Here is a 52286-nt window from a genome sequence, read left to right as displayed (position 1 = left end):
GAATAATTTCTCATTTCCGGCATTCCTTTTCCCACAATGCTTTTTGTTAAAAAATTCCGTTACTTCGCAGGTAACGGATGGATTTTCCGTGCAAACATAAGCGTTTTTCTATAAATGAGCAAATAATAATACTGTTTTTTTATAATTAATCGAAAAAACTGCATCTAAGCGCACTTTTTTGTTAATGGGATTGTTATTCGCCCCAGTTATTAGTGCATTTGCATATGTGTTTTGTATTATAGAGGAGTTGCGCTTATACATATTATTAATAAGAGAATGTATAATTAAAATTAAAGATGAAAGCGATTACCTTGCAAGAAATGCTGTCAACTATTATTGGAGAGCTTCGGGAAAATGGGAGATGGGGAACAGCCCATATTTACCAATCTACATTGAATGTGTTTTCCGTGTTTAACAACCATCAGAATTTACATCTGCGCAAATTGAATCCAGTGGTCTTGAAACGTTTTGAGATGCACCTGCGTCAACGTGATTGCAGTTGGAACACCGTTTCCACTTATATGAAAGCCATCCGTTCGGCCTACAACCGGGCTGTAGATTTACGGTATATCCGATATACCCCCAGATTGTTTGAACATGTATATACAGGAACTAAAGCTGACAAGAAAAGAGCATTGGAAGCTTCGGATATAGGAGCTTTAGTTCGCGGCACAGAAATGGAATTGTCCGAAGGGATTCCTTCCTCAAACCTCCAAATGACCAAAATGCTATTTGTTTTTATGTTTATGATGCGTGGGCTTCCATTTGTCGATTTGGCTTTTTTGCACAAGAAAGACCTGCAAGGCAATGTATTGTCCTATCGAAGAAGAAAGACCGGACGTATTTTACGGGTAGTTCTGCCTCCTGAAGCCTTGCAGCTGGTGCGCATGGTATCTAATAAAGACGAGGATTCACCTTATTTATTTCCCATATTGCATAGCAAGGATGGTACTGAGGCGGCTTACAAAGAGTATCAATCAGCCTTGAGGCGCTTTAACTATCAGTTGTCGGCTTTGAAAATACATCTGAATATGGCTTCACACCTTAGTTCGTATTCCGCCCGCCACACATGGGCTACAATGGCGTATTATTGTGAGATTCACCCTGGCATTATTTCCGAAGCGATGGGACATTCATCGATAAATGTTACTGAAACCTATCTTAAACCTTTCAACGACAAGAAGATTGATGAGGCAAATGAGAAGGTAATTTCTTTTGTAAAAAGTAATGGAATCTCGGGATAGCTTTTTTTATTTCTATTGATAAAATAGCCTATGTGTGTCCATATTTATTCCTCCCGCAAGAGGCGTCTCTTGAAGGGAAGAGTTTCCTTACTTCTCTTTCAACAACCTCTCCTTGAGCCAAAGCTTTACAAAATAGCACTTTAAGACTTTTTTGCTCTATAAATATTTTGATTTTTCTTTATCGTAATTTTACTTCTCAATCATATTATCAGAATTTCACCTATAGGTAACTTTTCATCTTTCATCACCTGGAATATTATAAACAATTATAGAGGCATTGCAATTATATTAAACTTCTTTTCACATAATTGATTCAATATGGTTCCCGTTACCTGCGAAGTAACGGAATACTTAGTAACAAAAGAAGTATGCGAAAGGGATTCGAAATGGGAAATTATTCACTTTTTATTTTTTTAAATTTATAAATTTAAAGTTTTTCAATTATGAACAAAAAGTTTCTAAATGTGATTCTGTTCAGTGCCTTGATGGTAGGCTCGGCAGGAACATTTGTTTCTTGTAAGGACTATGATGATGACATCAATGGCTTGCAAGAGCAAATCGATGCAAACAAAAAACAGATTGATGACATCCTTGCCGCAATCAATGGCAAGAAGTTTATTGAAAGCTACACTCCTGTGGAAGGAGGTTACTTGCTGACTTTTGCCGGCGGCGAAACCTTGACTATCAAGAATGGTGCTCAGGGTGCTCAAGGCGAGAAAGGTGACCAAGGTCTTCAGGGTATTCAAGGCCCGAAGGGTGAAACCGGGGCTACAATCGTTCCGAAGTTCAAGGTGGATGCCGAAAACTACTGGATGATCAGTGTGGACGAAGGCGAAACCTATGAGTATGTATTGAACGATGCCGGTCAGAAAATCAAGGCAAAAGGCGCGGACGGTACTAACGTAGATGTTGAAGAAGTTGTCGGCAACTATGTGAAGGTAGACGAAGAAGGCTATATCTGCATTGGCGAATATAGAACTTCATTCAAATACAATGTGAATATTCCGTCCATGATCTACAATGAAAAGGATGGAACTATGCAGGTTACAATCGACGGCCAGTCGTATACCCTGCTGATGGAAGGTTCTGCTTTCAACGGCTTGCAAACTATCGTATACAGGAAGCAGGCTGCCGATGACAAGAATGACTACGCTGTAGCCTACCAATTGTATTATCCCAAAAAAGACGGAACAAATGAAACGGATACTTTGTTTGCTGCAGTTCCTGCAAAGGCTTCTTTCAAAGTATATCCTTCTAAATTCTCAAAGAGCGATGCAGAACTCTTCTTCTCTGATACATATCAGACAAGAGCTGCCGAACAACCGCAGCTGAATGTTTTGGATTGGGACTTCGACAAAGAACAAGAAGGTGTTATTTGGGTGAAGATGACTCCGGTAAACTTTAAGAATGCTCAGGATAAATATACTGATGGATGGGGAAGTATAACATGGTTTGACCCGACTACGGAAACAGAAATAACCAAGTGGGGAAATGTATCGCTGAATCTCGGTGAAACAGACAATAGCTATGCTACTTCTTTGGATGTCAAGATGTACGGACAATATGTTTCTGCATCAGACTACTTCAATGTGAAGTCTCAATATGCTTCTTCTCATAATATATATAATGTACGCGTAAATGCAGAAGATAAAATTATAAATTCTCAACGGATGCAGCAGAGTCCAAATTCTTGGAACTACGTCAAATTTATGTCTCAAAACGATAAAGTTAATTCTTACAAAGTCGGAAGTTTTGACTATAAAGGAACATTCAATTTGAATGACTCCATTGATGTTGCCTTGGATTTGAATGACGGTGTACTGCTTGCTGATGCAGGCATTCAATTTGAGCAGAAGTTTGAATTGATTGATGAGAACGCAGACATGGATTTGTGGGGTGTAACAGTCAAGAAAGGTATCTTTGATGCAGAAAAGGTTGCCAAAGAAGGTATCCTGGCCGTTAAGGAAGAGTTGCAGCCGTCAGCTATCAATGAGTATGCCGTAGTTAAGGTTACTACTACTGTTAAGTCTCAGGTTAAGGATGTACACGATTTGGTTATTTACAACTATGTACTTGTACAAGCTGTACGTCCTGAAGTAGAACAAAGCATTGAGACTATCCAGTTGTCTCCGCTGGGCGATGCTACATTCAATTTGGGCTATAAGACAAGCACACAGATTGTGAAGCTGGATGTTCGTGCATTCGAAACTGCTATCGGTGGTCGTGACATTCTGACTAGCATGGGTTCTAGCAGCGTTTGGCCTCTGTACAAAGCTGTGTACAATGAATCAAAAGAATTGACTGGATATGATCAAGCATTCGACAGACCTACCAGTCGTCCTAATAGCGAAACATGGTCTGTAAATGTTCCTGTCAATGCAGGCGAAGCATTCGTATGGTTCAAGAAAGCTCAGGGCAATGCAACCGACTCATTGTTCTTGTTCATCGGTCCTAGGACTAAGGTTGAGAAGAATACGTTCTATCTAAGTCGCAGTGGTATTATGCACAATGGAATTTACACTCCGTATGCCGTATACAACCAAATTGATAACAAGTACTTCATCACTACTATCAATGACCTTGCCGTGACTCGCAGCTTCGATGCTACTGTCAAAGAAGAATACAGCGCACAAACCATCATCGGTAAGTGGAATGCTGACAAGACCCAATATACTTTGGAATCTAACAGCTTCGCTGATATGTACATTATCAAACCGGCTGACGCAGTTGCCAAGTATAATTTGGATCCCAACAAGCAGAATGCTTATGTGAAAGAACTGATGAACAAGGATCAGCTTACATTTGACAATAGCACTTACACCGTTAAGTTTGAGCCGAGCGTAGACGTAGCCAAGGTTAAGGAACTGAAGATTGACATTTATGATACTGAAGTTCATAAAGACAATTTCTACAGAACCGACACATGGACAGTGAAGAGCCCGCTGCAAGACTTCAAGAATACTGCAAACTTGGGCAAGCATTACGATCCTACTTTGGCCAGTGGTACAGTCATCAAGTTCCAGGAACTCGCTGCAACTGCATGGAAAAACCTGAAACTGGAAGATTATATCGCTCAGACTGTAGTTAGCTACAACGCAACAAGCAAGAAGTTGGTAGAAGCAACTAACGCTAAGGAATTGTATAGAACCAAAACAGCATCTACCGGTCTGAAGTTCACGACTAACACCGAAGGCTGGAATATCAATGAAAACAATGAACTTGTATGCACCATTGACCCGACCGGTACAGTTTATACCAAGACTGTAACAGTGACAGTATCTTACAAGCACGACTGGGGCACAACATCATTCAACTTCACAATCGAAGTTATCAGAGACGTTAAACCCTAATTGACGGACAACGTACCTTCCACAACAGTGGAAGGACACTTATAAGGCGAGGCCATCTCAACATAAAAGTTGAGATGGCCTCTCTTTTTCAGCTTCCCTAAGATACAAAAAACAGGTTTTCACCTCCTCACAAGCTTCACCCTTCAAGCTTTCTCCCTATCCCACAGTCACTTCCGGTGAAACTTCTTTCCTTCTTCACCTAATGCTCAGGGCTGTTTCATCTAAGGAAGCAAAGAGAGTGGTGCTGATGTATTCATTAGCGTGCTCATGCAGACTCCACATATAAGTGACCGACCCGGGTTGTTCAATCGAACGACCGTAGTCGTTCACTTGTAAAAAGACGGCTCCGGCCGAAATACGTAAGGCTATTTACACAATACACCCGGCTGTTTCATAGCGGAACAACCGGGTGCATCATACCCATTCACAGACTCTTTCTTAGAAAAGATATGCCGCGGAAACCTGCCAAGTCTTGTTCTTGGCACCAAAAGCCTTACCGGCCTCCGTCCACGTAAACGAGTCGCCCATCGGCAGCTGATAGGTAACCCCGACCTGGAGATGCTTCAGCAGCTTCACGCCGGCTCCCAAGTTAAGCGCCACCTGCGACTTCTTGCGGTCGATGTTGTCTTTCTTCTTGAAATCGAAGAAGAAATCGGGACCGGCAGCCACATAGATTCCCAACAGGCTACCCAGCCCGATGGTATACTTCAGGTTGACGGGTACTTCCATACCGGTCTGCTTCACTTCGTCCTTGCCGCGCTGGGAGAAGAGCAAGGCACCGTCGATGCCCAGGCCTACAATGGGGATGGTCAATTCGGCCATCGGACCGATGAAGAAACCGGCGGAATTGTCCTTGTTTCCCTTATATCCGCCATCCCAGTCAATCTTCGTCATATTCACACCGCCTTTGACACCCCACTTCAACAGTTGGGCCTGTGCGGGCATAGCCATGAACATACAGCACGCGGCTATCACGAAAGCACTAAAAAACTTTTTCATAATTCATTGTGTTTAATATTATGGGACAAATATATGCAAAATCCTCCTAAAGGAACAATATCCACAAAAAATTGTTCGACAGCAGCGCACGGCTCGTTCATTTAGAGGAGTTAGAAGAAGTTATCTCCCTTCGGGCTCAGAAGTTAAAGGGAGTTATCAGCCGACAAGTCGGCTCAGGAGTTAAAGCCGATACTCCCGTGACTCCTTTAAACGAAAAAAAACGTGCTCATAACCAGCAAAAAGATAGGAAGCATGCACTGTATTTCCATTAATTTTCCCATCTTTGCGCTCGAAGCATTCATTTCTCCCTTAAACGACATCTATTATGAAAAGAAAAACAAACGGACGGAAAGAACCTCTCAACAGGCTCCGCAACAAGTGCCAAACAATTACAAAACGATTTTATATATGCTATATACTATTATTTTGCCTGCTCCCGGCCGTTTCGGGCATGTCGCCCGTTCAAGGTCTGCTGGAAAGAGTGGTGCCGGGCTCTTCGGGCAAGTTCGTCATAGAACAGAAATCCACCGCGGGCGAAGATTTCTTTGAACTGGACCAACAGGGAGAAAAGGTAGTCATCCGCGGAAACAACCCAATCAGCATTGCCGTAGGGCTGAACTGGTACCTGAAGTATCATGCAGGCATCCATCTGTCGTGGAACAACATGGTTGCCAAGCTTCCCGATGCGCTGCCTCCCGTGCTGCACAGAGAAAGGCACGAAACGGCCTCCGCCTATCGTTATGACTTCAACTATTGTACCTTCTCTTATACCATGGCTTTTTGGGATTGGGCACGTTGGGAACAAGAGCTCGACTGGATGGCACTGCACGGCATCAACCTGTCGCTGGCCCTGGTGGGCACAGATGCCGTCTGGCGCAACGTACTTTTCAGGCTGGGATATTCCAAAGAAGAAGTTAACGAGTTCGTGGCTGGTCCCGCCTTCCAGGCCTGGTGGCTGATGAACAACCTGGAGGGATGGGGCGGACCGAACACCGACTCATGGTATGAAGGCCGCATCGCACTGCAAAAGAAAATCCTGAAACGCATGCGTGAGTATGGCATCCACCCCGTATTGCCGGGATATTCGGGCATGCTCCCCCACAATGCCAAGGAGAAACTGGGAGTGAACGTGGCCGACCCGGGCAAGTGGTGCGGCTACAACCGCCCGGCCTTCCTGCAACCCACCGACGCCCGTTTCCAGGAGATAGCCGACTTGTATTACAAAGAGATGAACCGCCTGTTCGGCAAAGCCGACTTCTACAGCATGGACCCGTTCCACGAAGGCGGCAACGTGGCGGGAGTGGACCTGGACGCCGCCGGAAAAGCCATCTGGCAGGCAATGAAGAAGAACAGCCGGAACGCCGCCTGGGTGATTCAGGCATGGGGCGCCAATCCGCGGTCTGCAATGATACGCAACCTGCCGGAAGGAGACATGCTGGTGCTGGACCTTTACTCCGAAAGCCGTCCGCAATGGGGCGACCCCGAATCGTCCTGGTACCGGAAGAACGGATTCGACGGGCACCGATGGCTCTATTGCATGCTGCTGAACTATGGCGGCAACGTGGGCCTGCACGGAAAGATGCAACACGTGATCGACGGATACTACAAAGCTGCCGGAAGCCCCTTCGGGAAGAGCCTGAAAGGAATAGGAATGACGATGGAAGGCTCGGAGAACAATCCCGTCATGTACGAGCTGCTTTGCGAACTGCCCTGGCGGTCGTCCGCATTCTCCAAGGACGAGTGGCTGAAGGGATACATAGCCGCCCGTTACGGCAAGTGCACACCACGGCTGTGGGAGGCGTGGGTGTTGCTGGGAAACTCCATATACAATTGCCCTCCGCGCTCTACCCAGCAAGGCACACACGAATCCATCTTCTGCACCCGCCCTTCGCTCGAAGCTTATCAGGCTTCCTCGTGGTCGGAAATGTCCGACTACTACCGCCCGCACGACGTGATTCGCGCCGCCGCCCTGCTGCTGGAAGAAGCCGAAGAGTTGAAGGGAAACAACAACTTCGAGTACGACCTGATTGACATCACCCGCCAGGCCGTGGCGGAAAAAGGACGCCTGATTTACAAAGTCATCCGGGCGGCCTACGAAGCACAAGACAAGCCGCTGCTCCGACAGGCTTCCGACCGTTTCCTCAGGCTACTTCTGCTGCAAGACCGCCTGCTTGCCACCCGTCCCGAATTCAAAGTAGGCAGCTGGATAGGACAAGCCCGCCGCCTGGGCGGCACACCGGCTGAAAAAGATTGGCTGGAGTGGAACGCCCGGGTACAAGTCACCACCTGGGGCAACCGCCAGGCTGCCGACGGGGGAGGCCTGCACGACTATGCCCATAAAGAGTGGAACGGCCTGCTGAAAGACTTCTACTACCTGCGCTGGAAAACCTGGCTCGACCGCCTGAACCTCCTGCCCGACCACGACCCCGCCGCCGACATAGACTATTATTCGCTGGAGGAACCCTGGACCTTGCAGCATGCCCCCTACTCTTCCGTCAAGGAAGGAGATTGCGTGGAAACAGCCAAAGCCGTGCAGCGCCTCTTGTCGGAAGAAACCGAAAATATCCGATAATCCTTAACCCAAACATACACTACAAATGAAATTGAACAAAATAGCATGCCTCTTACTCGTCGTGGCAAGCTGCCTGAGCTACCCGAACAGACTGAACAGTGCCGAACGTATCTATGACCTTGCCCGGATGGGGCTGAAACCCGACAGCCGGAAAAATGCCAGCCCCATACTGCAACGGGTCGTCAACCGCATCAAGGCCGAATGCAGTCCGGAAGACAGCATCGTACTGCGCTTTGCCAAGGGAAAGTATTTCTTCCATGAAGCAGGTGCCGCCACCCGCACCTACTACATCTCCAATCACGACCAGACCAACCCCAAGAAAGTGGGGATTGAACTGGAAGGCTTCAGGCACTTTACGCTGGAAGGCAACGGCGCCGAACTCATCTTCCACGGACGGATGCTCCCATTGGCACTGCTCCACTCCGCCCACTGCACCCTGCGCAATTTCAGTATCGACTTTGCCAATCCGCACATCACCCAGATCCGGGTGACAGAGAACAACGCCGGGCAGGGCATCACGTTCATGCCCGCCCCGTGGGTGAAGTGGCGCGTCTCCAAGGACTCGCTGTTCGAGGCCTACGGCGAGGGATGGCGTACACGCCCCACTTCGGGCATTGCCTTTGAAGAAGAAAAACGCCACATCGTCTACAACACCAGCGACCTCTACATGCAGACCAAAGGAGTGACCGCCACCCCGGCAGGCACCCTCACCGCCCCGCACTGGAAAGACAGCCGCCTCATACCGGGCACCGTGGTGGCCATGCGCACCTGGCACCGCCCCGCTCCCGGCATCTTTCTCCACCGGAACCTCAATACCGTGCTCGAGAATATAAAGGTGCATTATGCCGAAGGCATGGGACTGCTTGCCCAACTGTGCGAGAACATCACCCTCGATGCTTTCGGCGTCTGCCTGAAAGGAGCGGACGACCCGCGCTACTTCACCACCCAGGCCGACGCCACCCACTTCTCGGGCTGCAAAGGAAAAATCATCTCCTGCAACGGCCTATACGAAGGAATGATGGACGATGCCATCAACGTGCACGGCACTTACCTGAAGGTGGTAAACCGGATTGACGACCATACCCTCGTCGGACGATACATGCACGACCAGTCGTGGGGATTTGAATGGGGAGAACCGGGCGACAGCATCCAGTTTATCCGTTCCGCCACCATGGACATAATAGGGAAAACCAACCGGATAACCGGCATTTCTCCCACAGACAGGCAGGAAACGGCGGGAGTACGCGAGTTCAGGATTACTTTCCGCGACCCCATCGACCCGCAAATCTGCGAACAAGAAGGCTACGGCATCGAAAACCTCACCTGGACACCCGAAGTGGAATTCAAAGGAAACATCATCCGCAACAACCGGGCACGGGGTGCCTTGTTCAGTACTCCGCAAAGGGTAATCGTAGAAAACAATCTGTTCGACCATACTTCGGGAACAGCCATCCTCCTGTGCGGCGATTGCAACGGATGGTACGAGACAGGAGCCTGCCGCAACGTCGTCATCCGCAAGAACCGCTTCGTCAATGCGCTGACCAGCCAGTTCCAGTTCACCAACGCCATCATCTCCATCTATCCCGAAATACCCGATTTGGAGGGACAGCGGCAATACTTCCACGGAGGCAAGGAAGGCAGCATCCTTATCGAAGAGAATGAATTCGACACCTTCGACGCCCCCATCCTCTATGCCAAATCGGTGGACGGACTGACATTCCGGCACAACATCCTCAAAAAGAACAACGAATACAAGCCTTTCCACTGGAACCGGAGCCGCTTCCTGCTGGAGAAGACAAACCGGGTGAAAATAATGGAATAACACCCCGAACGTGAAGAGCTTATGATAGAAATCAGAAAGACGCGACCTGCGGAAACAGAACTCCTGATGGACATCTTCGAGCAGGCAAAGCGCATCATGCGAAAAGACGGGAACATGAAACAATGGACGGGCAACTATCCCTCCCGCAAACTCGTCGCGACCGACATCGAACAAGGCAACAGCTACGTGTGCATTGACGACAACGGAGAAATCATCGGAACTTTTGCCTTCATCCGCGGAAACGACCCCACATATTCGCATATCTACGAAGGCGAATGGCTGGAAGACACGCTTCCATACGGCGTCATCCACCGGCTGGCAAGCACAGAACACAGCAAAGGAGTGGCCAACGCCTGCCTGCAATGGTGCTACGCGCAGATTCCCAATCTGCGTGCAGACACCCATCGCGACAATCACATCCTTCAGCATATACTGAAGAAGCACGGATTTCAATATTGCGGCATCATCTTCCTGGCCAATGGAGACGAACGGCTGGCGTACCAGAAAAGGTGACGGGAGGGTGTCATCCCCCCCCTATTCAAACTTCTTTCTCAATTCGTCCACTCCCGTTCCCGTAAAATAATCTTCTATAAAGTTCCAGCGCTGTTCATCCGTCAGCTTGTCCGTCCCGAAGAAGAAGGAGAACAAGTCTATCTGCTCCTGGAATATCTGCTCGTTGGTGTCCAGAATCAGGTTGCGGTAATCGCCGCCGAACGCAAGCTCCTGCAGGATTCCGGGGTCATTGAAACGGACGAATACGCAAGGCGTGCCGCCGCCCTCCACGCTGAACGATAGGCAGTCGAGCATGGAAAGCAGATTAAGGAGCATGTTCAAATCGGAGAAAGGCGTGCAATAAAACAGCAGACGTTTTCCCTTGTTGCCCACTATACGTTGGCCGAACAGTTTCTGATAGCGCGACAGAAGCAAATCAAAGCCTTTGGTCACGGTAAAGGAGAGTTCATTGGAATCCTTCTTTTTCACGCTGCTGATGTAGCTTACACTACGGCCTTCCTCCGTGCGGCTCTCGAGCAGGGAACCGATAAAGCGCTTGGCAGAGCGCACGTCCATGCCGTGCTCGGCAAAGACAGCCCGCAGCTCTTCTTCATCAAAACGTCCTTTCGACTTTATCAATGCTGTTTTCAGCATCGCCGTCAGGCTCTTGAACAAGGCATCCATCCGCTCACGGATGACAGCGGCATCTTCCTTCAACAGTACCTCATGCTTGCCTACGGACACGGCACGAGCACCTTCCCACAACGTTCCATTATTCAGTTTCTGCTTGAATTCCTTGTAGCCAAGCTCCGGGAAACGCTCTTCCCAAAGTGCTTCCAGACGTGCGACGTAAACCCCGTCCTCCCCTTCTACCTTTGTCAGATAGCCCCGGAATTCACGGGCAAAGACATCACCAGTCTTGTCCTGGACATATCCTTCGGTCAACAGATTCTTGGGGCTGATTTCAAGCAGATGCTTTCCATGACGCTGCATCAAATCGTCTTCCAGCCAAAGCAAGGCGGTCTTGATGAGCTGTCCCAGCTCCGCTTCATATTCCAGCTTGTTCCTTGTACGCGGCAGCTTCACCACAAACTCGAAATCGGACAACGACACCATCATTTCCGGCTTCTCCCCTTTCATGCGATACACCTCCATGAGCTTTCTCAGGATAAGCACCAACTGCTCCTGGGCGATGTTCCCCGTCTGATGCAGACGCTTCATATAATAGAAGTCACGTTCATGGTAGTCGGTAGCGGCAATGCCGCGTATCTCCGCATCACGCGCGGCACGCCCTATCTCCTGGATATAGTCGACAAACGTACTGGATGGCGCTACATGGTACACGCGGTCTATGTCACTGATGTCCACTCCCATGCCAAAGGCTTTGGTGGCCACAATCAGTTTCTTGGTTCCTTCCTTGAACTCCTGCACAATGGCAGCTTTCTGTTCCTTCTCCTTCTTGCCATAATAGGAAGCCACCAGACGCCAGTCCGCAGGCTTCACCCACGTCTTCAGCCGCATGTCAATGCCACCGGCAAAAGGATAATAGAGCAATGACTTATGGCCGTCCAGGAAATCTTCGATACGCGCGGCAATCACGCGTTGCTTTGCCTTGTCGTATGTCTCTCCGGCTTCTATCTCCATCTGACGGATGTCAAAGCCTATATTCCGACGCTTCACCGTACCCACATAAAGCACGCAAGGCTCCATCTGCAGGGAACGGATGGTCTCGAATATCATATCGTTGCCCCCTTTCGGATTCCAGACGGCCGTGGCCGTCAACGCAAACAACGGAAAACCATAGCCGAGCGTCTGTTTCAAAGCAGTCAGGTAGCGCCCCAGGAACCAATAGTCCACGCGGAACTCCTTGCCCCATGTTGTTACCGTATGCGCCTCGTCGACCACCACCAGACCGATGCGGCGTTCGCCTACAAAATGCTTGATGTCGTAAGAAAGAAGCAATTCCGGCGAGAGATAGAACAAATCAATCTCGCCCTCGCGCACCTGCCGGTAAACCTCCTTTTTCTGTTCCGGTGACAAATCGGACGAGGCGTATGCCACGCGCGTATACCCCAGCTCTTGCAGACTTTCCACCTGGTCTACAATCAACGCCTTCAAAGGAGAGACTACGATTGTAAGCAGATTATACTCCTTCCCCAGATAGATGGCAGGAAGCTGGAACAACAAGGATTTTCCGGAACCGGTAGGAGCGGTCAACAAAATATTATCTACCTGCGCTTCACCTTTCCAGGCTTTCTCAGCCTCCAGTATGACGTTCTCTATCAGCTGTCCCTGCGAAATGCAGAGTTTCTCTTTTCCTTTGAACAAGTTATCGTAAATCTCAAGATTACGAAACTGTTCGTAGCCGTAAGTCTCCTTCAAAATCGTGTTTACGGTTTCGCGGCAGTTTTCAGGCAGATGCCTTTCCTTCAAATCCGGTAACCGGCGTGTTGTTGCTTCTTGTACATCCATCATTATTATAGGGGGGTATTAAAAAAAGAAGTAATTCTTCAACCATAGTTATCGGTTTTGGAATTACTTCTTCCTATGTTTCAAAATATTACCAGACATACCGGTAAGTTTTTTCTTTTAAAGCGTATCAATATTCCTCCTCGTTGAAGAAAAAGTCCTCTTTACTGGGATAATCGGGCCAAATATCTTCTATGCTTTCATAAATCTCGCCTTCATCCTCCATTTCCTGCAGATTCTCAATCACTTCAAGCGGAGCACCCGAACGCATGGCATAATCTATCAATTCATCCTTGGTTGCCGGCCAAGGGGCATCTTCCAATTTAGACGCCAATTCCAATGTCCAATACATAGTCTCTAGTATTAAAATGGTATATATTAAGTCCTACTTTTATTTTTTGGCAAAAGTATAACAATTTATTTCACATGCAACTATTATTCCAAAATATTTCATCTTTTTTGTCGTCTCGATTCATTTTACGAGAAAGGACGAACAAATAATCAGACAAACGATTCACGTAAGCCAGTAATTCCGAAGATATTTCCACTTGTTCGGCCAAAGCAAGAATCCGACGTTCGGCACGGCGGCAAACCGTACGGCAAACGTGACAGACTGACGCGCCGCGGCTTCCGCCGGGAAGAATAAAAGCTGAAAGAGAAGGCAAAAGGGCATCCAAACGGTCTATCTCCCGCTCCACCATTTCCACCTGCTCCCGGCTGATGACACTTGCCGCTCTCAACTCCGTTTTCTCACGGTCGGTGGCCAGATGAGAGCCTACGGCAAAAAGCCTGTCCTGCACTTGCCGCAAAAAGTCTTTATCCTTCCCGTCAAGCAGGTATGTGATAAGAAGACCCAGATTGGAATTCAGTTCATCTACCGTACCGTATGCTTCGAGGCGGATATGCGTTTTGGATACACGGGTTCCGCCTACAAGAGAGGTGGTTCCTTTATCTCCGGTTTTTGTATATATCTTCATTGAGTTATAAGTTATGAGTTGCTTGTAACCTTTAAACGCCTAAAGATAATCAAAAGTTGACAATGTAGTCTTGTTTTATCTTTGTTTTATCAAAGAATATGATACCCAGGTCATACAGGTCGAACGTAATGCCCGCCCGCTCATCCTGCCTCATACGCTTCCAAAGGGCAAACATCTGCGGAGTGTAACGGATGCCTTCAATCACAAAGACAGACTTTCCTCCGGTACGGGCGGCACAGATACGGAAGACCTCCTCTACAAACCCGGGACGACGATAGTCGTGCAAATAAAGGAAATCGACGGGAACACCGCTCTCCAGAAAAAGTTCGGAAAGGTCGGAAGCCGAAGTATAATCCGCTCCCTCCTTCCCCGCTTTCAGATAGAGGGCGGAAGCGGCAAGCGTACCGGCATCCACGATGGTCTCCGGCTGGGCATAATTTACCAGACGGAACAGAAGACGTTTCACTTTCTTCGATTCGTACTTCCAGTGTTTGTCTTTCTCCAATTCCAGTTGCTTCTGTGCCTTGACCAGCTCTTCATATTTATAATAAGCCGTACTTTCATAAATTACATGCGTAATCAGGTTAAAGGCAAAAGGAGAATGTACACCGTAGCCGCAACGGTGCCGGAAACGGTACAGCCATATAAAAGGCCGTTTTAGAGTAAGCAAAATACGATTCATTATTTTAATGTGCTAATGTCCCTTCGAAAGTCACCCCTTCACCCGAAGAATAGTTCTCCGTAACAGTCAGGAGTACCTTGTTATCCTCAAACCGGAGCGTAAACCCAAGAGCGCTTATCCAGTTGACATAATGTACTTTCAGCCGCAAAGCATCAGATGACGTCCACGCATAACTGCCTGCCACTTGGAAAGGGCCTTCTATACCCTTAAAACGCCCCTTTGCGGCAACCGAATACGGAGGATAGCCATCACTTGCCGCCTTCAGCCATTGCTTATAGCCAAACGGAAGATCGTAGGTCTTTCCGTCTTTCTCCACCACATTCATCACCACTTCTTTCTGCTTGAATTGCAGTCCGATGGATTGCCATCCGTATTTGTTCTCTCCGAGCAGGATGCGCTTGCCCGCGTATTTCTGCGAAAGGGAGGAAGCCGCCTTTCCCTGCACCAACGGCAGTTGACAAGAACTCTGCTTCTTCTGCAGGCGCCTGTAGTCCTTGCCGGGCACTAATGCCTGCTCCCCGGCCTCCGGCAGCAAGCGGTTCCAGACCAGACGCCGCTGCCGACGGCCATCTATCAACGTGCATTCGGTAATGACTACCACCATATCCTTGTCAGGAACTATCAGAATGTATTGTCCCAAAGCCCCGTCAGCGCGTACAGCACCCGGATATTCGCAAAGCCACATCTGATAGCCATAATCTCCTATCTGCCTGGTCATCATCTGCTCCACCCAGGAAGCCGGGAGCAGCTGCTTGCCTTCCCAAATCCCCCGATTCAGCAACAGCAATCCGAATTTAGCCAACGACTCGCTCTGGATATGCAACCCCCATCCACCGGTATTGACGCCTTCGGGGCTTATCTCCCACGCAACATCCGTGATATGCATCGGGGTAAAAAGCTTCTGTTTCAGATAATCCAGCAAGGTCATGCCAGTCACCTTCTGTACGATGGCAGAAAGCATATAGGAACTCATCGAATCATATTCAAACTTCCTGCCCGGAGTCTTTACCGGTTTGGCAAGGAAAGTACGTATCCAGTTGGGAGTGAGGTTACGCATATTCCAGTCGGGAGAAATGCCCGATGTCATGGTAAGCAGGTCGCGGACAGTCATATCAGCCAGATTAGCGGAAACCGAATCCGGAAGAAGCTCCGGGAAAAAGGCACCGACGCGGTCTGTCAAGCGCAAGCGGTTGTCCGCAATGGCAAGCCCCACGGCAGCCCCGACAAAGGTTTTGGAACAGGAATACATGGTATGGCGATATTCCGGCGCGAACGGAGCCGGATAGATTTCTCCGATGACCTTGCCGTGACGCAGCACCACCACGCTGTGGATATCTGTTCCCGGCAATGCCATCAGGGAGTCAAACAAGGCAGTGACAGCCTTGGAAGGGACTCCTTCCGCCTCAGGCGTGGAACGTGGCAACTCATTGACTTGCGCATGAACTGCCAACGCTCCCAGCAAGCCGAGAAACGAGAAGAAGAAACGTACTCCATCTTTCATAATTATCCAAGATATTTGTTCTACATGCGCTGCAAATGTACGGCATTCGGGCACGAAAGACAAATAACTTGATGATTTTGTCGGGGAACTATTTTTAGACAGAAGAACAAAAGAACATATTTTGCTTTATTTCTTTTGTTCTTCTGTCTAAAACATCTTCTATTCTTCTGTCCGAATCATCAGAAGAAATACACCGTCGCTTCTTCTCCCTTGTTCAAGTCCAGCGAGAATGCCGGTTTCTTGTAAGTACGCGTGCGTCCTCCTATCTTCACCTCGGCACGGACAGCACCTGCGGGCATCTTTACTGTGAATTTACCCGGAACAAGAGCGGTAACAACAGCCCTCGTTGCCCGTCCATCCTTCCAGTCCAAGTCCATGGAAGCGCCGCCACGCACGCGCATTCCACGGAAGTTGCCGGTAGTCCAGCTGTCCGGCAGGGCAGGAAGCAGATGGATGAAGCCCTCATGGCTTTGCAACAGCATTTCGCCGACTCCCGCCGCGCCACCGTAGTTGCCATCAATCTGGAAAGGCGGATGCGAACAGAACAAATTAGGGAAAGTACCACTACCATGACCTCCCGTCGCAGCATTGACAGCAGGATGCAGCAAACTCTTGAAGAGTTTCCAGGCACGGTTTCCGTCGCCCAGACGAGCCCAGAAGTTTATCTTCCAAGCACGACTCCAACCGGTACCCCCGTCTCCACGACGGTTCAAGGTCATCCGGCAGGCTTCGGCAAGCTCGGGGGTAGCGTCCGGCGAAATCTGGTTTCCCGGATGCAGACCGTAGAGATGGGAAACATGGCGGTGGTGCACATCCACTTCCTTATAATCTTCCAGCCATTCCTGCAAGTATCCTTCCTTGCTGATTTGCATGGGCGGGAACTTCTTCAAATCCGCCTCAAGCTTCGCCGCATAGTCCGCATCACAATCCAGCAGGCGGGCGGCGGCAATGACATTGGCATAAAGCTCGGTGAGCAGTTGCACGTCCATAGTGGGACCCATACAAATGCTGACGGGAGTCGCGCTGTCGCCCGGCACATAGAAACTGTTTTCCGGAGAAGAAGTGGGGGCAGTTACCAGCCAGCCATGCGAAGGCTCCTGCACAGTGGTAGAACTAAAGAACCGGGCAGCACCTTTCAATACGGGATAGATACGGCGCAGATAATCCTTATCCTGCGTATACAGATAGTGCTCCCACAAATGGGCACACAGCCAGGCACCACCGGTATTGGTGGCTCCCCAAGAGGGATGTTCACCGGGAGCAGTATAATTCCACACGTTAGTCATCATGTGGAGCACCCAGCCATCCGCCTCATCGCCATAGAAGGTACGCGCACTTGCCTCTCCCGAAGGGACAAGACGCTCCATCAGCGTTGTCAACGGTTGACAGAGTTCAGAAAGCCCGGCTTGCTCCAAGGGCCAGTGATTCATCTGGATATTGATGTTCGTATGATAATCTCCGTTCCAGGGAGTCGATACTCCCTTCGCCCAGAGTCCTTGCAGATTGGGCGGCAGACTGCCGGGGCGGGTACTGCTGATGAGCAGATAGCGTCCGTAGTTATAATACAGAGCAGCCAATGCCGGCGACTCCTGCCGTGTGAAGCGGAGGATGCGCTCATTCGTCGGAAGCGTATCATCCGCCATGGCAGGAAGCGTCAAGGAAACACGGTCGTAAAGGGAACGGTGGGCAGCGACATGGTCGGATAATTGAGAATGGAATATGGAGGAGGAAGAATTAGCCGGAGCGGTGAAAGGACGGAGCAGGCTGTCGCAGACTTCTGCATAGCGCTCGCCCGGGAAGTCGGTACCGGCAGCGGCATAGGAGGTAGCAGCAGAAAGTATCAGCCAGGCTTCCTGCCCGTTCTTCAAGCGGATGCCGTTTTCCGGGCAGACAGACGATTCACCACCGTTCTGCACAAGTTGCATGGCCACGCGGTATTTCATACCGTCCAAACCGGGCTTGCCGCTCTCCAGCATGCCATCCATCAAAAGGGTGTTCCCTCGGACAGTCACCGAGCCATGTTCCGCACGGCTCAAGCGGGCGGAGAAGTTCAGGGCCCCTTCACGTCCGGCAACCAGATGAATCAGCATGACATCACGGTCACGGGAAACGAAATACTCACGACGGTAATCGACATCTCCCAGGCTGAAAGCCGTATATGCCACCGCATCGCGCAAGTTGAGCCAACGGCGATAGTGGTTTAATGGAGAATTGAGAATGGACAATGAAGAATTGTAGGTAAAGTCTATATCCAAATCACCCAGTACTTGATAGGTTCCATATCTCCCGTCAGTCTCCTGTTTCTTCGGAACGAAACTGCTGTACATCAACTCCTGCGCTTCGCGGTTCTTTCCCTCAAACAACAGTTGCCGGATGGCAGGCAGACTCTTCGAGGCATCCGGATTGCTATAATCCGCCTCCATTCCGCTCCATAATGATATTTCATTCAACACAATGTGCTCACGGAGAATGCCTCCGTCGGGCATCATTCCCAAGCGCCCGTTGCCCAAAGGAAGAGTTTCCTCCCAGATAGTGGCAGGCGACGTATAGTACAACTGATGATTACAACTGTCGGCAGGTGCATCGGCCGCACGAAGCAGCAACGGGGCTGCAAGTAAAAGTAAAGTGGCAAATATCTTCATAAGGCTATTTTATTTCAAACGGAACCACACCACGGACATCGGCAGACGAAGCGCAAACGTATGCCTTGAACTTGCCCGGTTCGTACTTCCAGGCTGCGGAAGCCTCATCGTAGAACTTCAAATCATCCGGAACAAGGGTGAAAGTCACGTTCTTCTCCTCGCCCGGCGCCAAAGCAACCTTTGCAAAATGCTTCAGCTCCTTTACAGGACGAAGCACACTGCATTTATCATCGCCTACATAAAGCTGTACAATCTCTTTTCCGGCCACGCTACCCGTATTCTTCACGGCAACTGTCACCGTCAGCGTACCGTCGGCAGTCATGGTCTTGGCAGAAACCACCGGTTTGCCATATGCAAAGGTAGTATAGCTCAAACCATGGCCGAAGGGAAAGAGGGCCGGAATCTTCTTGATGTCGTGCCAACGATAGCCCACCAGGATATCTTCCTTGTACTCCTGCTTGATGCTGTCGCCCGGATAACTGAGTTCATCAAAAGCATGTGCACCGCAATCCGTCAACTTGGCAGGGAAAGAGAAGGGCAACTTTCCACTTGGATTCACCGCACCACTCAGGATGTCAGCCAGAGACTTGCCGCCCATCGAGCCCAAATACCAGCCTTGCACAATGGCAGGAACCCTGGACACCCACGGCATTTCCACCGCATTACCACTGAGAAGCACCAGAACCAAGTTCTTGTTTACCCCCAGCAAAGCTTCAACCAGTTCGTCCTGCCCGAAAGGTAAGCCGTATTCCAGACGGTCGCCACCTTCACAATCTTGGAAGTGGTTCTTGTTCAATCCGCCTACCAGCACCACCAGGTCTGCCTTTTTCGCCATTTCCACAGCTTCGGCACGGAGTGAGTCCACAACGTTCTGCGGGATTTCATCTGCACGACCGTACATCGGGCGACCAGCGGCATAACCTTTCGCATAGGTTACCTTATCGCCATAAGCGGCACGCAAGCCATCCAGCGGAGATACCATATCCTTCACTTTCAGTTCGGAAGAACCTCCTCCCTGGTTCAGCAGGCGTACGGCATTGTCGCCCACCACCAGGATATTCTGATACTTAGCTGCATCAATCGGCAGCAACGGAGCACCTTTCTTTACCACCGGAGCATTCTTCAACAGCACAATGCCCTCATTGCCTATCTCGCGGGCAGCGGCATAATGCTCTTCCGTAGCTACCGAGCCATAGGGCTTCTGACGGTTCATGGCCGTACGGAATATCAGACGGAGAATGCGGGAAGCCTTGTCGTCTATCGTAGACATCGGCACTTTGCCATCCTTCAACATCTGGAGGTAAGAGTTGGCAAGGTAATAATCGTTATAGGTAAATGCACTCTCGGACGTCAGGCCGTTGGTGTAAGAACCCATTTCAATATCCAGACCGTTGACGGCAGCCTCATAAGTGTCGTGGGCACCGCCCCAGTCGGTAACGACACAGCCGTCGAACTTCCAGTCGTCTTTCAGAATCTTGTTCAGTGTGAAATCGTTGTGGCAGGCGTGCTGGCTGCGAATCTTATTGTAAGCGCCCATGATACTCCATGCGCCTCCCTCTTCTACAGCAGCCTTGAACGCAGGCAGATAGATTTCATATAAGGCACGGTCGCTAAGATTCACATCAATATGTCCGCGCCACAGTTCCTGATTGTTCAGCGCATAGTGCTTGACACAAGCTGCCACTCCGTTCTTCTGCAATTCTTGTATATACGGCACACACATTACACTGGCCAGATAAGGGTCCTCGCCCATATACTCAAAATTACGACCGTTCATCGGAGTACGATAGATATTGACGCCGGGGCCCAGCAACACATCCTTTTCACGATAGCGCGCTTCCTCACCGATAGCCTTGCCATACTTGGCAGACATGTCCGGATTCCAGGTAGCGGCCAGACAAGTCAAGGCCGGGAAAGCGGTAATGCTGTCATTGGTCCAGCCGGCATATCCCCAGTCGTTCCAGTTGATTTCGGCACGGACACCGTGAGGGCCGTCGCTCATCCAAAGCTCGGGAATGCCGAGCCGCGGAACACCCGCACTGCTGAATTTACTCTGCGCATGGCAAAGGGCTACCTTCTCTTCCAGCGTCATCCGGCTGAGTGCATCCTTTACACGTGCTTCAATAGGTTGTGCATCGTCCATATAGACCGGTGTTTGTGCAGACACGGTGCTGATGGAGCATGCCAATAATAGGGTTACAAAAAATTTATTCTTCATATCTTAATTGGTTAATATGGTAATGTGTTAATTGGCTACACTGTGCTCATACTATGCCATCGCGCCGCAAGTCATTGGCATATTGGCACATCAAATTATCATTTAACTTTAATCGTTGTCGTCGCCTTTTTCAGTCCATCAGCCGTAGCCGTCACCTTGACACCACCCGGTTCACCGTTGTTCTGCACTACTACCAGGCACTTTCCGTAGAAAGCCTTGCGATGATTGTCCTTGAACTTCTCCATAGAAATAGAGCTTCCATTGTCCACTCCGGCAATGAAGCCGACACCTTCTACTGCAAAGGTCACATCGTTTTCGGCATTCGGACACAAATTCCCATCTTTATCCAAGATTTCGACGGTAATGAAACTCAAGTCTTTACCATCTGCCTGAATGGTGCTGCGGTCAGGAGTGAGACAAATCTGCGCAGGTTCGCCCGCTGTCCGAATCTCCTGCTCGGCCACGGTCTTTCCTTCCTTGCGGGAAACAGCCTTTACCGTACCCGGTTCATACTTCACGCGCCACATGACGTGGAAATCGTCCTTTCCCTTGCTACGCACCCCCTGCGACTTTCCATTCACGAAAAGCTCCACTTCGTCGGCATTATTATAATATGCCCACAAATCGATATCCTGTCCCTCTGTCCAGTTCCAATGCGGGAAGAGGTGCAACACCGCCTTGTCCGGACGCCACTCGGACTGATACATGTAGTAAACATCCTTCGGGAAGCCTGCCAAGTCGATAATGCCAAAGTAGGAGCTGCGTGCCGGCCAACCGTAAGGAGTAGGCTCACCGATATAATCGAAACCCGTCCAGACGTATTGTCCGCTGATAAAGCCGTTGTTCTTTACATGACGCATAGTACCTTCGTGACGGTTGCCCCAAGGAACATGACAGTTATCGTAGGAGGAACAAGAGAACGAGGCATCATAGAAAGGCTTGTCCCAACGTTCGGGCCAGATGAACATCGAATCACTCGGCATCCGGTAATAACCGCGTGTCATCAGGCCGGAAACACTTTCCGTCACGATGAACGGCTTGCCGGGAAAGTTCTCGGGAACACCTGCAAACCAGTCGTCATGGTAGTTGAAGCCGATAATATCGAGCGCCCCGGAACGGAACAGATGATTGTTCGGGTTCGGCTCGTTGCAACCTGCCGTCACGGGGCGTGTGGCATCGAGCTCCCTCACCATATCCGCCAGCTTTTTTGTCAGCAATGAGTTGACGGACATTTCTCCGTCCTTTGCCAGCATATCCGCACTATGACCGAAGTTCAAGACCAGGTTGGCCTCTTCCAGGCTTAAGGTGTCGGCTTTGGCATCCGTCCACTGCTCCAGCACTTCGTTGCCGATGCTCCACATGAAGATGGAAGGATGATTGCGGTCACGCACGATAAGGTCAGTCAAATCGCGTTCGTGCCATTCGTTGAAATAGCGCGAATAGTCGTGGCGGGTCTTTTTCTTGCGCCACATATCAAATGTCTCGTCCATCACGATGAAGCCCATACGGTCGCAAAGGTCGAGCAGCTCCGGTGCAGGAGGGTTATGGGAACAACGGATTCCGTTGCAACCCATTTCTTTCAGAATCTCCAACTGGCGCTCGATGGCGCGCGTATTCACCGCAGCTCCCAGACAACCCAGGTCATGATGCATGCAGACACCGTTTATCTTCACTTGTTTACCATTCAGGATAAATCCTTTTTGTGCATCGAAGCGGAAAGTACGGATGCCGGTAGGAGTATAATAACGGTCGAGTACCTCACCGGTCTCTTTATTCTTGAGGATGCTTTCTACCTTATATATATAAGGTGCATCAATACTCCAGAGATTAGGATTCTTCAATTCTATTTCCTGCTCCATTTCTGCCGGAGCGACAGGCATCAGCTGAGCTTCCGACACAGCCTCACCCACCACATTGCCGTCGGCATCCACTAACCGGGATTGCAGGACGACATCAATCAGAGGAATAATTTCCGAATCGAACACAACATATGTACCGTCGGCCTGCTGCACGGAATCTTCCGTCTGTGTCTCTACATCGTACTGTATACTGGTACGTATCTTCAACCGGGCACTGTTCTTCGACACTTCTTCTGCCGTCACGTAGGTACCCCACTGTGCCACATGTACCGGATTCAGTTTCGTCAACCACACATTACGGTAGATGCCGCAACCGGAATACCAACGTGAATTGGGTTGTTCGGCGTTGTCTACACGGACAGCCAACACATTCTCTTCTCCCCACTTGATATAAGGAGTCAGGTCATAACTAAACGAGATGTACCCGTAAGGACGTGTTCCCAATTCATGTCCATTGATATAAACGGTGGAATTCATATAGGCACCATCGAAATCTATGCGATAGCACTTACCCTCATCGGCCTTGTCGGCAGTAAAAGCCTTGCGATACCAGCCTATGCCACCGGGCAGTGCGCCTCCACCCGTTCCCGAAGGATTGTCTTTACTGAATTCTCCTTCGATGGCCCAATCGTGGGGCAAGTTCAGCCGCCGCCAGTCCGCGTCATTATAATCCGGACGGGCTGCCGCCGTATCGTCTCCCAAGCGGAAGGCCCAGCCGGCAGTAAAATCCAAACTGCGGTCATCACCGGCTACCTCTTTAGGAGCATTGCAACCGGCCAGCAGGAACAGCCCGATGGCCAAAAACAATATGATTCTATTCATGGTAATAAATATCTAAAAGATTATCGGGTGCCTATTCCTCTCTCACAGCTATTCGGAAGCAGGGAAGTGGCCGGCACCGAGAAACAACAAGACCGGCACCGGGAGGTTTTCTCTCTCTGGCACCGTCGTCTATCATTCCGATTATAATTTTACGGTCTGTGCATTTCCGTCATACTTCACCGTTGTGCCTTTCGCCTTCAAATCGAACGGTTGCGGCTGGTCTTTGCTTACCTTCACTACATTGAAAGTACGTTCCTTCAGCATGCTGGGGAAGTCACCCGTACGGTCGCCGATAACCAATGTGCCCTCAGCATCGTTATAGGCAAACGGTATAGTGGCATATTGTCCCTTCTCGTAGTTATAGTTCACACCTTCATCCTCGTAGAGCGTAAATGCGCCGTCCTTGCCCGCATAAACATAGAGTGTGATTTCCGAAGCCGGTTTTTCATCACTGTATTGCATGTCCGGACCGTAAGGTACAATGGCGCCTTCGCAGACGTAGAGCGGAATACGTTCATACGGAGCATCCACTGTCTGCTTCCGGCCACCGTCCACATACTTGCCGGAGTAGAAATCATACCAACCGCAACCTGCCGGGAAATAAACCTCGCGGCTGCGTGCACCGTATTCGTAAACCGGAGCCACCATCAGGGCAGAACCGAACATGAACTGATCGCCTATATCGTTGACGTTTGCATCGGCCGTGAAGTCCATTACGAGCGGACGCATGATGGTATAATCATTGAAGTAAGTCATACCAGCCAAAGAATAGATATACGGCATCATGTTGTAACGCAGCTTCGTATAGTAAACGATGGAGTTGTAGCACGGATGTCCGGCCGGAGCAATGTTCCAAACCTCACGGTACGGATACTGGCCGTGTGCACGGAACAACGGGCAGAAAGCGCCGAACTGATACCAACGGGCATTCAACTCTCTCCATTCCTTATAATCAGCATTTTCATGTCCGGTCTTGTTGAATTCCATCTGACCGGCCACATAACGGTTCTCTACACAGAATCCGCCGATGTCCATGGTCCAATAAGGGATACCGCTGACAGCAAAGTTCAGGCCGGCGGAGATTTGCGCTTTCATATCTTCCCAGCGGGTAGCGATGTCACCACTCCAGGTGGCGGTAGAATAGCGCTGCAATCCTGCAAAGCCGGAACGTGTCAACAAGAAGACGCGTTTGTCCGGTTCCACGCCACGCTGTCCGTCATAGATGGCCTCGGCATTCATCAGCGCGTATGCATTGAAGAACTTGGCAGAAGGGCCGAGTGCCGTCGGACCGCAAAGGTCCTTGCGGTACTGCAAGTCCGTACAGTCACGTATATTCGGTTCGCTGGCATCCATCCACCACGCGTCAACACCCAAAGGATAGTAGTGGTCCTGCATCTGTTTCCAGAAAAGCTTACGTGCATCAGAATCATAAGCATCATAAAAAGAACCCAGATAGCCGGGACCTACCCAGTCTTTGATGCTGTCTTTAATAGCCTGCTGGTACATCCAGCCTTTTTCGTCAAATTCCTTGAAGTGTTCCGTCGTAACATAGAACTTGGGCCATACAGAAATCATCAGACGTCCGTTCATGGCATGGATGGAGTCGACCATTCCCTTCGGGTCGGGGAAACGTTCAAGGTCGAACTCATGACTTCCCCAAGAATCCTGCTTCCAATGCAGCCAGTCGATTACGATATTGTCGATAGGAATCTGACGTTCGCGGAACTCCTTCAGGGTGGAGAGAACCTCCTCACGCGTATTATACTTCTCACGGCTCTGCCAGTAACCCATCGCCCATTTCGGCATAATCTGAGACTTACCTGTCAATGTGCGGTAGCCGCTAATCACATCGTCCATATCATCACCATAAACGAAATAGTAGTCTATCTCAGACTGCATTTCACCCCACCAGGAGAGTTTGTTCTGTTCTTCATCAGCCACCGGACTTAATGCACGCAGACCGCAGTAAGAGATACCGGCATCGGGCTTCCACTCTATCTTCAGCGGAACGCGGTGGCCCGCTTCCAGATTGACGGCAAACTTGTAGCTGTTAGGATTCCAAGCCGTACGCCAACGTTCGGGAACCACCAACTCATTATCAATATATACTTTCATATAGCCTGCATAGTAAAGTATGAAACGGAACAAACCGCTTTCCGTCGGTTCTATTTCTCCCTCATAAATTACGTCAGCCCCTCCGAACGGGAACTCCGCAGGCAAATTAACCACTTTGTTCAGATGGGCAGCACGGTCCAGATGCTCAAAATAAAGGGAATCCTCACGACGTACAAGGGTTTCTACATCTTTCTTACCCGGAATATATGTACCGGTCAAAGCACCTTCCTTGCCATCTTTATCATAAAGTTTGAAGACATCACCCAGCTGTGAGTAGTCACGCGGGTCACCGAAACGGCAGAGCGAATAGCTGTCCCAAAGCACACCGTAGTTCTTATTAGACACGATGAAGGGTACAGATACCTTTGTATTATATTGGAACAATTCCTCATTCTTAGCTTTATAATTGAACTCATCCGCCTGGTGCTGGCCCAAGCCATAGAAAGCCTCATCATTGCCTGCCGACTGGAATACCTGACGTACTGTATATCCTTTCGTACCTTCCACTTCCACCGGATTAAAAGTCCGTCCGTCAGAGTCTTCAGCCAGAATCTGCTTGCCGTCGGCATCTGTGAAGCGTATCTCACCCGTTGTCTTGGATACGATGGCACATAATTCCGATGTCTTGACAGTCACTTCATCGCCCTGCTCTTCGACCTTAAAGTCAGTCTTACTCTGTTGAGGGATAACAATGAGGCTCTGTTCCTTCGAAAATTCCTTCTCAGGAGTAGCCGATACGTGAATGAGCTTCTCGCCCATCACTTCCAATCTTACTTTACGTACATCCGTCGGTTGCTGTTGCTTGATTTCCACAACAACACCGTTCCCGGTTTTCTGGAATCCGCCTCCGGAACATGCGGTGAGCATCCATCCGGCAAGCAAATAAACTGAAGTGTCTTTCAATTTCATATTATTGTTTTTAAAGTGAATTTTCTCCGATGTAAAAATAAAAAGTCTCCTTCAAAAACGAGTCCTCCCGATGTTGAAACAAAAGGGTACTTTTGATTCTCCTAAAAGAGAATATGTTTCTGTAAGGGGTATCTTTTGTTATTTACCCTCTCTTTCCTGATAAACAGAGGGCAAAACACCGAATTCATCCTTAAAATATTTGCTGAAATACTTGGGGTTGTTAAAGCCTAACTGATACGCTATCTCCGATACATTTTGCTGACTCTCGCGCAGCATCTGCGCAGCTCTTTTCAGACGGATGACACGGATAAATTCAATGGGTGTCTTACCGGTTATCTGCAGGAGTTTTTTGTAAAGATGCACCCGGCTCATGCCCAATTCCCGGCTCAACTCTTCTACGGACAAATCACATCGGCCGATGTTTACCTCCACATATTTGATGGCATTTTCCACCAGTTTTTCGTCCAGCGAAGTAATGGCTATTTCACTTGGTTCGGGGTCGATGAGCGACTTTGTCTTGCGGTTCTTGCTCAAGTCAATCAGCTTGCGCATACGCAGAATCAGGATTTCCACATTGAAAGGTTTCGTCACATAATCATCCGCACCAATAGTCAATCCCTCTACTTTATCTTCCACAGCTTGCCGTGCAGTGAGCAATATCATCGGAATGTTGCTCGTGCGTTTATCAGTCTTTACCCAGCGACACAGTTCATTCCCATCCATCTCGGGCATCATTACGTCGCTGACAATAATATCCGGCATCAGCTCCGGTATCTTCTGCCAAGCCTCCCGCCCATTGGAAGCAGACTGTATACGGAAATACAATCTCAGACTGTCTTTCATGAAGGCAACCAAATCTTCATTATCATCCACAATCAGGGCCAACGGCTTTTCTTTTTCATCTTCATTATCCTCCATATCGCCCGACAAATCATCCGGAAGCGGTTCTTCTTCCATACCCGGCAAGAGTTCCTCATGCTCTTCCACCTCTTCTACAAGCGGTGCAGGCTTGGAAGAACTTACATGCACATGTTTAACAGGAAGCTCAATCAGGAACACACTACCGGAACCCGCATTGTCAACAACGCGCACCGTGCCCTCATGCAGCGTCACAAAGTCGCGTACCAGACTCAAGCCAATACCACTACCCGTTGACTGGAGTTCCGGTTCTTCCTGCTCCACCTGATAGAAACGTTCAAAAATCCGCTCCTTGTCTTCATCCCTGATACCGACACCGGTATCCGATACCTTTATCAGCAATCTTCCGGACATCTCCTTCGACATTTCCAATGCAACATCCACACGTCCCCCGTCCGGGGTAAATTTGAAGGCATTGGATAGAAGATTCATCACAACTTTACCAATTTTATCCTCGTCAAATGACATATTCAGCGACTCCATAGCCGAAAAAAATGTCAGATGCACATGTTTCTTTTCGGAAAGCATCAGGAAAGAAGCACATATGTTGCGCACATAAGCCACAATATCCCCCTCGGACACGGAAAGATGCAATCCTGCCATCTCATTCTTACGGAAATCGAGCAACTGATTGACCAGATTCAGCAAACGCTGCGCATTGCGGTACATCAGTTGTAGCTTGCCATGCAGCTTTTCGTCCGTAATCTCCTTCATCATACTTTCCATCGGCGATATAATCAGCGTAAGCGGTGTACGCAAGTCATGGCTGACATTCGTGAAAAAGCGGAATTTCATCTGGCTCAACTCCTCCCTCTTCTTCGCATCTTCCTCTATCTGGCGGATTTTAAACCTATTACGTTCCCTTCGTTGTACGGCATAAAGTGAAAAGAAGATGACTCCTACAACCAGAAGAGCATAAACGATATATGCCCACGGAGTCATCCAGAAAGGAGGAAGAATGACAATCTTCAGAGAAGCCTCTTCAGTGCCCGCATATCCGTCACTGTTTGTAGCCTTCACTCTTAATGTATAAGTTCCCGGCGCCAAACTGGTATAGGTGACGCGATGCATATCGGACATACTCGTCAGCCAGTTCTCATTAAATCCTTCCAATTTATAGAAATACCGTGTCTTTTCGGGCAGCACGAAATTGTCCGACGCAAACAGCACCGTGAACACATTCTGCTTATAAGCCAAGACAACTTCTTCTGTTTCATTCAAAGCTTCCTTCAAGATGACACGTCCTGCATACTCCTTGCCCACCTTCACGTCTTCATTGAACAACTGGAAACCAGTAAACATAACCTTAGGCAACGTGCGGTTATACTTTATGTTGCCCGGCTGGAAGCGATTCAGTCCATACAGTCCTCCCACTACAATCTCGCCCGTATGCAGTCGTTTGAGGGAACGCTGGTTGAAGTCACAACTCTGCAAACCGTCCTTGTCATTATAGATATAGCAACGGAACACGGGCTGCTCCGTCTTGCTGTCAACGGACAACACCACGTTTATCAGTTCTCCTCCGGTGCTAATCCATATACTTTTGTTTTCATCTTCCGTAATACCTAATATCAATAGTTTGGAGAAACTGGGCTTGATAGGCACTTCGTACAATTCATCCCGTTTGCTGTCATATACATTCAAGCCTTCACGCGTGGCTATCCATAGCAAACCGCGACTATCTTCGTAAACTTGATTGATATTTTGATTGGAAAGTCTGGTCTTACCCGATTTTGTACCTGCAAAATTTGTAATCTCGCCAGTCCTCAGGTCCATGAAAGCCATCCCTACCGAAGTACCGATAATCAGATTATTGTCACAGCTGATGCAGAGGGATGAGATATAGTCCGACACAAGGTTTGAATTACCTGTAGAATAGGTGGTAAATATCCCCGTCTGAGGATTCAAGCATTGCAATCCTCCCCCCAACGTACCAATCCAGATATTTTTGTCCGCATCTTCTGCCAATGCCCATACATTGTCGTAGACCAGTGAGTTACTGTCTCCCTTACGGGACCGGTAATGGATAAAGCGGTTCCCATCATAGCAATTCAGTCCACCCCAGAAAGTACCTGCCCACACTCTGCCGCTACTGTCCCGAAGAAGGCAGACTATGACATCACTCGAGATAGAGCGGGAATCTGCCGTATGCGAAAAAACCATACGTTCATCTGTCACGCTATTCCAGCGAATCAACCCGCGGTCGTTTGTCCCCACCCATACGATATCACCGCCTCCGTCCTCCACACAATTGATGTCGCCTACATCGGCAATGCCGAACTTGAAGACACTTTCATTATAGAAAGAGACGCCCTTCTTGTAGGTTCCCACCCACATCGTACCGGCCTCATCTTCATAAAGAGCCGTTATTGTATTGTTGGACAGAGTACGCCCGTTATTAGGATCATTCGCCAGACGGATTTTCCTTCCCGCCGGTTCTATCAATTCAACGCCATCCTGATCCTTGCCTATCCATATACATCCGTATTTATCCTGTGCCACTGCACGTACAGTATTGTAGGTGTCCGTTCGGGGAGAACGCTGTTCCCAAACCTTCTGAGAAAGGTTATAAATCCACATCCCCTCCACACTGAATATCCATGCTCGCCCACTATGGTCGACAAACAAATCAAAGGTAGCATTCTTTACTTCCCTGCAATCTTCGGCAATACCCGGATTGGTCCACTTGATATTTTGCTTTTCCTCATCTATACAAGCCAAGATACCGTTACTCAGAACCAGCAGGATTCCTTCGCCGCATTCTTTCATGTCGGACACTTCGGCTTTCGCAAGCAGTTCAGCCCCCCCCTTCACTGCTACGGCATTTTTCTGTCCCTCTCTATAGCTGTAAACACCTTTACCATTAATATAGATCCAGAAAGTCTTTTCCTTATCAATATAGACAAGTGAAGGATTTCCGGTCAGACCGACATTCCACATCCAGGCTTCCACATTACGATTGAAAACATCGGAAGCCGAACTGTAAATGGCATACCCGCCTCCTGTACGTATCCACAAATTACCGGACGCATCTTCTTGTATATCCTCGACATAACTATCGGGAAGAGATTTCTCATCATCCTTCTGGCTGCGATAAATCCTTATATCATAACCATCATAGCGGTTCAATCCCGAAGCTGTACCAAACCACATGAATCCGTTTGAGTCTTTATAAATGGCATTAACCTGATTATTGGAAAGTCCGTCTTTCACTTCCAAATGTTTAAACATGTAGTCGTGTGAAGCAGCAGAGAAACATACTATCCAAACCCACAAGAGCAGTAGTTGCAGTCTTTTCATACTATCAGAGCTAAGGGAAGTTATTTTTATTGCAAATGAAGTGAAAAACGAACAGAAAAGCAAGGAAAGACAAGGATTTTTAAAGAAGGAGAAGCATATCCCTCGCGGACATACTTCTCCATAACCAATCAAAAAAAACTATATCAACAATCCTTGTAACCTATAAAACCTATTTATATGATACTTTTGAAAACTGTCTTTTATTCTATCCACCACTCAATCAGTAAGGGTATTTACCGGCTGCGGCTCCCTTCATGATGCCCTCAATGGCATAAGCCTCCTTCGCCGTACCCGTACCACGGTTCATGTCACCGCCGGTTTCCCAATAGAAGGGGACACAACCGTGGTTTTTCGCCTCTCGGGTGACTACCTCATTCCAATAGGCGCGGCTCTTGTTGTGCATTTCCTGGTCAATGTCGGGATAGGCAAGTTCGGAAGTACCCTCTATCTTGTCTTCTTTTGTCCGCTTCATGGCACTGTACTCGCCTACAATCACAGGAATTCCCTTATCTGCATAGGCCGTCTTCATCTTCTGGAATTGCTGCTTCACATAATCTTCTTCATAACCGGTGGCATTATGAATGGAGCCGGACACATGATTGTCCTTACCCCAATAAAGGAATACCTTACCCCAGGTTTCGTCATGGTTCATCATGGTGAACTGATAGGGATCATAGAAGTGGACTTCCACCATCAGACGGTCGGGTACTTCGTCCTTGGGCATCGTGTAGTCGTTCACCGTCTTGTCGATATTGGTATAAGGACCTTGCACAATCAGGCAACGGCTCGCATTATTCCCTCCGGTGGCACGCACGGCATCAATAAAGGTCTGTTCATATTTCAGAATGGCATCTATGGCCGATGTCCCAACGTTCCCCTGATCTTGCTGTCCGGGTTCATTACATCCGGCAAAGAGCAGATGCTCGTCATAAGCATTCAGTTTATTGGCAATCTGTGTCCAGATAGCTTTCTGCTTGGCATCTATTTCGCTGCTGTAACCATAAATGATACTCTCTTCGAGCCAACCGCCATCCCAATGGATATTGACAATGGCATACATATCATTGGCTACACAGTAACCCACCACTTCGCTAACCCGGTCGAGCCATGCAGCATCTATCTCATAGGTCGATGGATTCACAATGTAATAATCCCACGCACAAGGGATGCGTACCGCATTAAATCCCAATGCCTTCAGCCCTTTGATATATGCCTCGCTCACTTTAGGATTTCCCCATAACGTTTCGCTCGCTATCTTGTTCTTGTTATCACAAGCTTCCAGCGTGTTGCCGATATTGATACCTGCATACATCTTGGAGGCAAGTGTCCTGGCGTCGCTTCCCATATTGCCGACCTCGCCCGCAGCCTGTTTTATGGTCACAGTCTCCGTCAGGCTACCCAAAGTAAAAATGATATGGCCATCGCGCGCTCCCAGAGGATTGGGAGAGACGGCAAACTTGAAAATCTTGCTTTCCATGGCACGGGTATTGACCGCCTTTATCCAGGAAACATCGGAAACGGCTTGTACGTCGCCATTGGTTTCTACTACCACAGATACATCTCCTCCCGCAGCAGGCAGGTCGAAAGAAGTAGAGTTGGATATGATTAGTCCGTCCGCAGCCGTCTGCCTCACAGTGAAGCTCCCTACTTCGCTGCCTCCGGCTTTCACCGTTACCCTGGCTTCACGGTCGCTCGTGTCCGTATTAGCTTCTGCCGCAACGGTATACTTCAGAATACTGCTCGAAGCAGAGCTTTCGGTCGTAACCTTGCACCACTCCGGTGCACTGCTGGTAACTTCCAATGCCACGTTTGACTTGATGTTCAGTGTACTTGTTCCTCCGGTCTTGGAGAAAGTCATTCCATCCATCAGAATGTTCGCAGGAATCGTTATTTCCGGAGTCATAGTATCATCATTGCCGGAACATGCGGCAACGAATGAAGAGAAAAGCAGTGCCGACAGCACCAGGCAAGTTTGGAATTTTCCAATGATATTCTTCATCATGTCTTTACGTATTAAAATAATGGCTAAATCAGTGAAAGCAAAAGTAGCGGAAAAGGCGAAAAACACACCGATGCCATGTTATCTGCAACGGTATCATTTGTTTCCGAATAGGGTTCAAAAGTAATCATTGAATGACATCGGGTACATCCGGCTTGTTTGAACCGAAAGAATACTTTATTTTTGTGTATAAACATTTCCTTCAACTACCCTGATTCATATATCTGATAAACTATTTAAAATACAATGCATTTATGAGAAAGATGATGTTACTTTTAGGACTGGCGCTCACCCTGTCCTGCTTTTCACAAAACCGGCAAGGTTATCAAAATCCCGTTATTCCCGGTTTCCATCCTGACCCGAGTGTCTGCCGCGCAGGAGATGACTTTTATCTGGTCAACAGTAGTTTCCAATATTTTCCGGGCGTACCGTTGTTCCACAGCAAAGACCTCATCAACTGGGAACAAATCGGACACTGCCTGACGCGCCCCTCACAACTGCCGCTTCACGACGCCGGCCCGTGGGGAGGAATCTATGCACCCACCATCCGCTACAACGACGGCACCTTCTACATGATTACCACCAACGTGTCCGACAAAGGCAACTTCCTTGTACACACTACCGACCCGCGTGGCGAATGGTCAGAACCCGTATGGCTCAAGCAAGGCGGCATAGACCCGTCCCTCTATTTTGAAGACGGCAAGTGTTACCTTGTCAGCAATCCGGGCGTAGGTATCTATCTGTGCGAAATCAACCCCAAAACCGGCGAACAACTCAACGAGTCCAAACGCATCTGGAACGGTACGGGTGGACGGCACCCTGAAGGGCCGCACATTTACAAGAAAGACGACTGGTATTATCTGCTGATTTCAGAAGGTGGTACAGAATACGGACACAAAGTGACGATTGCCCGCAGTCGCCATATAGACGGTCCGTATGACAGCAATCCTGCAAACCCCATCCTAACCCACATCAACAAGAACGCTCAAGACAGCCCGATACAAGGAACCGGTCATGCCGACTTGGTGCAAGCCCCCGACGGCTCGTGGTGGATGGTCTGCCTTGCTTTCCGTCCTCAATGCGGCACACACCATTTGCTGGGACGCGAAACGTTCCTCGCTCCCGTGCGTTGGGACAAGAATGCCTGGCCAGTGGTGAACGGAGACGGAAGCATCGCCTTGAAGATGGGTGTCTCCACCCTGCCACAACAGCCTTTCGCCAAGAAGCCAGTACGCACCGAATTCAAGAACAAGGAATTAGGTTCAGAATGGGTTTATCTTCGGAACTACCATCCGGAGAACTACACCTTTGCTTCCGGCAATCTTCACCTGAAAGCAACCCCTATCGGCCTGAACGACTGGAAAGGCAGTCCCACCTTCGTATGCCGCCGCCAAGAACATATTGATTTTACAGCCACTACTTCCATGCAACTGAAAAAAGCCATCGCCGGCGACGAGGCCGGTCTGACAGTCTACATGTTCGAATCATCCCACTACGACCTATTCGTCAAACAGTTGGAAAACGGGAAACAATCAGTATCGCTACGTTACCAATTGGGCGAACTGACTCATACGGAAAAGGAAATCATTCTCTCCCAAGGGAAAGTACAACTCCGCGTAAGAGGCAACAATGAACTCTATATGTTCGAGTATGCCACAGACGGCAAGACATTCAAGGAACTAGGCCGGATGAATACACGCTATATCAGCACAGAAACAGCCGGCGGCTTCACAGGAATCATGTTAGGACTATATGCCACCGCCAGTTCCGACGCTTCAAAAGCGTATGCAGATTTCGAATATTTCGACTACGAAAAGAAATAATCTTTCTATCCATAGCCAATAACAGGCCATCCAAACGTAAACAAGCTAATCGCAAAGCCGTCAATCCATTAACAGTCTTTGCAATTAGCTTGTTTATAAGCTTATAGAATCAGGGCTCAGATTCTCACCAATTGTTTTATCAAATGGCAATTCAAATACATAAGCGCATTCACAAGTTTTTTGCCAACAATTCCTATCAAACCGCGTACTATTCACCGTGGTCTTTTACTTAAAAATCAAATGAGGCTGAGTACCTCAAAATATATTTTGAACTCAGCCCCATCCAAACACTCTATAATTATTCTATTTAGCTTTAAATACCCAGGTGTTCTGCCAGCCGTCTCCTTGACGGGGCAATGTCATCTCCGCTTCTGTAAGCTTGGTGATTACATAATAACTTCCGGCAGCACCGCGCGTCCGCATAAACCGACAGCCAATAGGTGAATGGTTCAAGGAGCAATGGGAGAAACTAAGGCAAGGTTTGCAACAAACGGTGGAAGAACCAAGAAAAAGCAGGGGATTTAAATTGTAATTGTTAAATTAATCAAACTACGTAAAGAGGAGTAATCAAATATCTCTTTGATAGCTCCTTTTTCGTGTTTTATATACTATATTTGCTTTATGTTTAATCTATTGTTATACAATTAGTATGAAAATTATAAATAGACTTGCAGTCATTCTCATTACCTTCTTGTTCGGGTATAATTCTGTTTATTCACAAACACAAGCAGATGTAAAAATGGGAGAAATCCTGAACAGCGGCGATTTATTCCAATTAAGAAAAGAATACCCGAATTTGAAAGACTCAGTAAGCGTAAAAATGCTTAATTTCGTAGCGGATGCGCAGTTGGGTATCGGATTCAACAAATTGGAAAATGCTGCTATTGCCCTTGATAGCCTATTATTACATCATCAAAATGAAATGGGAGCTGAAACCTCAATAGGAATGGCAGCTTTACAAGGTATGAATCTTTTGAATTTGGGTATGTACGAACAAGCCGGAAAAATTGGAGAAGATTTGATTAACGCACTTAAACAATCTGCACCGTTTGAAGCTCTTTATAGTTTTGTTTTTATAGAAAAAGTAGGCAAAGCACTTGCCAATCTACAAAAGCCTTATCTTGAACGCCCCAATCGAGATGTTACGGTACCGATGAGTGCGGAAACAGTAGGAAGAGGGAAACATATTTATATACCAGTGGAAGTAAACGGAATAACGAAGAACTATATTTTTGATACGGGTTGTTCGTTTGGTAATTTCGTTTCAGAAAAGTATGCGAAAGAAACAAATTTGAAGATTGTAGCAGATTCGATTCCCGTATCAGGAATGGAGATTGGTTTTGTAAAGCTTGCTACGGCAGATTCTATAAAAATAGGAGAACTGGTATATCATAACCCTGTTTTTATGGTCGCACCTCCTGACAATGAAGTGGACTCGGTATTTGCATTTGACGGAGTACTTGGCTACCATTTTATCAGAGATGCAAAAGAAATAATCATAGACAATGAAGCCGGACAGTTTGTCTTTCCGCACAAACCGTCAGACGGAGAATCGAATATGTATCTGTCGTCAAACACTCCCCAAGTGAGAATCAGTTATAATGGACAACCTTTCGATTTGATTTTTGATACCGGAAATGTAAAATCTGATTTGGGAAACAAGTTCACAAAAACATTCCCCGATGCCATAGACGGACTCGCAGAAAAGATTACTTCCCGTGGAGGTTTTGGCGGAATATCACAGACAAAAGTTGTGGTATTGCCTGAATTCCATTTCGAAGTGGCTGGTTCCACTGTAACATTGCATGACACGGAAGTCATAAAAGATACGGAATCCAGCAGCCAGTTGTTTTCCGGTTCTTTAGGTGCAGACTTCGTACTGTCATTCAAGCGGCTTGTGATAAACTATCAGAACATGTTTATATGTGGAGAATAATATTAGCCACGATAAATATTTATTGAATGAATATAGGATATTATAGTCAAATATAGTATCCTATTTTTTTTGCCTCTCAATAAACAAACACCCAACTTTACATTCTTGGGTGTAAGATTGGGCATTTTTTATAAGTCATTGGCTTTCAATGTCTGTTGCCGAGAGTTAAGTTCTCACGCCTCTAAAACATAAAACTGAACCCTTTCTTCTGAGAAGAACTGAACCTTTCAGTCTCCAAAGAAAGGATTTCTTCAACTGCCCTGCCATAAAGTCTAAGAAAGGCTGATTGGCTCCTTCACTTTGGCATTTACGCCAAGAAAGAATTATTCTTCCCTATCCTCTTTGAATATATTGGTGGAGAAAAGGATAGCAAATTGGATTTAGCCCATAAACAACGGAGCTGTTCTGCCGTTGCCATAAGTGCATAAAAAAACAATAACCCTGAAGTTTGCTTGTTCAGCAGGGACAACAGGGTCTTACGCTTGCAAATATAGACATTATTTTCTATATTTGCAAGAGAAGTCTTGTTTTTAAACTTATACCAAATGAAATATGACGAATGTTTGCAGGTACTATCCCCGGCAAGATTAAATAAGTACGCACAAGCAAGTGGTAATGAAAAAGCCAAAACCTTGCGCCTATACCAATATAACATCAAGTTGAGCCAACGTTTTTATGGAGTTATCGGTATGTTTGAGATAATGCTACGTAATGCCATAAACGCTCACTACAAACAGTACTTCAATGATGATAATTGGATAATCAACCAAGCAAGACCCAATGGATTACTTGAACAGGAAGCTTCCGAAATAGTACGCATACAACGCACTTATACAAATATGGGAGTGTACAATAATGATAAGATGGTAGCTTCCTTTACATTTGGTTTCTGGACTTATCTGTTTACAAGACGCAATTACCGCATAGGAGGAAAAACACTTCTTCAAATATTCCCCAACAAAGCGCATGGTTTAAAGCAAACAGACATCTACAACCAACTGACTGCCATCCGTGAATTTCGTAACCGAATAGCACATCATGAACCTATCTGCTTCAACGCTACACGTGCGATAGATACAAAATATGCTAAAGAGCATTATGAGTTAATACGAACCTATATAGAATATATGGGATTTGATTCGGATTCTGTATTGCGAATGGTAGAAAAGCCCGATTCTATACTAAAAGTAATAGATGGCATGAAGTAAATGCCCCATCTTTAGTGGAATACATAAGGATGATTGGGAACAATTTGGGAACATCTCCGATAAAAAGAAAAAGCTAAGTATTGAATTATTAATTACTTAGCTTTTATCTTCGTACCCCTAAGCGTTCTTTTCTCGAACCAATTCTTACATGATTTGGATTTGATTTGGGAACTGCGAGAGTTCATACCGTTATGAAAGTCAAGCCTCAATATTGGAGGTAGAATATATAATGAAAATAGGCAAGTACAGTAAATAATATATTAGATTCAAAATGAGTTTGTATTTACTTCTTATCTAGTTAATAAATAGAAGATAACACCGTAACTCGGCTCTCAGAATACCCCTTTTTAGTAGGTATGATTGATTAAAACAAACGGGTCTATGAATGAAATTTTCTGGTCCAGATATATTTTTCTATGAAATCAACCTACTATTCTTTACATTCCTACTTCATTTTACTATTTATCTAATATAAAATCAATTAGTATGGATAATATAGGAAAAAGAATGCATCGCAATCTTGGTGATGATACCAAAGCAAAAATCAGTCAATCATTAAGAGGTAGAAGTAAGTCAGCTTCGCATATCCAAGCAATATCACAAGGTATGACTAATTACTGGAAGACTATACCAGTCAAACCAGATGATAACCTAAGTGATAAAACAGAAAAAGAGGGGCAATAACCCCTCTCTTTTCATAATCCTTTGAAATATTCCATTATCAAAGGGGGAAATTGTAGCCTACAGAGTACATTTCCCACAAGAATAAAAGAATAACTTTAATTTTTTAATGACATCGCAATATGAAACGAAACGATTAATCACTTTTGATAGAATTAAAATTAAATCCAACTATAAATATCTTCTCAATACTAAAGTGAAGTTTAATGAAATGTTTCATTCACGTAGTGGAGAGAAAATAGGTATATTTTATAGTTCTAAAGATGATATAAATATACCTTATAACCTTTATATAGCTGTCAGTTATATAAAACAAACCTTAACTCTTGAATTTTCCAGTAAGATTTTGAAAGAAAAATATCCAGACTTAATTTCAAGAGATACTATCAAAGAATGTCTAACCAATATAAACCAACTAAATATTTGTGAGATTGACGTAGATAGTATCTTATTAAATGGGGCAATTACATCAGTAGATGTAACTTATGACGCAAACCTTATTCTAAGTGATAATCTTCTGGACGTTCTTAATTCGCAAGTAAACAACTATAGACGCTTCAAGTGGGCACATTACGATAAAGAGGGCATCACTTTTACAAAAGATGTGAAATCCAAAGATTGTACGGAGACAATCACCTTATATAATAAAGAAAAAGAAATATATACCAGCCACAATAAAGACTTTTTGAATAGCCTATCACAACCACAAGCAGTAATGGACTATTTCAAAGGAAAAACTCGATTTGAAATCACATTAGACACGCCTAAAAAGATAATGAAGTATCTGAATTTGACCGATACCAAAATATTCAGTGTACTAAATTCCGATACAAACCCTATCCTTGCTCAATTTGACAAGGTTTTCGGTAATTCTACAGCCAATATGCCAGACACAACTTTTGATGATTACGAAAATTGGGCAATGAAAATCATTCTCGAAAGGTACAATGGTGACTTAAAACTACTAGAGCAGGATGTTAGAAGTAAATTCAGTTCACGCAGCGGAGCAACAAAACGAATGAAAAAGTTTGAAACGGTTTATCATGCAATGACATCAGCCTCAACTAGCGAAAACCCTATTGAAAAGATACGTAATCTGTTACTTTGATGAGGCTTGTGTATCAAAACAAAAAGTGTATCAATATAATCTATCAAAAGACCTATTGATACACTTTTTTTTGTGTCAGTTTAATCTAAAAGATTATTTTTGTACATTCTATTTATTCCACTATCACCTTATATGGAATAGCCAAAGTTCCAGTAAGCACAATCTCATCTACGGACATATCATCATCATCTGTAGAATCGTAAGTAAGATTTTCAAATTCCAAAGTAAGAATGTGCTTTGTTTTATCAATAGATTTAACTTTAACATTACCAGATAAATATGTAGAAACCGCATTATTATCACGTCCCCAGCCAGTAACATATCCATCACCGTGGTTATATTCTAATAATATGCTAAATCTATCAGTTACATCTTCTCCAATATTGATAGTTAAAGTATTATTACGTATGTCGTCATCAGTTCGGCTAATCTTTCCTTGGATATATACTCCATCATTATGTATGATAACATCTGCACCATTAACCCAAAGATTAAATCCATCACGACTATCCCATTCACCATCAGTATTACTATATACTTTAATAGGTACTCCATTCATTTTTAAGGTTGATGTGGAACTTGAATCTGGTTCGTCATCGTCAGAACAGCCAATAAAAGTATATACAGCAAACAAAACTATTAATATTGAATATAGATATTTCATCATGCTAATTAAAATTTATAAGCAATTCCAACCCCAAAAACCGCTTGGTTGAAATCTTTTATCAACTGATATTTTACTTCAAAGTTTATTGCAATTTTTGAGGACAAGTCATACTGAATACCAGCTCCTAAATTCACACCAACCCTTCCTTCACTTTCAGAAGATGTTTCTCCAGTTACTTCCGAAGCATCTTCTATAATTCCAGCATCTATAAGGTCCTGTATATCTTCTGGTGACATACCTTCAACAGACCACCCCATATCAACCTTACAATTTGCATAAGTCAAACCAACCAAAGGATAAACTTTAAATTTATCAGCGATTGGAAAAAGATAATGCGCATTCACATTGACATCCCACATATTAGCACCATCTTTTTTAAGAAAGTAATTAAAAGAAGCCTCAGTACGAATTGCATCCGTTATTCCATACTGAAATTTAGCACCGATACCAAGATTACTAATCTCCGTACCATAGCCAAGATTAACACCTACTGCCTTTTCACCCTTTTGGGCAAAAACAGAACCCACTCCAAGAGCTATAAAGCTCATTAATACAAATAATTTCTTCATTTTACGATAGATTTAATTAATAAAAATATAGTTATCATATATGATAACCAGTCTGCAAAGATAAGCCCTTTCCTTTGTTATCACAAATGATAACTATAGAAAAAATGAATGAACAGCAACTTTTTATTAAAATAGGAGATAAAATAAAGGGAATAAGACTTGAAAAAGGAATAAGCCAACAAGACTTGGCAGCTAAATGCAACTTTGAAAAAGCTAATATGTCACGGATTGAAGCAGGGCGCACCAATCTAACAATAAAAAACGCATATAAAATAAGTCTTGCTTTAGGAGTTAGACTAAAAGACCTATTAGATGTAGAATAATTACTTTACTTTTTAGGCATCGTTATCAAAAAACCTTTTCTTATAGTGCATAGAGAGTTCTGGTACGGCTTTTCTTCTTTCAATCCATAATTTCTTAATGTCCCCAATGCGATACCCAAGTCTTTAGGACTGAATTTCGTATAAATTGCAGAGAGTGAGCCAAAATAGTAATGTTGTCCGTTATATTCAACGTGAACAACTGTTCTTTCTTGTTTATTATCCATATTGTGCATATTTCCTCCACAAAGGAATGATAAATATTTAATATTTACCATATTTCTAGCCTTATTTAACGCTATGAATGATTTATATTAAATATATATCACTATCTTTGCACCATAAACAAGTAACACCATGAAAAAAGTAGTTATCTTCGCAAGAGTGTCCAGTACTAATGGCACACAAGACTATGAACGTCAAATAAATGATTTGCAAACATTAGCCTCAGCAAACAACTGGACGGTTGAGGCTGTATTTGCAGAAAAGGTATCTGGAGCGAAAAAGAATACTGAACGCATAGAATTAATGAATATGATAAACTATATCAATTCACACAACATACATAAGGTACTGGTAACCGAATTGTCCAGACTTGGACGTGATACCCTACAAGTACTACAAGCCATAGAAATATTAAATCAAAATAAGGCTTCAGTATTTATCCAAAATTATAACATTGAAACTCTGACATCAGAGGGTGAAATTAACCCTATGAGTCAGTTCCTTATTACAATACTCGCAGAGGTAGCACGTATGGAACGCAAAACAATTCGTGAACGTGTGACAAGTGGTTACCAGAACTTTCGCAGTAATGGTGGCAAAGTAGGACGAAAAGCAGGATATAGTAAAAGCGATGAAACTATGAAAGAAGAATACGCAGAAGAATTAAGACTACTGAAAAGAGGATATTCGTTGCGAAATACCTCAAAACTGACAGGAACAAGTATCAACACCTTGCGGAAATTAACCAAATTAACATAATTTACACATCAAAAGTGGTAATTGTATCTATAGGTCGTATATTTGCAATGTTGGTACATCAATTCACTTAAAAAAAATATCTTTTACTTCAAATAATGATATATGAGGCAAGAAGCACATTCATGCCTAGGCACTTCCTTGTCTTGTGGATTGATTGAATGTGTAAGAATAAGTTGCATCATACATTGCAACACAATAATACCAGTATCTAATGATACCATTGGAACAATGCGCAACAATACTCAATAAAGGTAAAAAGAAATACGATAATGAGAAAGTAAAAATAATTAGACAGTATCTATACCTATTAGCAGAATTGCAGATAGAGAATGAAAAAATAGCATTAACTAAAAAACAAGAATTATGAATGCAAATGTGATAATATATTGTAGAGTAAGTTCGGATGAACAAACATTAGGAGCCAGCTTAGACGTACAAGAAGAACGCCTACGGAAATATTGTAACCAAATGGGATATAACATCATTGACAATATCCCATACAGAGAGGACGAGAGTGCTAAAACATTTGAGAAGCGTCCTGTCATACAAGGAATAATGAATTATATACGTAAAAACAAAGGTAGAGTAAACAAATTACTATTCTTACGGTGGGATAGATATTCACGAGACATTATCAGTGCCAGTGAGAACTTAAAAGAATTACTCAAATTGGGAGTTGAACCAAATGCAATCGAAGCACCTTTAGACTTCAATTCTGACACTTGGCCCCTATTATTGGGAGTACACATAGGTTCGGCACAATGCGACAACATCAAGAGGTCAAAAGCCACAATGGACGGCATTCATGGAACATTAGCAAAAGGAAAATGCGCTAATAAAGCACCAAGAGGATATAAGAATGTACGTATTAGCAAACATGAAACCCATGTAGAAATAGATACCAATACAGCACCATTTATACAAGCCATGTTTAAAGAAGTGGCTAAAGGCATTGAAACACCTTGTTATATCCGCAGGAAGTTTGCAAGAAAAGGATATAATATACCCGAAAGTTCATTTCTTGAAATGCTACGCAACAAATTTTATATTGGTAAAATTCGTGTGCCAGCATACAAAGGAGAACCCGAATATTATGTAAACGGTGAACATGAAGCAATTATAGACGAAGAAACATTCTATAAAGTTCAAGAGATTTTGGACGGTAAAAGAAAGAAAACACCCAAACTATCCAAAGCCATAAATCCTGACTTATTTTTGCGGAAGTTTTTAATCTGCCCCGTATGTGGTTGTGCCTTAACTGGTGCTACAAGTTCGGGCAATGGCGGCAAATACACCTACTACTTTTGTTGTAACAATCAAAAACATATAAGAATGAGAGCAGAGAACGTAAACGAAGAGTTCGCTCGATACACAGCCCAATTAAAGCCCAATAAAACGGTATTGGACTTGTATAACGAAATTCTAAAGGATTTGCAAAACGAACGCAAAGGAGAAAGCAAAAAAGAAGCAGCAGCACTGCAAAATGAACTTTCTACCGTCCAAAAACGCATCAACAGCATTGAAGATAAATATCTGGACGGAGATTTAACCAAAGAACAATATAACAGAATGTTGGAGAGATACACAAAAGAAGCCTCAGCCATGCAACAACAGATTGAAATGCGTGAGAACCCTAACTGTAGTAATATCGAACCAAAACTAAACTACTCTATCAATCTGATAAACAATATAGATAGCTATATAAGAAATGCGTCTGTAGGGGTGAAAATTAAGCTGATAAGTTCGATGTTTCCCAAAAAAATCGAATTTGACGGAAAAACATATCGAACCAATTCTTATAACAAAGTGCTTGATTTAATCTATCAGCAAACCAACGAGTTACGGGGAGTAGAAAAGAAAAACGGAGAGAGTTTCTCAACTTTCTCCGCCTCAGTACCCAGACCCGGTACAAACCATAGAAATCATAGGAAAATAAAAGAACTTATTCACCTTATTATCAATAACTTGCATATTTCTTATTTTCTCCATTTTTGCCATATTTTGCCCATTTTCTGTTATTCAGTACACTTTTAGTACACTTTGAAATATCATTTTCTTTTGTACCTTTGCAATATCGGAAAACAAAAGAAAATCAACTATTTAGCGTAATCACCCGGTTATGGTACCTAAATCGGGATAAAACCTCTAAACAATGGCAAAGTTAGAAAATAAAACGAAAGAAAACCCCAAGTTAGAGCAAAATAAGCTCTCGGATGGTAGAATTAGCCTTTACTTAGAGTATTATTTAGGTAGAGAGGAAAAGCCCGTATTAGATGAAAACGGCAATCAAGTGTACTATGATAGTGGAAAGATGCAAGGTAAGCCCAAGTTTGCAGTAAAGCACAACAGACGAAAAGAAAACCTTAGTCTGTATCTGATAGATAAGCCCCGCACCCCAGCGGAACGCCAGCAGAACAAAGAAACGTTGGAGCTTGCCACAAAGATACGTGCAGAGCGTGAACAGGAATTTAAGGAAAGTATGTTGGGGTATCGGTTGAAAAAAGATAGAACGGTCAATTTCTTAGACTATTTCCAAGCTTATATCAACAGTTATACCAAGAAAGATATTCGCATGGTACAAATTGCGCTTAGCCGTTTTAAGGACTTCTTAAAAGAGCAGTACCCCATGAATGAGTTTAGTATCAAACCGGAACTTATCACCAAAGAAATGATGGAGCAGTTTGTAGCCTACCTGCAATCCCGAAGTGTGGGTGAGGGTGCTAAAAGCATTTACCAGCGTTTCAAGAAAGTTATTCGATATGCGATTGAACACGATGTAATGTTGAAAGACCCGTGCAAAAGTGTTACCTGCAAAGTGGATAGCCAAATGCTTCGAAAAGATGTTCTTTCTCTCGAAGAAATACAAAAGTTGGCGGCTTGCCATTATGACAACGAGAACCCGAATGTCAGACGGGCTTTTATCTTCTGTTTATACAGTGGTTTGCGTTTCTGTGATGTAAAAGACCTTACCTACAAAAATGTAGATTACGCTAATCGGTTATTAAAGTTTGAGCAAAGCAAGACAAAGGGACATTCTGCCAGTAGTGGCGTGGTTATTCCTCTGAATGACGGTCTATTGTCTATCATTGGTGAAGCCCCAGCAGATAAAAACTGTTTGATATTCGATTTGCCTACATACGAAAGCTGCTGCAAATCGGTTAAGCGTTGGGTAAAAAGAGCCGGAATAGACAAGCATATAAGCTGGCATTGCGCCCGACATTCGTTTGCCGTGAATATTCTGAACAATGGGGCAAATATCAAGACCGTAGCCAGCCTTTTAGGGCATAGCGGATTGAAGCATACGGAGAAGTACACCCGTGCGGTGGATAAATTGAAAGAGGAAGCAATAAACAGCTTACCCGAACTAAAGTTTTAACCATAAAAGACTTATCTTTGTAACTATGAACTTTGAAGCATTAGTAAAACATATCAGCACGATACAGAACACGTTGCAGGCACAAGCCGCACATGCTGTAAACCTTGCCCTTACTTCCCGTAACTGGCTTATGGGTTGCTATATCGTAGAATTTGAGCAGAACGGAGAAGACCGTGCCGCCTACGGTGAACAACTGTTGAAGAAGCTGGAACAACGACTGAAAACAAAAGGGCTGAATGAACGTAGATTCCGTGAATTTAGGCGGTTGTATCTTGTTTATCCACAACTAAAAGAACCTGTTACACAATATATTGCATCACAAATTCAAATTCGGCAGTCATTGACCGCCGAATTCACAGAACCAATTCGGCGGTTGATGACCGCCGAATCTGAAAGTGGAGTTTGGAAACTATCAACAGAATACCCACAAACCGAAACATGGATGATTCCAGCTGATAGATTATTCAATAAATTATCTTCCACCCATTTAAACACTATATCGGGAATTGAGAACCCGGTAAAACGTGCTTTCTATGAAATGGAAACTATTCGTGGCTGCTGGTCTGTAAAGGAGTTGGAGCGACAAATCGCATCTTTATATTACGAACGTAGCGGACTATCCAAAAACAAAGAAGCCCTCTCCGCTTTAGTCCAGCAACAAGCAACCTTATTACAACCTAAAGATGTTATCAATACTCCTGTTACTTTGGAGTTCTTAGGGTTGAATGAACGTGCATTGGTGACAGAAACTGATTTGGAACAAGCCATTCTTGACAACCTGCAACACTTCCTGTTAGAAATGGGACATGGCTTCTGCTTTGAAGCCCGGCAAAAACGCATCTTGATTGATGAAGATTATTTCTTTGCCGACCTTGTGTTCTATCACCGTATTTTGAAATGTCATGTTATTGTAGAATTGAAGATAGACAAGTTCCACCATGAGTATGCTTCGCAACTAAATATGTATCTGAACTATTTCAAAGCGGAAGTGATGCAGCCGGATGATAATCCACCTATCGGTATTCTGCTTTGCACTGAAAAGGGAGATACATTAGTAAAGTATGCCACAGCCGGATTAGACCCAAATATCTTTGTACAGAAGTATAGGATAGAGCTTCCAACAGAAGAAGAAATAAAAGAGTTCATTTCTTCCTCAAACTATGAGAGTTACAAACTTTAAAATTGGCGAAAAGAAAAAGGTTATTTCTTCTTTCGCCAGCATATACTTTCAGTCAATAGAAATAAGTCTAGTTCGTTTTGGATATATATACAAAAGCACAAACTAAACTCACAATAAAGTGGATTAAAAAAAGAGAAGATGTTTTGATAAAGTCAGGAATCTATTTTTGCTTTTTGAGAGAACAACTCACGAAGTTATTCTATATTTCAATTGTAATTAGTTTATAGTATGGAAGATTTTAACTCACAATATGCCAACCATTCGAAATTAGAACAGCTAAAGCAGTTCATTTTGGAACATGGTACTTATATCGAACTCAAAAAGGGCGAACGATTCACTATTCAAGGCAAAGTGAATCATCGGGGAGCTTATATTGAACACGGCTTATTGAGATATACTCGTGTGGATGAAAAAGGAAACATACACATAGTAGGATATACTTTCTCCGGAGAATTTGCAGGAAGTTTATGCACTCTTATAGAACCCAATCAACCGTCATTAGTAACAATTGAAGCCGTTTGCGATACAAAGATTTGTTATATGTCCTATTCAAAAGTGGAGGAATTCTTTGCTGCAAATGTAGAAACCATGCAACTAAAATGTACGCTTGTTGAACAATCATACTTATTAATGTATCATAGATTAATGGATATGTACTGCAAGACCACAGCAGAGCTGTATCTTGACTTATTGAATAGATGCCCCAATATTCAAGAGTACATTACGTTAAAGGAGATTGCTTCTTTCTTGCAAGTCACACCGGAAACAATCAGTCGCATACGCCGTGAACTGAATAAATAGCTTACGATAATGAATGATTTTAATACATATCTCAACAATTTGGACTATTCCCATGTAAAAGATTTATTTGCGAGAAAAGGGATATTGCGTACTTACCATAAGAAAGATTTCTTTATCCGGCAAAATGAGGTGGAACGTTTTGCTGGATGGGTAAAACATGGCACATTTCAATATACGCATATTGACGAAGAAGGAGAAGAACACATTGTAGGATATGCTTTTACCGATGAATTTGTATGTGACTATTCTTCTTTTATGAAAAGTTGTCTGTCAGCAGTGAGCATTCAAGCGTTAACAGACTGTTCTGTTTATGAAATATCACGCCATGATATTATAGAATGTTGGGAAACGAATATGGAAACTCAACGATTAGGAAGATATGTAGCTGAAAATCTATATGAAATGGTGTATGAACGATTGCTCGATTCGTATTGTACACCTGAAATACGATATCAAAGACTAATGAAACGTTGTCCTGACCTTAAAGATACTATACCCTTGAAAAGTATAGCTTCTTTCTTAGGGGTTACTCCTGAAACAGTTAGTCGCATACGCCGCAAACTGGAGAAATAGCCAATCTTTTAACATCCATTATACCGGGGTCTTGACAATTGTCAAGACCTTTTTTCTTTATTCTTCCGTATTTTGCATTCATGATTTAATAACATTGATATGATACGTAAATTAACACAAGAAGAATATAATAATGCGGCTGATTTGTCCTATCAAGTATATATGGAATGTGGCAGGAATGATTTCACCCAAGAAGGTATTGAAACCTTTAAAAGTTTCGTGTATGACACATCGTTGATGAATACACTTGACATATATGGTGCTTTTGACAATCATTTATTGATAGGAATAATCGGTGTACATCAAGAAAGGCAACATATATCCCTCTTCTTTGTCTTGCCACACTATCATCAGCAAGGAATAGGGAAATCGCTATTTGATTATATGATGAGCAATTGTAATTTCACTTATATAACAGTTAATTCTTCAACCTATGCAGAAACTTTTTATACATCTTTAGGCTTCAAAAAAGTGGGTGAAAAAGAGATTAATAAAGGTATTGTTAGTATCCCTATGAAGAGAAATATATAATTATTGTCAATCACTTAAAATAGAGATAAGATGAAAAAGAAAATTACTTTATGTATGGTGCTTTCCACATTCATTATTTGCGCCATGTTATGTCTGACAAATTGTAGTAACGATGATGCCCCTACTTCTGTCTTCACCCCCGAAGCCTATAATCCCAATAAGATGGTGTGGACGTTGAAGAAGATGTATTAACGGATAAGGCTTAAATGAAGTGTGGATGCGACTAATCAGATAATTTCAAACGTTTGGAAAACAGCAATATTTTTGTTGTTTTTTTTATTTCTCGCCCGTCCAGTCAATGCACAAGTACAAAACGGGTGGACTCCAAACGATTCTGTCCGATTGGCTAAAATGCTGAAAGGAGAAATGCCTATCCATATTGATGATGCTTTTAAAAGGGAATTAGAACAGTCTATTATTGGTCATTCGCCAAAAGACGATAATAGATACTGGGATGATTTTAGGTTAGATATTGATTTTAAAGAAGATTTTCCGAATGTAGCAAATATTGGGTGCGCCACAACGTTTCACAATAAATTAAATCATAACAATAATCTATTGAATGGAAATCTAAAATGCAAAAGCCTTATGTTCAATAGTCGGATAGATAAAAATCTACCTCTTATAAAGATTCAACAAAATACAAATATGGCTATTCCTTTAAATAAGAAACTATATTTTAGTGTATATGGAAACTATACACTGGATAAAAAACGGAGTGTGATACTTCCTGCAACTTCTATCCCTTATCAGATAGGAGCAGGATTTTCATATGAGATAGGCAAATATGTCACTATTAAATCCCAAACGAACTACCAATATAACATAATACAAAGAAGATGGGAATGGTTCTTTGGTGCAGGAGTTTCTTTTACCTTTTAATAGTTTTGTAATCAATAAACTGAATTCGTATGATGCGATTAAATAAAATAATAACATTGACATTTTTCTACCTATTTTTAGGTTGCTATCAAACAGTCGCTTGGGGGCAAACGATTAACGGAAAAATAATAGATGACAAACAACTACCTATAGACGGTGCGACTATTATTTTGCAAGCAATGGATTCGACCTATATAGGCGCATCCATTTCCAATTCCGACGGCATATTCGTTTTTAAAAGCCAACAGAAAGAATACCGCTTGATAATACAACACCTTTTATATGAGACTAAACAAATGGTAGGTAAGGGAAATAATGCTGGAACTATTCAACTTCAACCTCAAGACTATGCTTTGGATGAAGTTATTATAAAAGCAGAACATCCTTTTGCAAAAGTAGAGAATGGACTTTTAGGATATAATCTTGCTGTTCTTACCCAAAATCAACTCGTAAACAATGCTTATGAAGCATTGACAAAGATACCGGGAGTACAAGAAGATAGAGGAATACTAACTTTGGCTGGAGCAGGAAAACTGACTGTTATTTTAAATGGTAAACCTACAACAATGGATGCCGGACAACTTGAAACAATTCTGCGCAATACTCCGGTTAGTCGTATAGAAAAAGCAGAAGTAATGTACAGTGCGCCTCCTGAATATCATGTACGGGGTGCAGCTATTAATATGGTTTTAAAACATTCAAACGACTACTCTTTTCAGGGGGAGATAAGTGCTAACTATAAAAACCAATATTTCAATGATGGAGGAATGAATGGAAACTTTCGTTTATCAACTCCCAAAATGGCTTTTGATGTAATGTACGGAGCAAATAACGTAAAAAAGATGGAGTACATAGACCTTGATTCCAAACATACACAAAAAGGTGAACTACATAATATCATACAAAATGAACAGTTGCGTAGCAAGTACTGGAAACACGACCTTAGAGCAGCTTTTGAGTATAACTTCAACAACAAAAACAATATCAATATAGCATACACAGGTAGTTATACCCCCGACCAGTATAATAATAGCCGGACATCAGGCAATTACCAAACCAGCAATGTCGATAAATATATTGACAATCAAATGCGCAATATTACATTGCAATATCATTCAGGCTTCGGACTTGACATAGGTGGTGATTATACATATTATACTTCTAATAATGCCCAAAGACTATATGCTGATTATCAAGATGGAAGTCAGAGTAGTTTCTCTATGGTTGGTGGACAAAAAATAGACCGCTACTCTATCTATGCAGACCAGAAACAATCTCTATCAAAAGGATGGAATCTGGGTTATGGAATTTCCTATCGATTTGCCAAAGATCTTGATTTTCAAACTTATGATAAAGTGACAGGTAACATTCAAACTCAAAATACATATTCCAATCTAAGAGAACAAACTACCAGCTTTTATGTATCATTGAGCAAAAACTATACAACAGGTACATCTTTATCCGTTTCTGCTACGGGAGAATATTATACTATTGGAAATTATCATAAATGGGCAGTTTATCCACAAGCATCGTTGACTTATTTTAAAACACCGAAACATGTGTTTCAACTTTCATTATCTACGGACAAAACTTATCCAAGCTATTGGGATATGCAATCTTCCGTCAGCTATCTTAATGGATATACAGAATTATGGGGAACACCGAATTTGAAGCCAATGACGAATTATAATCTGAATGGAAGCTATATTTTTTTGAATAAGTATATTCTTAGCCTGTTTTTCACGCATACATCAGATTATTTCACACAAGCTGCCTATCAATCTACTGACAGGCTGGCACTAATCTATAAAAACACAAATTGGAACTATATGCAGGTGTGGGGAGCAAATATCATATTACCCTTTAAAGTAGGAAACTGGCTGGATTCCCGATTAACCTTAGTCGGTATGCAAATGCACCAACGCTGTGATGATTTTTTCGACATCCCTTTCAATCGTAAGAAATGGGTATTTAGCGGCACACTGGATAATACATTTAAAGTAAATAAGAATTTGTCTTTCGAGTTAATGGGAAATGTACAGACCCCCGTCATACAAGGGACATTTGATATAGAATCTATTTTTAATCTCACTGCCGGATTGCGATGGAATTTCGCAAATGATAAATTGAGTTTATCTGTCCGTTGCTATGACATATTTGATACAGGGATGCCTGCAACAAAAGTCCGTTTCAAAGGGCAAAACTTGAATATGGATAGCGGATTTTATTCACGAGCATTTACTCTGCATTTCAGTTATCGCTTTGGTGGATATAAGAAAAAGGAGATAAAAGGAGTAGATACATCAAGATTTAGATACTAATTCAAAAATGATATGAGAACATTGTTACTAATTCTGAGTGTTTTATGTTTTGGTTCATGCAAAACATCATTGATTACCTATCGAAATGGATATATATTTGACAAGCAAGGTGAAACGATTGGTAATTATACTAACGGGTATATTTATAGTTCAAAGAGAATACTTAAAGGATATTATTCCAATGGGTATATTTATGATGATAATCACAATATTGTAGGAAATTATGCAAATGGATATGTAAAAATGAAAAACAAAGATGATTAATAATATAATTTCAACACTACATGGAAAGTGTATTACAACAGAGATTTTTCCGTTTATTATCGGAATACTCGCAGTATGAAGTTTCTGAATTAGAGTTAAGTACATGACAAAAATTTGAAAACATCGAATTTTGGGGTATAAGTCGGACGCATAAGTATGGTCGAAATCTCTT

At 44.5% G+C, this 52286-nt stretch carries 37 protein-coding genes and 1 pseudogene; 22 read left to right on the top strand and 16 right to left on the bottom strand.

Annotated features, from left to right (window positions below):
- Positions 1-296 precede the first annotated feature (296 nt).
- Both M1B78_RS12275 and M1B78_RS12270 read left to right on the top strand, forming a co-directional pair.
- Complete coding sequence (locus tag M1B78_RS12275; protein WP_257940816.1) at positions 297-1244, top strand: tyrosine-type recombinase/integrase; 948 nt, start codon at positions 297-299, stop codon at positions 1242-1244.
- A 443-nt stretch (positions 1245-1687) separates the two neighbouring features.
- The gene (locus M1B78_RS12270; protein WP_257940815.1) at positions 1688-4594 is read left to right on the top strand and encodes a DUF4988 domain-containing protein; all 2907 of its coding nucleotides are present in this window, start codon (positions 1688-1690) and stop codon (positions 4592-4594) included.
- Positions 4595-5032: 438 nt separating this feature from the next.
- Here the strand turns inward: M1B78_RS12270 and M1B78_RS12265 are convergent, their stop codons facing one another.
- Positions 5033-5593, bottom strand: a complete 561-nt coding sequence (locus M1B78_RS12265; protein ID WP_257940814.1) for a porin family protein — start codon at positions 5591-5593, stop codon at positions 5033-5035.
- A 451-nt stretch (positions 5594-6044) separates the two neighbouring features.
- On the opposite strand from M1B78_RS12265, the gene M1B78_RS12260 reads away from it, so the two are divergent.
- From M1B78_RS12260 to M1B78_RS12250, 3 genes are read left to right on the top strand one after another with little or no spacing between them, the layout of a single operon-like run.
- Positions 6045-8165 (top strand): alpha-N-acetylglucosaminidase, encoded by a 2121-nt coding sequence (locus M1B78_RS12260; RefSeq protein WP_257940818.1) that lies wholly within the window; start codon positions 6045-6047, stop codon positions 8163-8165.
- Positions 8166-8190: 25 nt separating this feature from the next.
- A complete protein-coding gene (locus M1B78_RS12255; RefSeq protein ID WP_257940813.1) occupies positions 8191-9987 on the top strand; it encodes a right-handed parallel beta-helix repeat-containing protein in 1797 nt (598 codons plus the stop codon).
- A gap of 21 nt (positions 9988-10008) precedes the next feature.
- Positions 10009-10500, top strand: coding sequence for a GNAT family N-acetyltransferase (locus tag M1B78_RS12250; protein WP_257940812.1), 492 nt, complete (start codon positions 10009-10011; stop codon positions 10498-10500).
- A gap of 21 nt (positions 10501-10521) precedes the next feature.
- On the opposite strand, the gene M1B78_RS12245 is transcribed toward M1B78_RS12250, so the two are convergent.
- The 11 genes from M1B78_RS12245 to M1B78_RS12195 all read right to left on the bottom strand — a co-directional run bounded on the left by M1B78_RS12245 (position 10522) and on the right by M1B78_RS12195 (position 32893).
- Positions 10522-12951 (bottom strand): DEAD/DEAH box helicase, encoded by a 2430-nt coding sequence (locus M1B78_RS12245; RefSeq protein ID WP_257940817.1) that lies wholly within the window; start codon positions 12949-12951, stop codon positions 10522-10524.
- Between the two features lie 127 nt (positions 12952-13078).
- Positions 13079-13300, bottom strand: a complete 222-nt coding sequence (locus tag M1B78_RS12240; protein ID WP_002558131.1) for a DUF2795 domain-containing protein — start codon at positions 13298-13300, stop codon at positions 13079-13081.
- 70 nt (positions 13301-13370) lie between these two features.
- Positions 13371-13925 (bottom strand): cob(I)yrinic acid a,c-diamide adenosyltransferase, encoded by a 555-nt coding sequence (locus M1B78_RS12235; protein ID WP_257940811.1) that lies wholly within the window; start codon positions 13923-13925, stop codon positions 13371-13373.
- A 49-nt stretch (positions 13926-13974) separates the two neighbouring features.
- Positions 13975-14607, bottom strand: a complete 633-nt coding sequence (locus M1B78_RS12230; RefSeq protein WP_257940810.1) for a hypothetical protein — start codon at positions 14605-14607, stop codon at positions 13975-13977.
- A gap of 4 nt (positions 14608-14611) precedes the next feature.
- Positions 14612-16108, bottom strand: coding sequence for a 3-succinylated cholic acid synthase (bas-suc, locus tag M1B78_RS12225; protein WP_257940809.1), 1497 nt, complete (start codon positions 16106-16108; stop codon positions 14612-14614).
- Between the two features lie 179 nt (positions 16109-16287).
- On the bottom strand, positions 16288-18750 hold the full coding sequence (locus M1B78_RS12220; protein WP_257940808.1) for a glycoside hydrolase family 95 protein: 2463 nt from the start codon (positions 18748-18750) through the stop codon (positions 16288-16290).
- Between the two features lie 4 nt (positions 18751-18754).
- On the bottom strand, positions 18755-20968 hold the full coding sequence (locus M1B78_RS12215; protein WP_257940807.1) for a glycoside hydrolase family 3 C-terminal domain-containing protein: 2214 nt from the start codon (positions 20966-20968) through the stop codon (positions 18755-18757).
- A gap of 98 nt (positions 20969-21066) precedes the next feature.
- Positions 21067-23649 (bottom strand): glycoside hydrolase family 2 TIM barrel-domain containing protein, encoded by a 2583-nt coding sequence (locus M1B78_RS12210; protein ID WP_257940806.1) that lies wholly within the window; start codon positions 23647-23649, stop codon positions 21067-21069.
- Positions 23650-23790: 141 nt separating this feature from the next.
- Positions 23791-26673 (bottom strand): TIM-barrel domain-containing protein, encoded by a 2883-nt coding sequence (locus M1B78_RS12205; protein WP_257940805.1) that lies wholly within the window; start codon positions 26671-26673, stop codon positions 23791-23793.
- A gap of 138 nt (positions 26674-26811) precedes the next feature.
- On the bottom strand, positions 26812-30891 hold the full coding sequence (locus M1B78_RS12200; RefSeq protein WP_257940804.1) for a hybrid sensor histidine kinase/response regulator transcription factor: 4080 nt from the start codon (positions 30889-30891) through the stop codon (positions 26812-26814).
- A 220-nt stretch (positions 30892-31111) separates the two neighbouring features.
- A complete protein-coding gene (locus M1B78_RS12195) occupies positions 31112-32893 on the bottom strand; it encodes a cellulase family glycosylhydrolase (RefSeq protein WP_257940803.1) in 1782 nt (593 codons plus the stop codon).
- 251 nt (positions 32894-33144) lie between these two features.
- Between M1B78_RS12195 and M1B78_RS12190 the strand changes: the two genes are divergently transcribed.
- Together M1B78_RS12190 and M1B78_RS12185 are read left to right on the top strand one after the other, a co-directional pair.
- Positions 33145-34713 (top strand): glycoside hydrolase family 43 protein, encoded by a 1569-nt coding sequence (locus M1B78_RS12190; RefSeq protein WP_257940802.1) that lies wholly within the window; start codon positions 33145-33147, stop codon positions 34711-34713.
- Between the two features lie 649 nt (positions 34714-35362).
- On the top strand, positions 35363-36649 hold the full coding sequence (locus M1B78_RS12185; protein WP_257940801.1) for a retropepsin-like aspartic protease: 1287 nt from the start codon (positions 35363-35365) through the stop codon (positions 36647-36649).
- A gap of 181 nt (positions 36650-36830) precedes the next feature.
- Here M1B78_RS12185 and M1B78_RS12180 read toward each other — a convergent pair.
- Positions 36831-37065, bottom strand: a pseudogene (locus tag M1B78_RS12180) (Fic family protein); the annotation flags it as partial.
- A 129-nt stretch (positions 37066-37194) separates the two neighbouring features.
- Between M1B78_RS12180 and M1B78_RS12175 the strand changes: the two are divergent.
- The 3 genes from M1B78_RS12175 to M1B78_RS12165 all read left to right on the top strand — a co-directional run bounded on the left by M1B78_RS12175 (position 37195) and on the right by M1B78_RS12165 (position 39646).
- Positions 37195-37857, top strand: coding sequence for an Abi family protein (locus M1B78_RS12175; protein ID WP_122304471.1), 663 nt, complete (start codon positions 37195-37197; stop codon positions 37855-37857).
- A 486-nt stretch (positions 37858-38343) separates the two neighbouring features.
- Positions 38344-38541, top strand: a complete 198-nt coding sequence (locus M1B78_RS12170) for a hypothetical protein (protein WP_136010849.1) — start codon at positions 38344-38346, stop codon at positions 38539-38541.
- A gap of 106 nt (positions 38542-38647) precedes the next feature.
- The gene (locus tag M1B78_RS12165) at positions 38648-39646 is read left to right on the top strand and encodes a hypothetical protein (protein WP_257940800.1); all 999 of its coding nucleotides are present in this window, start codon (positions 38648-38650) and stop codon (positions 39644-39646) included.
- Between the two features lie 112 nt (positions 39647-39758).
- Here M1B78_RS12165 and M1B78_RS12160 read toward each other — a convergent pair whose 3' ends face one another.
- Entirely contained in the window at positions 39759-40313 is a 555-nt protein-coding gene (locus M1B78_RS12160; RefSeq protein WP_257940799.1) for a hypothetical protein, read from the bottom strand.
- A gap of 5 nt (positions 40314-40318) precedes the next feature.
- Entirely contained in the window at positions 40319-40882 is a 564-nt protein-coding gene (locus tag M1B78_RS12155; protein WP_257940798.1) for an outer membrane protein, read from the bottom strand.
- 86 nt (positions 40883-40968) lie between these two features.
- On the opposite strand from M1B78_RS12155, the gene M1B78_RS12150 reads away from it, so the two are divergent.
- Positions 40969-41205: a helix-turn-helix domain-containing protein gene (locus tag M1B78_RS12150; protein ID WP_255204219.1), complete on the top strand. Its 237-nt coding sequence runs from the start codon at positions 40969-40971 to the stop codon at positions 41203-41205.
- Positions 41206-41210: 5 nt separating this feature from the next.
- Here the strand turns inward: M1B78_RS12150 and M1B78_RS12145 are convergent, their stop codons facing one another.
- Positions 41211-41480, bottom strand: a complete 270-nt coding sequence (locus M1B78_RS12145) for a hypothetical protein (RefSeq protein WP_370527927.1) — start codon at positions 41478-41480, stop codon at positions 41211-41213.
- A gap of 79 nt (positions 41481-41559) precedes the next feature.
- On the opposite strand from M1B78_RS12145, the gene M1B78_RS12140 reads away from it, so the two are divergent.
- The 11 genes from M1B78_RS12140 (at position 41560) to M1B78_RS12090 (ending at position 52114) form a co-directional block, all read left to right on the top strand.
- Entirely contained in the window at positions 41560-42186 is a 627-nt protein-coding gene (locus tag M1B78_RS12140; protein WP_257940797.1) for a recombinase family protein, read from the top strand.
- A 363-nt stretch (positions 42187-42549) separates the two neighbouring features.
- Complete coding sequence (locus tag M1B78_RS18780) at positions 42550-44220, top strand: recombinase family protein (protein WP_346015116.1); 1671 nt, start codon at positions 42550-42552, stop codon at positions 44218-44220.
- Positions 44221-44338: 118 nt separating this feature from the next.
- Positions 44339-45562 carry a site-specific integrase gene (locus M1B78_RS12130; RefSeq protein ID WP_257940796.1) on the top strand — a complete coding sequence of 408 codons (1224 nt, stop codon included), beginning with the start codon at positions 44339-44341 and terminating at the stop codon, positions 45560-45562.
- A gap of 25 nt (positions 45563-45587) precedes the next feature.
- Positions 45588-46742 (top strand): PDDEXK nuclease domain-containing protein, encoded by a 1155-nt coding sequence (locus tag M1B78_RS12125; protein WP_136498401.1) that lies wholly within the window; start codon positions 45588-45590, stop codon positions 46740-46742.
- 228 nt (positions 46743-46970) lie between these two features.
- Positions 46971-47543, top strand: a complete 573-nt coding sequence (locus M1B78_RS12120) for a Crp/Fnr family transcriptional regulator (protein ID WP_257940795.1) — start codon at positions 46971-46973, stop codon at positions 47541-47543.
- 9 nt (positions 47544-47552) lie between these two features.
- Positions 47553-48116, top strand: coding sequence for a Crp/Fnr family transcriptional regulator (locus M1B78_RS12115; protein ID WP_009860057.1), 564 nt, complete (start codon positions 47553-47555; stop codon positions 48114-48116).
- A gap of 99 nt (positions 48117-48215) precedes the next feature.
- Positions 48216-48647, top strand: a complete 432-nt coding sequence (locus tag M1B78_RS12110) for a GNAT family N-acetyltransferase (protein WP_015546400.1) — start codon at positions 48216-48218, stop codon at positions 48645-48647.
- A gap of 30 nt (positions 48648-48677) precedes the next feature.
- The gene (locus M1B78_RS12105; protein WP_167371345.1) at positions 48678-48839 is read left to right on the top strand and encodes a hypothetical protein; all 162 of its coding nucleotides are present in this window, start codon (positions 48678-48680) and stop codon (positions 48837-48839) included.
- Between the two features lie 21 nt (positions 48840-48860).
- Positions 48861-49529 (top strand): hypothetical protein, encoded by a 669-nt coding sequence (locus M1B78_RS12100; protein ID WP_024988423.1) that lies wholly within the window; start codon positions 48861-48863, stop codon positions 49527-49529.
- Positions 49530-49558: 29 nt separating this feature from the next.
- Entirely contained in the window at positions 49559-51850 is a 2292-nt protein-coding gene (locus M1B78_RS12095; protein WP_055221615.1) for an outer membrane beta-barrel family protein, read from the top strand.
- 12 nt (positions 51851-51862) lie between these two features.
- The gene (locus tag M1B78_RS12090; RefSeq protein WP_128824472.1) at positions 51863-52114 is read left to right on the top strand and encodes a 4-fold beta flower protein; all 252 of its coding nucleotides are present in this window, start codon (positions 51863-51865) and stop codon (positions 52112-52114) included.
- Positions 52115-52286: the final 172 nt, after the last annotated feature.

The organism is Bacteroides muris (ex Fokt et al. 2023) (assembly GCF_024704895.1).
Taxonomy (GTDB): domain Bacteria; phylum Bacteroidota; class Bacteroidia; order Bacteroidales; family Bacteroidaceae; genus Bacteroides; species Bacteroides muris.
The sequence above is the reverse complement of the archived record's forward strand: the minus strand, read 5'-3'. Positions and strand labels throughout refer to the sequence as shown.

Excerpts from the sequence above, each read along its gene's own strand:
- M1B78_RS12095 (WP_055221615.1), top strand. The coding sequence starts at position 49,559 with ATGATGCGATTAAATAAAATAATAACATTGACATTTTTCTACCTATTT.
- M1B78_RS12150 (WP_255204219.1), top strand. The coding sequence starts at position 40,969 with ATGATAACTATAGAAAAAATGAATGAACAGCAACTTTTTATTAAAATA.
- M1B78_RS12115 (WP_009860057.1), top strand. The coding sequence starts at position 47,553 with ATGAATGATTTTAATACATATCTCAACAATTTGGACTATTCCCATGTA.
- M1B78_RS12260 (WP_257940818.1), top strand. The coding sequence starts at position 6,045 with ATGTCGCCCGTTCAAGGTCTGCTGGAAAGAGTGGTGCCGGGCTCTTCG.
- M1B78_RS12190 (WP_257940802.1), top strand. The coding sequence starts at position 33,145 with ATGAGAAAGATGATGTTACTTTTAGGACTGGCGCTCACCCTGTCCTGC.
- M1B78_RS12205 (WP_257940805.1), bottom strand. The coding sequence starts at position 26,673 with ATGAAATTGAAAGACACTTCAGTTTATTTGCTTGCCGGATGGATGCTC.
- M1B78_RS18780 (WP_346015116.1), top strand. The coding sequence starts at position 42,550 with ATGAATGCAAATGTGATAATATATTGTAGAGTAAGTTCGGATGAACAA.
- M1B78_RS12245 (WP_257940817.1), bottom strand. The coding sequence starts at position 12,951 with ATGGATGTACAAGAAGCAACAACACGCCGGTTACCGGATTTGAAGGAA.
- M1B78_RS12170 (WP_136010849.1), top strand. The coding sequence starts at position 38,344 with ATGGATAATATAGGAAAAAGAATGCATCGCAATCTTGGTGATGATACC.
- M1B78_RS12165 (WP_257940800.1), top strand. The coding sequence starts at position 38,648 with ATGACATCGCAATATGAAACGAAACGATTAATCACTTTTGATAGAATT.
- M1B78_RS12270 (WP_257940815.1), top strand. The coding sequence starts at position 1,688 with ATGAACAAAAAGTTTCTAAATGTGATTCTGTTCAGTGCCTTGATGGTA.
- M1B78_RS12140 (WP_257940797.1), top strand. The coding sequence starts at position 41,560 with ATGAAAAAAGTAGTTATCTTCGCAAGAGTGTCCAGTACTAATGGCACA.
- M1B78_RS12200 (WP_257940804.1), bottom strand. The coding sequence starts at position 30,891 with ATGAAAAGACTGCAACTACTGCTCTTGTGGGTTTGGATAGTATGTTTC.
- M1B78_RS12275 (WP_257940816.1), top strand. The coding sequence starts at position 297 with ATGAAAGCGATTACCTTGCAAGAAATGCTGTCAACTATTATTGGAGAG.
- M1B78_RS12265 (WP_257940814.1), bottom strand. The coding sequence starts at position 5,593 with ATGAAAAAGTTTTTTAGTGCTTTCGTGATAGCCGCGTGCTGTATGTTC.
- M1B78_RS12155 (WP_257940798.1), bottom strand. The coding sequence starts at position 40,882 with ATGAAGAAATTATTTGTATTAATGAGCTTTATAGCTCTTGGAGTGGGT.
- M1B78_RS12240 (WP_002558131.1), bottom strand. The coding sequence starts at position 13,300 with ATGTATTGGACATTGGAATTGGCGTCTAAATTGGAAGATGCCCCTTGG.
- M1B78_RS12185 (WP_257940801.1), top strand. The coding sequence starts at position 35,363 with ATGAAAATTATAAATAGACTTGCAGTCATTCTCATTACCTTCTTGTTC.
- M1B78_RS12125 (WP_136498401.1), top strand. The coding sequence starts at position 45,588 with ATGAACTTTGAAGCATTAGTAAAACATATCAGCACGATACAGAACACG.
- M1B78_RS12110 (WP_015546400.1), top strand. The coding sequence starts at position 48,216 with ATGATACGTAAATTAACACAAGAAGAATATAATAATGCGGCTGATTTG.
- M1B78_RS12145 (WP_370527927.1), bottom strand. The coding sequence starts at position 41,480 with ATGGTAAATATTAAATATTTATCATTCCTTTGTGGAGGAAATATGCAC.
- M1B78_RS12105 (WP_167371345.1), top strand. The coding sequence starts at position 48,678 with ATGAAAAAGAAAATTACTTTATGTATGGTGCTTTCCACATTCATTATT.
- M1B78_RS12250 (WP_257940812.1), top strand. The coding sequence starts at position 10,009 with ATGATAGAAATCAGAAAGACGCGACCTGCGGAAACAGAACTCCTGATG.
- M1B78_RS12210 (WP_257940806.1), bottom strand. The coding sequence starts at position 23,649 with ATGAATAGAATCATATTGTTTTTGGCCATCGGGCTGTTCCTGCTGGCC.
- bas-suc (WP_257940809.1), bottom strand. The coding sequence starts at position 16,108 with ATGAAAGATGGAGTACGTTTCTTCTTCTCGTTTCTCGGCTTGCTGGGA.
- M1B78_RS12195 (WP_257940803.1), bottom strand. The coding sequence starts at position 32,893 with ATGATGAAGAATATCATTGGAAAATTCCAAACTTGCCTGGTGCTGTCG.
- M1B78_RS12255 (WP_257940813.1), top strand. The coding sequence starts at position 8,191 with ATGAAATTGAACAAAATAGCATGCCTCTTACTCGTCGTGGCAAGCTGC.
- M1B78_RS12160 (WP_257940799.1), bottom strand. The coding sequence starts at position 40,313 with ATGATGAAATATCTATATTCAATATTAATAGTTTTGTTTGCTGTATAT.
- M1B78_RS12235 (WP_257940811.1), bottom strand. The coding sequence starts at position 13,925 with ATGAAGATATATACAAAAACCGGAGATAAAGGAACCACCTCTCTTGTA.
- M1B78_RS12175 (WP_122304471.1), top strand. The coding sequence starts at position 37,195 with ATGAAATATGACGAATGTTTGCAGGTACTATCCCCGGCAAGATTAAAT.
- M1B78_RS12215 (WP_257940807.1), bottom strand. The coding sequence starts at position 20,968 with ATGAAGAATAAATTTTTTGTAACCCTATTATTGGCATGCTCCATCAGC.
- M1B78_RS12120 (WP_257940795.1), top strand. The coding sequence starts at position 46,971 with ATGGAAGATTTTAACTCACAATATGCCAACCATTCGAAATTAGAACAG.
- M1B78_RS12230 (WP_257940810.1), bottom strand. The coding sequence starts at position 14,607 with ATGAATCGTATTTTGCTTACTCTAAAACGGCCTTTTATATGGCTGTAC.
- M1B78_RS12090 (WP_128824472.1), top strand. The coding sequence starts at position 51,863 with ATGAGAACATTGTTACTAATTCTGAGTGTTTTATGTTTTGGTTCATGC.
- M1B78_RS12130 (WP_257940796.1), top strand. The coding sequence starts at position 44,339 with ATGGCAAAGTTAGAAAATAAAACGAAAGAAAACCCCAAGTTAGAGCAA.
- M1B78_RS12220 (WP_257940808.1), bottom strand. The coding sequence starts at position 18,750 with ATGAAGATATTTGCCACTTTACTTTTACTTGCAGCCCCGTTGCTGCTT.